This window comes from Microbacterium sp. KSW4-4 (assembly GCF_023091185.1).
GTDB lineage: Bacteria > Actinomycetota > Actinomycetes > Actinomycetales > Microbacteriaceae > Microbacterium > Microbacterium paraoxydans.
This window is the reverse complement of the sequence record NZ_JAHWXJ010000002.1, coordinates 450,765-507,781: the sequence shown is the minus strand read 5'-3', so window position 1 is coordinate 507,781 and position 57,017 is coordinate 450,765. Positions and strand designations below refer to the sequence as shown.

The following is a 57,017-nucleotide window of genomic DNA, read 5'->3' as shown; positions in this document are numbered from 1 at the left end:
CGAACATGTCCTCATCATCGACGAGGGCCTGACGTTCAACCCCGAGCGGGGCACCGACCGGGTGGTGCTCGTGGGCGACGAGACCGCCCTCCCCGCGATCGCGTCGATCAGCGCCTCCCTGCCGGCCGACGCCGCGGGCACGGCGATCATCGAGGTCCCGTCCGTGGAGGATGCCCTGGAGTTCCCGCATCCGTCGGGACTCGATGTGGCGTGGATCGTGCGGCCTCAGGAGATCCCACCCGGGGTTCTCGCCCTGGACGCCCTCGCTCGCACCGCTCTGCCCGATGCTCCGTTCCACGCGTACGCGGCCGGCGAGCAGTCCCTGGCCTCCGGCGTCCGCAAGCAGCTCGTCGGCGAGCGCGGCGTCGACAAGAATGCCGTCAGCTTCTGCGGCTACTGGAAGATCGGCGCCGCCTCCCCCGCCTCGAAGGCCGCCCGCGAGGCCGCCGCCGAGCCTCTCGCCTGAGCCCGGGCACGACTTCGGAGCCACAGCACGACACGCCGGGGCGGACGAGGCCGCCCCGGCGTGTCGTCGGGGATCTCCGAAGCTGTGCCTGGAGACCTCAGCGCTTGCCGGCGATCTGACGCCCGACGATCTCGCGCATGATCTCGTTCGTGCCGCCGTAGATGCGGTGCACACGGGCGTCGAGGAAGGCGCGGGCGATCGGGTACTCCGTGATGTAGCCGTAGCCGCCGTGGAGCTGGACCCCGGCGTCGAGCACCTCCCACTCGCGCTCGGTGGCCCAGAACTTGACCTTCGCGGCCTCTTCGGCCGAGAGCCTGCCGTCCTTGTACGCCAGGAGCGCGCGGTCGATGAAGGCCCACAGCGCGTCGACCGTGGCGGACATGTCGGCGATGGTGAAGCGGCTGTTCTGGAAGTCGATGATGCGCTCCCCGAAGGCCTCGCGGTCCTTGGTGTACGCGACGGTCCAGTCGAACGCGGCCTGCGCGGCGGCGGCTCCGGCCACGCCGATCGAGAGGCGCTCGAGCGGGAGGTTCATCATGAGCTGGATGAAGCCCTTACCCTCGACGCCGCCGATGAGGTTCTCCTCGGGAACGAACACGTCGCTGAACGACAGCTCGGCGGTGTCGTGACCGTGGAAGCCCATCTTCGAGAGCTTCTTGCCGTTGTCGAACCCCTCCATGCCCTTCTCGATGAGGACGAGGCTGAACGCGTCGGGCCGGTTGCCCTCGCCCGTCTTGACGAAGGTCACGACGAGGTCGGCGGTCGCACCGGACGAGATGAACGTCTTGGCGCCGTTGACGAGGTAGCCGCCGTCGACCTTCTTGGCGGTGGTCTTGATGCCGCGCAGGTCGGATCCGGCCCCGGGCTCGGTCATGGCGAGCGCGCCGACGACCTCGCCGGTGGCCATGCGGGGCAGCCACTTCTCCTTCTGCTCCTGCGTGCCCATGTGCACGAGGTACGGGACGGCCAGGTCGTCCTGGATGCCGAAGGCGCCGGCGAGCGAACCCGCTCCGGCTGCGATGACCTCTTCGTTCACGATCGCGCGGAAGCGGTAGTCCTGCAGCATCCCGGCGCCGCCGAACTCCTCGGGCACGGAGAGCCCGATGATGCCGGCCTCACCCGCGGCGCGCATCGTGGCGCGGTCCACCTCGCCGGCGGCGTCCCACTTCTCGATCGCCTCGTGCGTGACGTGGCGCTTGACGAAATCCTTGACGAGGTCGCGGAATGCCTCGTGATCCTCTTCGTAGATGTCGCGTTCCATGCCGTCCTCCCGAACGTGTCGTGCGTCGTTGCTCCGGCGAGTCTACGGCGGGAACACGGGGCAGGACAGGCGATTGTGAGAATGCATCCCATCCCGAGTGGGACTGGGTACCGCCTTTGTGGAAAGCCTCAGAGCACGCCGAGCGCCACCGCGGACCCGTCCGCTCAGTGCTCGTAGTCGGGAGCGGCGGGCAGGCCGAAGAACTCCTCGAGGGTGTGGAAGCCGCCCTCGTGATACGCCGCCGCGAGCTCCGTGCCGACGTAGCGCAGGTGCCAGGGCTCCGGCGCGTATCCGGTGACGGGGGTGCCGACCTGCTCGTAGCGCACGATGAACCCGTACTCCCAGGCGTGCGCGGCCACCCATTCGCTCTGCCGCGTCGCCCCGAAGCCGTCGAGACCGCCGCACCCGGCATCGCAGGCCACGACGTCGAGGGCGAGACCGGTCTGATGCTCGCTGTGCCCCGGGCGCGCCGAGCCGGCGTCCGCGTCGGCCTGCCCCTGGTCCCGCACGTGGGCGCCGTAGGTCGCGACCTGCAGCCCGTAGGACCGGTAGCCGTTGTTCGCGCCGATGCGGCCGACACCCGCAGCCGCGGCGGCCTCCGCCATGCGCCCGACCGCGTCGGCGACCTCCGCGCGCACGCGGCCCGACGGCGTCGTCATCTGCAGGGGCACCTGGTCCAGTTCCGCGGGCTCGTAGGCGGCCGGATCGAGCGGACGCCCCTTGTTCACCACCACCCAGATCCGAGCGGGATCGCTGAGCGAGACGCAGGGCGCGTTCCCCGCGACCACCGCCTCACGGAAGCGCACTCCGCCGCCGAACCCCGCGATGGTGGCGGCGTCGTCCCCCGCCGCGATCGCCTCCTGCACCCCGGGGTCGGCGCAAGGGTCCGCCGCCGGCGTCGCCGCGCTCTGCACCGACGGCACCTGCATCACCGCGACGGGGCGCGGGAGGGGCTCTGACGCCACGGGGGTCGCGGCCGCCCCGGTGAGGGAGAGCACCACGCCGAGCGCGGTCACCGCCAGCCCGACCGGGAGGGCGGGTCCGAGGATCGGGGAGCGCGGCGCCGCATGCTGAGCGTACGGCGAGGAGGGCATGGGCCCATTCTTCCATTCGAACATTCATGCCACACTCGCTTGACTTCGATTCGATTCTTTGTTCGACTAGGACGATGCGGTGGCAGGGACAGAAGCTCGCGGACAGCGACGAGGCGGCGCTGCCCGGTCTCGAGAACCGGTCCAGCGTCCTCCGCACGGTGACGACGCCCGAGTTCGCCGGGATGACGTTCCACGAAGTTCTGTCGAAGTCCGCCCTCAACCACGTCCCCGGGGCGTCGCGCATGCCCTTCGCCTGGACGATCAACCCCTACCGCGGCTGCTCCCACGCCTGCACCTACTGCTTCGCACGGGGCACGCACGAGTACCTCGACCTCGACGGCGGCGCCGACTTCGACACCCAGATCGTCGTCAAGGTCAACGTCGTGGAGGTGCTCGAACGGGAGCTGCGCCGCGGGAGCTGGCAGCACGAGACGGTCGCTCTCGGCACGAACACCGACCCGTACCAGCGGGCCGAAGGGCGCTACGCCCTCATGCCCGGCATCATCGAGGCGCTCGCGGCGTCGGGCACTCCGATGTCGATCCTCACGAAGGGCACGCTGATCCGCCGCGACATCCCGCTGCTGAAGAAGGCGGCACAGCGCGTGCCGGTCGACGTGCAGATGTCGATCGCGATGTACGACGACGCGCTGCAGAAGACGATCGAGCCCGGCGCTCCGACCACGCAGGCCCGCCTCGACACGGTACGCGCCCTCGCCGACGCCGGATTCCCGGTCACCGTCTTCCTCATGCCGATCCTGCCGCACCTCACCGATTCCCTCGCCGCGATCGACGACGCCCTGCGCCGCATCAAGGCCGCCGGAGCGCGGAGCGTGATCTACGGGGCCCTGCACCTGCGTCCGGGCGTCAAGCCGTGGTTCTTCCAGTGGCTCGACGAGAACCGCCCCGACCTCGTGTCGTCCTACCGGGGGCTCTATCCCGGAGCGTCCGTCGAGGCGCCGAAGCCGTACCGGCAGTGGCTCGCCAAGCGCGCTCGTCCCCTCATCCGGATGCACGGACTCGATGGGCGGCACGAAGACGACTATCCGCGGCGCGGGTTCCGCCCGGGCCAAGGCCACGTGCAGACGGAGACGCCGGCGGCCGGGCCGGTCCTGTTCACCCCGAGCGGCCGCGCCGCCGCAGCCCCTCCCCAGCCGATGCTGTTCTGAGCCGGTCGAGGAGGGGGCGCAGCTCCGCGTAGGCTCGAGGATCATGGCGATCGGTTCGACAGTCCACACGTTCGAGATGCAGCTGGCCGACACCGATCGCGGGGTCTACGAGGACGTCTCGCTCCGCGCCGCCCGGCATCCCTCCGAGACCGACGCGTACATGCTCACCCGGGTGCTCGCGTACGGACTCGAGTTCGCGGAGGGCATCGCGTTCGGCGGCAGCGTCTCCGACACCGAGGAGCCCGCCGTGCTCGTGCGCGACCTCACGGGCCGGGTGACCGTCTGGATCGAGGTGGGCGCTCCCGATGCCGCACGGCTGCACCATGCCTCCCGCCTCGCGGACCGGACGGTGGTCTACACGCACCGCGATCCGGCCAAGGTCATGGCGCCGTGGGCCGACAAGCGCATCCACCGGGCCGAGGACATCCGGGTCTACAGCTTCGATCCCGGGTTCGTCGACACCGCCACGCCTCACCTCGCCCGCCGCAACACCCTGACCCTCACGGTCACCGAGGGCGTCCTCTACCTCGACCTCAACGGCACCGCCCTCACGACGTCCCTCCACGAGCACACCCTCCCCTGACCCCGGTGCAGAGTGCGAAAAGGCCCCGGAGACCGAAGTCTCCGGGGCCTTTCTGATCCCGAATGCGTCAGGAAGTGAGCTCGGCGGCGGACGGCACGCGCCCGGCGATCTCCTCGATCACGTCGTCGTCCAGGCGGGCCTGCTCGAACGGGGCCTCGATCTCGGCGCGACCGAGCAGCTCGGTCATCCGGCGCTGGCGCTGTCGCGTGATGAGCGTGACGACCCGGCCCGAGCGCCCCGCGCGACCCGTGCGACCGGAGCGGTGCAGGTACGTCTTGTACTCGTCCGGCGCGTCGGCCTGGACCACGAGGTCGATGTCGTCGACGTGGATGCCCCGCGCGGCCACATCGGTGGCCACGAGGACGTTCACCCGACCCGAGGTCAGCTTCTCCAGGTTCCGCGTGCGCTTGGCCTGGTTGAGATCGCCGTGCAGCGAGACGGCCGGGATCCCCGCGTCGTCGAACTGGTCGGCCAGCATCTCGGCGTAGGCGCGAGTACGGGCGAAGACCAGCGTCTTGCCCTCGCGATCGACGAGCGACGTGAGGATGTCCGCCTTGTCGCGGTGCTCGATGACGAGGACCCGGTGCTCGATGGTGCTGGAGCCCTGGTCTTCGCCCGCGACCTCGAACACGGCGGGGTCGACGAGGAACTCGTCCACCAGCGCCGCGACCTCGCGGTCGAGGGTCGCGGAGAACAGGAGCTTCTGGCTGCCCTCGGCCGTGCGGCGGAGGATGCGCTGCACGGGCTCGACGAATCCGAGCTCGCACATGTGGTCGGCCTCGTCGAGCACCGCGATCCGGCAGTCCGACAGGTCGAGCTTGCCCTGGTTCATCAGGTCCTCGATACGGCCCGGGGTGCCGATGACGATGTCGACGCCCTTCTTCAGCGCGCCCACCTGGCGGCCCTGGGGCACCCCGCCGTAGATCTGCGTCGTGAAGAGGCCGACGCTGCGGGCGATCGGCTGGATGGTCCGGTCGATCTGCAGCGCGAGCTCGCGCGTCGGGGCGAGGATGATCGCGCGCGGCGCCCGTCCGAACTCGCGGCGCTTGCCCGCCTGCGACTGCAGCACCCGCTCGACGAGCGGTGCCCCGAAGGCGATGGTCTTGCCGGAGCCGGTGCGTCCGCGGGCGAGTACGTCGCGCCCCTCGAGGACGGCGGGGATGCTCGCCGCCTGGATCGGGAACGGCGTCGCGGCGCCCATGTTGTTCAGGGTCTCGGTGATGTTGGAGCCCAGGCCGAGGTCGGCGAACGTGACGCCCTCGACCTCGACGGCCTGCACGGCCTGTGCCTCGAGGCGCTCGTGGACGACGTCGTCGGCCTGCTCGAACGCCGCCTTCGGCTTCGCGTTCCAGTCGCTCCGGGTCGGACGCTCGTCGCGACGAGGGCGCTCGTCCCGACGGGGCCGCTCGGTGCGGTAGGCCCCTCCGGTCGACGGCCGCTCGCGTCCGCCCTCGAAGGAGCGCTGCGTGCGGTCACGGTCGAACGCGCGGCGCGCACGGGCGGCGTCGTACGAACGCTCGCCTCCCCGGTCCCCCGCACGGTCGCGATCGTCGCGGCGAGGACGCTCGTCGCGGTCGAAGCGGGGACGCTCGGTCCGGCGGTCATCGAAGCGCGGGCGGTCGTCGCGGTCGAAGCGCGGGCGCTCCGTCCGACGGTCGTCGAAGCGCGGACGTCCGCCGTCGCGGTGGTCGTTGTCGCGGAACCCCTGTCGCTGCGAGCCGCCGCGGTCGTCGCGCCGCGGACGGTCGTCGAACCGTCCAGCGCCGGACCGGTCGTTGTACCGCGGACGCTCGGCGCGGTCGTCGAACCGGCCGCCACCGGCGCGGTCGTCGCGGCGGTGCGGGGCCTCGCGACGCCCGGACTCCGCACGGGCGCGGATGCTGCGGGCCTCGTCGCGACCGGCGCGCTCCTGGGAGCTCCAGCGGCGCTTCGGAGCACCGGACTCGGTCTCCTCCGGGCGGTAGCCGCGGTGCCCGGGGCTGCGGCTGCCGGGGCGACGGTCGTACCCGCCGGCCGCGCGACCCTCGCGGTCGTCGCGCGCGGGACGCTCGTCGCGAGCCGTGTCCCGACCGCCGGCCGGACGGTGACGGTCGTGGAACGAGGTCTTCTTGGCGCCGTAGCGCGGCTCGAAGTTCGCAGCGGCGCGACCGCCGCGGGGCTTCTTGTTCTTGGGCATTCGGGTGTCCTTCTTGCGTTCTCGCACGAGAACAGCGCTGCGCGCACGCGCGAGCACTCCGATCCAGCGGAGTCCGGACGATCTGCGGCCGGGGCCATTCCTGTGATGGTTGATTCGCGTCGATCGACGCGCACCATCGGCCCCTGGACTCACACTTCACACACTGAAAAACGTCCGCGCCCTGCGCGGGTGTCCGAAGCCGACCGTCTCAGTCTACCCGGCATCCCTGGGAGACCCCCGCACTCCGGCGGCCTGCGGCACTACGATGTCGAGGTGAACTCCGTCTCTCCCACCGGCACCCAGGTGCACCTCCGCCTCGGCGACGTGACCGCGCAGATCGCCCAGGTCGGCGCCTCGCTGCGTGCCCTCCGGATCGGCGAGGTCGATCTCGTGTCGCCCTACCCGCTCGACATCCCGACCCCCTCCTGCTCCGGAGTGGTGCTGACGCCGTGGCCCAACCGGGTGCGCGACGGCCGCTGGGACGACGAGGGCACAGTCCGTCAGCTCGCCGTCACCGAGCCCAAGACGAACAACGCCAGTCACGGCCTGCTGCGCTTCACCGCCTACACGGTCGAGCAGACCGAGGGCGCCGCGACCCTGCGCGCGACCGTCTTCCCGCAGACCGGGTACCCGTACCTGATCGAGACGTCCGTCGCGTACGTCCTGACCGCGGACGGGATCGACGTGACGCACACGCTCACGAACTGGTCCGACTCCGCGGCGCCGGTCGCGCTCGGCACGCACCCGTTCCCGACGATCGGCGACGTCGATCCGCACGACCTCGTCCTCCGCGTCCCCGCCCGCACCGCCTTCGAGACGGACGAGCGGATGCTGCCGGTCGGCACCCGTCCGGCCGAGTCCGCCCTGCGAGAGGGCGTCCGCGTCGGTGACGTCAGCCTGGACACGGGGTTCACGGACCTCGAACGCGACGCCGACGGCCGGGTGCGGCACACGCTGACCGCTCCCGACGGCCGCGCGATCACCCTCTGGCAGGGCGAGGGCTTCGACTTCGTGCAGGTGTACACGGCCACGAACTACCCCGATACCCCGCTCGCGGTCGCGATCGAGCCGATGACCGCGCCGGCCGACGCGTTCAACAGCGGCCGGGGCCTGCGCCGTCTCGCTCCCGGCGAGACCTGGACCCTGGAGTGGGGCCTCACCTTCGCCTGACCGCGGTTCACAACTCCGGAGAACCGACGCCGAAAGGCCCCGATCCTCGTCCTACGGACGGGACCGGGGCCTTTCTCCTGAGTTGTGAACGCGCGGCTACTCGCCGTGGTTCTCGCGCAGCTCGCGCCGGCTGACCGGAGTGCCGTCCGCGTGCACCGGGACGGGTCCCGCGTCCGCCTGCGGGTCGTCCTTGCGCGCCCGGCGGCGCTCCCGCGCCCCCTCGACGAGGTTGTACAGGGTCGGCAGCACGATGAGCGTCAGCACGGTGGAGGAGACGAGCCCGCCGATCACCACGATCGCCAGCGGCTGCGAGATGAAGCCGCCGTGCCCGGTGATCCCGAGCGCCATCGGGGTGAGGGCGAGGATCGTGGCGAGCGCGGTCATGAGGATCGGACGCAGACGCTTCTCCCCTCCCGCCATCACCGCCTCCGCGGTCGACAGCCCCTTCTCCCGGTACTGGTTGACGAGGTCGACGAGCACGATCGCGTTCGTCACCACGATGCCGATGAGCATCAGCACGCCGATCAGCGAGGCCACGCCGAGCGGCACGCCCGTGATGATCTGCAGCAGGATGGCGCCGGTCGCCGCGAACGGCACCGAGATCAGCAGCAGCAGCGGCTGACGCAGCGACTTGAACGTCGCCACCATCACCACGTACACGATGAGGATCGCGGCGAGCATGGCCAGGCCGAGCTGCGCGAACGAATCGGCCTGCTGCGAGGCGACGCCGCCGACCTCGGCCGAGGCGCCGTCCGGCAGGTCCGCCGCGGCGAGCGCCTCGGTGACCGACTGGGTGGCGACCGCGAGGTTGTCCGAGGCGGGCGGCACGGTGACGGTCGCGGTGCGCCGTCCCTGCTCGGTGGTGATCGAGGTCGGACCGTTGCGCTGCTCGACGGTCGCGATGTCCTGCAGCGGCACGATGCCCGCCGCAGTGGGGATCGCGAGCTGCTGAAGGGCGGCGACGGTCGTCGGCGGCTCGGGGTTGACGAGGTACACGGTGAGCGCGGTGTCGTCGATCTCGACCGAGCCGATCTGCTGCGGACGCATCGTGTTCGACACGATCGATCCGACGGCGACCTCGGACAGCCCGACCTGGGCGGCGGCCTCGCGGTCCACGACCACGGCGATGTACGGCAGCGCCTCGGCGAGGTTGTCCGTGACCTGCCCGATGCCCTCGCGGCCGTCGAGCTCGTCCACCACGGCGGAGGTGGCGGTGGCGAGGTCGTCACCGCTCGCGGCCGACACGGTGATCTCGATGTCGCTGGAGCCGAAGCCGGCGGAGGCCGCGACGGTGACCTCGCCGACCTCGTCGCCGAGACCGTCGATCGCGTCCTGCACCTCGGCGCGCAGCTTCTCCTGGTCGGCGTCGCCGTCGGTGAGCACGGAGTAGGTGATACCCGCACCGCCGGAGAACGCGTCGCGCAGCGCGGAGCCGCTCGACCCGATGGAGGCCTGCACGTGCTCGATGCCGTCGATGTCGAGGAGGGCCTCCTCGACGGGGACGGCGGCGTCGGACTTCGCCTGCAGGCTCGCCGTCGGACCGAGGTCCTGCGTCACGGTCATGGTGTTCTGACCGGAGTCGCTGAGGAAGTTCACCTTCATCAGCGGGGCGGCGGCGAGCGTCCCGGCGAGGACCACCACCGCGAGCGCGACCGTGATGCCCGAGTGCTTCAGCGTCCAGCCGAGGATGGGGCGGTAGCCGCGCTGCAGCCTCGTCGGCGGGGCGGCCGGGTCCTCCGGGTCGATCGCGTTCCCCTGGTCGTCGAGGAGCGGCTTGCCGGGCTTGAGGAACCAGTACGCGAGCACCGGGACGATCGTCAGCGCCACGAAGAGCGACGCGACCATGGCGATCGTGACGGTCATCGCGAACGGACGGAACAGCTCGCCCACCATGTCGCCGACGAACACGATCGGCAGGAACACCGCCACCGTCGTGATGGTCGAGGCGGTGATGGCGGCGGCGACCTCGCGCACGGCGAGACGGATCGCATCGCCCTTGTCCGCGTCGCCCACGTAGTGGCGCTTGATGTTCTCGATCACCACGATGGAGTCGTCGACCACGCGGCCGATCGCGATCGTGAGCGCCCCGAGGGTCAGCACGTTGAGGGAGTAGCCGAAGGCCTGCAGCCCGATGAAGGTGATGAGGACCGAGGTCGGGATCGAGATCGCGGTGACCAGGGTCGAGCGCACCGACATGAGGAACACGAGGATCACGAGCACGGCCATCACGAGGCCGAGCAGACCCTCCGTGGCGAGGGTGTCGATGGACTGCACGATGAACGGCGCCTGGTCGAACACGACCGTGAACTCCGCGTCCGGAAGCGCCTCCCCGATCTCGTCGAGGGCCGCGATGACCCCCTGCGACACCTCGACCGTGTTGGCGGCGGGGAGCTTCGTGATGGAGATCGACAGGGCGTCCTCGCCGTCGACGCGGGAGATCGAGGTCACCGGGTCGGACACCTGCTCCACCGTCGCGACGTCGCCGATGGTGACCGCGGTGCCGACGAGCGGCAGGGCGGCGATCTCGTCGACCGAGGTGATCTTCGCTCCGGTCTGCACCGTGAGGGTCTCGTCGTCCTCGGTGATCTCGCCGCCGGGGAACAGGGTGCCGTTCTGCTGGAGTGCCGTGCTGATCGCCTCGCTGCTCTGTCCGGCGGCGGCGAGCTTCGCGAGGTCGGGGGTGATGGTGATGCGCTGTCCGACGCCGCCGACGATCTCGGCCGCGTTCACCCCGTCGACGTCCTCCAGATCGGGGATCGCGACGCTCTCGAGCTGGGCCTGGGCGTTGTCCGCGTCGTCGAAGCCGGTGACCGCCACCTGGATCACCGGGAAGTCGTCGATCGAGACCGAGAGCACCTGCGGCGTGACGTCCTCCGGCAGCTGCGAGGAGATGCGGTTGATCGCCTGCTGGATCTTCTGCTCTGCGGTCGCGAGGTTCGTGCCGTACGAGAACATCGCCTGCACGATGGACGCATTGGTCGTGCTCGTCGCGGTGGTCGACTCCAGGTCGGGAACCCCCTGGATGGCCGACTCGATCGGCGTCGAGACGTCGTTCTCGACCACCTCGGGCGAGGCGCCGGGGTAGGTGGTCATGACCACGAGCGCCGGCAGCTCGAGCGACGGGATGAGTTCCTGCTTGAGGTTGGTCAACGCGAGCCCGCCGAACACCGCGGCGACGATCGTCACGAGCGCGATGAGGGCGCGGTTCTTCAGGCTGAGGATGGCGAGTTTCGACAAGGCGGGGTCCTCGGTGTCAGGGGGTGGCGGTCGCTGCGGATGGGAGGGAGAGAGGTTCTCCGAGGATCCGCGCCAGTGCGGATTCGAGGAAGGACTGTTCGAGATCGACGTCGCGGATCTGCGTGCTCCACATGACGCCGTCGATGAAGATCATCGCCGCTCGGGCCCGGTCGGCGCCATAGGTCGGCTCCAGGAGGTCGACAAGGCGGTCGGACAGGTGGCGCGCGAGCGCGCGCAGCCGCGGATCGTGGACGGCTGCCGTGACGACGGCGCGATCCGCCTGCACCGCGTGTCCGTCGTGGATGCTGTCGTGGACGAGCGCGGCGATGACGTCGGCCCCGGCTCCGCGTTCGGCGAGGGTCTGCCGCACTCCGTCGAGCCGGCATTCGATCTCGTCCGCGAGGGCACGGAAGGCGGCGCTGCGCAGGTCGTCGAGGGTGTCGAAGTACTGGGTGGTCGCGCCGAGCGGCACTCCGGCGCGGGCGGCGACCATGCGGTGCGTGATGGCGTCGGCCCCGACCTCGACGATCAGCTCGGCGGTCGCGGCGACGATCTCCCGGCGGCGCGCTTCGGGGTCACGCCGCCGACGCGCGCTCTCCGCCATCACACACCCCCTGGACATCCGTACATGTACGTTTGTACATTCGCTCCGGTGTGAACTCCCTGAGAGCCCCGCCCCTCTTCTCCTTCCCCGCCGCGCTGCGGGATCAGAAACGTGCCTGGGAGCCGCGGTTCGGGTGCCCTATTGCACTCCCCTGCCGGTGGGTCAGGCGGCGGAGGAGGAAGGGGTGGAGGAGGGGGTCTGGCCGCGCTCGAAGTAGGCGACGAGATCGGGGTCGAGCGGGGGGACGGAGATCGCGGAGCCGTCGCCGCGGAGGGACGCGGTCGCGAGGATCCCGGCGGCCACGGCCTCCCGCGCTGCGACGGGCGAGGTCGCTGTGAGCCCGCCATGCCGCACGAACCGCAGGAACTCGGCCACGAGCAGCGCGTCGGCACCGTCGTGTCCGGCGTCGGGCACCTCGGGGACGATGAACACCTCGTCCGCGTCGGCCGCTCCGGCGTGCCGACGGTTCCACAACCTCACCTCGCTGCCGGCCACGTCGCCGAAGTTCTCCATGCGCCCCTCGGTGCCGATCACGGTGTAGTTCCGCCAGTAGTCCGGGGTGAAGTGGCACTGCTGGTACGAGGCGAAGATCCCGCCCTCGAGCCTCAGGTTCACCATCGAGATGTCCTCGACGTCGACGACGGGGTGGAGTCCCGTGAGCGCGGTCGGCGGCCAGTTGTCCATGCTGAACCAGTCGGGCATCCGCTCCCCCGTGCGGTCCCGCCGGTCGGTGATGTCGCCGTAGACGCTCAGGCCGCCCATCGCCGCCACCTGCTCGGTGTACGCGCCGGCCAGCCAGTGGATGATGTCGAGATCGTGCGCCCCCTTCTGCAGGAGGAGTCCGGTGGTGCGGCTCCGGTCGGCGTGCCAGTCCTTGAAGTAGAAGTCGCCGCCGTGCCCCACGAAGTGCCGCACCCACACGGCCTTCACCTGCCCGATGCGCCCGTCCTGGATGAGCCCGCGCATGAGGGTGATCACGGGCATGTGCCGCATGTTGTGCCCGATGTAGAGCCGGGTGCCGGTGCGTCGCGCGGTCTCCAGCATGCGGTCGGCGTCGGCCAGATCGATCGCGAGGGGCTTCTCGCAGAAGACGGGTACCCCGGCCTCCAGCGCCCGGATGGTCAGGGCGGCGTGCGTGTCGTCCGGGGTCAGCACCATGACCGCGTCGACACCGGATGCGAGCAGCTCGTCGAGGGAGTCGGTGATGAGCGCGTCGGGGACGAGCGCCCTGGCGTCCTCGCGAGCGCGCGAGGCGAGGTCGCAGACGGCCGTGATGCGGGAACCGTGGCCCGGCCGGTGCACCTCCTCCTGGAGAGTGGAGCGCGCGCCGAAGCCGATGATGCCGATGTGGAGGTCCAACAGAAGTCCTTCGTGACAGAGGGGGAGAAAGGAGGGGGGCTCAGCGGCCGCGGGAGGCCGGGGCGTCGAGGTCGGTCGACCCTCCGGGCACGAGAGCCCAGGGGAACTCGTGCAGCGCGCCGGGTGAGGGCTCGTTCTCGAGCGCCTTCTCGACGATGATGCGCGCCTGACGCTCGTAGAAGTCCGTGGGGCCGACGGTGGTGAGGGTGGGCGCGATGAGCCGCGCGTCCGGCGTGTTGCCGACGCCGATCACCGCGACGTCGTGCGGGACGCGGAGCCCGAGCATGTGCGCGGCGTTGATCGCGGCGATCGCGGCGAAGTCGGTCGTCGCGTACACGGCGTCCGGGCGGTTCTCCTGCGACAGCAGCTCGATCGCGGCGGTGAAGGCGCTGGCCTGGGTCTCCGCATAGGTCACGGTCCACGCCGGATCCGGGGAGATGCCGGCCGCCGCGAGCTTCTCGACGTACGGCGTGTAGCGCGTGACCTGGGTTCCCGCGAGGCGGACGGCACCCTCCGCGGCGATGCAGCCGATGGCCGTGTGCCGCTCCAGCAGGTGATCCATCGCGAGTTCGCACCCCGGGATCGCGTCCGAGCGGATGACGTCGAAGCCGTCCGGCTCCAGATGCTCCGAGAACACCACGAGCCGCTGGCCGCGCTTGACGAGGTCGCCCAGCCGTCGGGCGTCCTCCTCGTCCAGGCCGACGCCGTCGAGGTACGCCACGTCACTCTCGACACGGTCGAGGGCCGCGTGCCAGTCGCCGTCGGCGAGGATCAGCGTCGTGAGTCCGTGCCGGTTCGCCTCGGCGTTCACGGCGTCCGCCACCGCCAGCGACCACGGATCGCTCAGCATGTGCAGGGAGAGCTGCACCATGCCGCTGCGGCCGGTGCGGATCGCCCTGGCCGCCGTGTTCGGCCGGTAGTTCAGCTCGTCCGCCGCCGCGAGCACCCGCGCCGCGGTGGCCTCGGCCACGCCCGCGCCGCTCGCGCCTGCCCGCCCGGAGAACACGTACGAGACGGTCGCGGTCGACACTCCGGCACGTTCCGCCACCATCCGCAGGGTCGGGCGGCGGCTCGGGGCGTGCTCACGCTGTGCCATGTCTCAGCCCTTCGTCCCGCTGAACGCGATGCCCTGGATGAACTGCCGCTGCAGGATCATGAACGTCACCAGCATGGGCAGGGTCGCCAGCAGGGCACCCGCCATGAGCACGGGGTAGTCGGTGCCGTGGATGCCGACGAGCTGCGAGAGCCCGACCGACAGCGGCATCTTCGCCGGATCGGTCGTCACGATCAGCGGCCACAGCAGATCGTTCCAGGACCACAGCACAGTGAACACCACAAGTGCGATGATGCCAGGCTTCGCGAGCGGAACCATGATCCGCCAGAAGGTCTGCCACGGATTCGCCCCGTCGATGCGCGCCGCCTCCTCCAGCTCGGCCGGCATCGAGAGGAAGAACTGCCGCATCAGGAAGGTCCCGAAGGCGCTGAAGATGCCGGGCACGATGAGCGCCTGCAGCGTGTTCAGCCAGCCGAGCGCCTGGATGATCTCGTACTGCGGCAGCAGGTAGAGCTGCGAGGGCACCATGAGCACTGAGAGGAACACGACGAACAGGGCGTTCCGGCCGGGGAAGGCGATGCGCGCGAACGCGTAGCCCGCCATGGTGCACAGGGCGACCTGCCCGACCGTGCGCCCGACGGTGAGGAGCACGGAGTTCAGGAACATCTGCCCGAACGGCATCGAGTCGAAGACCTCGGCGAAGTTGGTGAACACCCACTCGCGCGGGAGGAACGACGGCGGCACCTGCACCGAGTCCGACAGCGTCTTGAACGAAGTCAGCAGCTGCCAGACGAACGGGAACACCATGAGCGCGGCGCCGACGATGAGCACGACGTGCACGATCCACAGTCCGCGGTTCCGGGGGGTGCCCGCCCTCCGCGATCGTGCGGGGGCGGCACCGACGACCGCACGGGTGTCGAGGGAGACGTCACTCATAGTGCACCCACTTCTTCTGCAGCCGGAACTGCACGATCGTCAGGACGAGGATGATCAGCAGCAGGAGGAAGGCGACGGCGGCGGCGTAGCCGCGGTCGTTGTCGAGGAAACCCGCTTCGTAGAACAGGTAGACGACCGTCCGGGTGTTCGGCATCGCGGGGTTGCTGCGGCCGAGCATCATGTAGATGAGGTCGAACACCTGCAGCGCCCCGATCACGCTGATGACGCTGACGAAGAAGATCGAGGGCGACAGCAGCGGGATCGTGATGGAGAAGAACTTGCGCACGGGGCCCGCCCCGTCGAGGTCGGCCGCCTCCATGATCGTGTCCGGGATGCCCTGGAGCCCGGCGAGGAAGATGACGATGTTGGTCCCGAGGCCGGCCCAGATGCCGACGACGGCGATCGCGATCAGCGCGGTGTTCGGGTCGGTCAGCCAGCTCCGCCCCTCGATGCCGACCGCACCGAGGGCCGCGTTCAGCACACCGTAATCGCCGTTGTAGATCATGCGCCAGACGAGCGCGATCGCCGCGGGCATGGTGACGACGGGGATGAAGTAGAGGGTGCGGTAGGCGCTGCGGCCTTTGAGGCCGGTGGTGTTCAGCAGCGCGGCGATCCCGACCGCGAGGGGGATGCCGATCAGCGCGATCACCGTGTAGACCGCGGTGTTGCGGAGGGCGCCGAGGAGCTCCGGGTCCTGGAACAGGCGCACGTAGTTCTCGAACCCGATCCACTCCGCACCGCCGAACGGCCCCGACTTCGTGAAGGAGATGATGAGCGTGCGCACGGTCGGCCACAGGTAGAACACGGCCAAGCCCAGGGCGGTGGGCCCGAGGAACACCAGGGCCCACCACGGCGAGGCACCGGGGGTACGGCGTCGCCGACGGCCCCCGGAGGGCGGGGCCTCCGGGGTCCGTCCGGCGGCGGGGGCGACCGCGCGAGGCGCGAGGACGGTCATGCGGTCACTCCTGCTCGGCGTCCAGCGCGGTCTGCATCTGCGCGGCGAGGTCCTGCAGGCCGTCCGTCGGGGCCACTGCTCCGGACCACACCTGGGACAGCACCTCGCTCTCGATGCTCGTCCACGCGGAGGTGTTCTTCGACACGGGGTACGGGACCGCCGTCTCCAGCGCGTCGATGTAGACCTGCAGGTCGTACTGCGGGAGGGCGTCGACCCACGCCTGCTGCGTGCCGTTGTAGGCGGGGATCACGGTGCCGGTCTCGGCCTGGATCTTCGCGGCCTGCTCGCCGCTGGCGAAGGCGGCGAAGTCCTTGGCCTCCTCCACGTGCGCGCTCTTGGCGTTCGCGACGTTCCCGACGCCGTGGATCACGCTCTGGTTGCCCTCCGGACCCGCCGGCAGCGGGGCCACGTCGACGCTGCCGCCGATGTCCGCGTTGTCCGCGTAGGCGATGGCGGCCCAGGAGCCGTTCTGGAACATGGCGACCTTGCCCGACAGGAAGAAGTCCTCCGGGTTCGTGTCCGTCATCTGCTGCGCCGTGGGCGAGGAGCCGTCGGCGATGAGGTCGGTCCACAGCTCGATGCCCTCGAGAGCCTCGGGGGAGCCGTATCCGCTCTCGGTGCCGTCCGCGGAGATGACCTCGCCGCCGGCCTGCGCGATGGAGTTGTAGAAGTTCTCCTGGCCGTACTGGCTGGCGGCGACGCCGAACTGGCCCTTCGCGGGGTCGGTCAGCTTCGCGGCCGCGGAACGGAAGTCGTCCCAGGTCCAGCCCGCGCTCGGGTACTCCACCCCCGCGGCGTCGAACAGCGCCTTGTTGTACCAGAGCGCGACGGTGTCGAAGTCCTTGGGGGCGCCGTAGAGCGCGTCGTCGTAGGTGTAGAGGTCGACGAGCCCCTGAGGGTAGTCGGCGGCGTCCACATCGTCGAGCGGGGCGAGCTGTCCGTTCGAGGCGTAGAGCTGGAAGTTCGGGCCGTTCATCCAGAACACGTCGGCGGCCGAGCCGCCCGTCACCGCGGTCTGGAGCTTGGTGAAGTACTCCTTGTACGGCGTGACCTGGATCTCGATCGAGACGTTCGGGTGCTCCTCGGTGTACGCGGCGGCGATGTCCTCCATCGCGGGCTTCTGATTCTCGTCCCAGATCGCGTAACTGAGGGTGATGTCGCCGCCCGACTCCCCGGTGGCGGAGGAAGAGCAGGCGGAGAGTGCCAGGACGGCGGCCGCGGAGGCGGCGAGGGCGCCCAAGGCGCGGCGGGAGGTGCGGGGCATCGAGGTCTCCTTTGACGGGTGCACGAGAAGGCGGTGCGCGATGTTAACCGTTTAGCGTTAAACGATTAGCAGCGAGAGTAGCGCGCGCTGAGGGCTCTGCGCAAGCGTCGTTTAGAGCGCAGCCCCCAGCGCCAGCCCCAGTCCCGCGGCGAGGAGACCGAGCACGAGCATGCCGACCGCGTCGAACACGGCGGCGCCGCGTTCGCCGTCCCGCCACAGCGCGACCGCGTCGAGCATCGCGGTGCTGAAGGTCGTGTAGCCGCCGAGCAGACCGGCCCCGAGCACGAACGCCGCCTCCGGCAGCGCCGTCGTCACGAGCCCCAGCGCGAAGGAGCCGGTGAGGTTGACGACGAGGATCCCCCACGGGAACCGACGGCCGACGAGCCGGGCGACTCCGACATCGACGAGATAGCGCAGGACGGCGCCGACGCCCCCGGCGAGCGCGGCGGCGAGGAACAGCAGCGGACTCACGCGGCCCCTCCCCGGCGCGGGCGTCCCACCCGGAGCCCCACGGCTGCCGCGAGGAGACCGAGGACGAGGCTGCCTGCGGCATACGCCGCAGCGAGGAGCGGTGCCGACCCCCACAGGGCCAGCGTGCCGGTCATGAAGGCGCTGTAGGTCGTGAAGCCGCCGAGGACGCCGGTGCCCAGCAGCAGCCGCAGCTCCGCCGAGGCCGGGAGCCGCGCCGCCACGACCCCGATGAGCAGGGCGCCCAGCACGTTGGCCAGCAGCACCGCGAGGGGGAAACCGCCGGGATCGTCCACGAGGAGTCCGAGGCCCAGCCGCGCCGCCGTCCCGAGCGTGCCGCCGAGCGCGACGAGCAGGACACGACGGAGACTCACGCTCGCCACTGTAGTCGCCGTATGACAGCGCGACCGTCGGATGTCAAGGCGTTGGGGTGGGGGCGGGGACAGGCGTTGACTGTCGGCATGAAGCCCCTCTGGAAGGTCGACCAGGACGCACCCCACGGCACTCCCTTCGATCCCGGCGCGCAGCACGACGTGCTGATCGTGGGGGCGGGCCTGACCGGGCTCTCGACCGCGGTGCTCCTGACCCGCGCCGGACTCGACGTCGTGGTCGTGGACGCGGGGGATGTGGCGGAGCTGTCGACGGGCGGCAACACGGGCAAGCTCTCGCTCCTCCAGGGGCAGCAGCTCGCCACCATCCGGAAGCACCATCCGGCGGCGCTCGTCCAGGCGTACGTCGACGCCAACCGGGCCGGCATGGAGTGGCTCACCGGTTTCGCCGACACCGCCGGCCTGAGCTACACCGAGCGGACCGACCACACCTATGCCCAGGGTCCGGACGGGCTCGAGGCGGTGAGAGCCCAACATGCCGCCGCGCGGGAGGCGGGACTGCCGACGCGGCTGCTCACCGCGGGCGAGTTGTCGACGCCGTTCCCCGTCGCGGGCGCGGTCGCCCTCGATTCGCAGGTGACGATCGACCCGGTCGCCGTCGCCGACGCGCTCGCGAAGGAGTTCCTCGCGGGCGGCGGCACGCTGCACACCGGCGTCCGCGTGACCGGCGCGCACGCCCTCCCGGAGCCCCGGGTGGAGACCACGGCGGGCCCGATGTTCGCCGAGCACATCGTCCTCGCGACGGGGACCCCGATCCTCGACCGGGGCCTGTACTTCTCCAAGGTCGCCGGGATGCGGTCGTACTGCGTCTCGTTCCGGGTCTCCGGCGGGGTGCCGGAGGGTTCGTTCATCTCGGCCGACGGCCCGACGCGGTCCGTCCGGCCGGTGTCCGCCGCCGACGGCCCCGCCGACACCGCACAGCTCGTGGTCGGCGGCAACGGGCATCCGGTCGGCCGCTCGGACGGCGAGACCGCGGCGATCGACGACCTGGTGGACTGGACCCGCCTGCACTTCCCGGATGCGGAGGAGACGCACCGCTGGTCTGCGCAGGACTACCAGTCACACAACCTCATCCCGTTCGTCGGCGCGCTGCCGCGCGGCCTCGGGCGCATCCGCATCGCCACCGGATATGCGAAATGGGGGCTGTCGAACGCGCCCGCCGCGGCCCTGCGGCTCACGGAGGAGATCATCGGGACGAAGCGCAGCGAGCGTCCGTCCTGGATGCTGCGCCTCGGCACCCGACTCACCGTCCCCGCCGATCTCGCGCGCGGCGCCGTCGAGGGCGCGAAGGTGGCCGCCGCCGCCACGAAAGGCTGGGTCGAGGCCGAGACCACGCCGGTCCCGGTTCCGCAGCCCGCGGAGGGCGAAGGCGTCGTGGCGAATCGCGGCGGTCGCCCGGTCGCCATCTCCACGGTCGACGGCGTGACCAGGGCCGTCAGCGCGGTGTGCCCGCACCTCGGCGGCATCCTCGACTGGAACGACGCCGAGTGCACGTGGGACTGCCCGCTGCACGCGTCGCGGTTCGCCGCGGACGGCACACGCATCGAGGGACCGGCGCTGAACGATCTCCCTGAGGTGCCGCGGACGGTCGGGGGCTCCTGACTCAGGTCCGCGGCGGCGGAGCGTCCCATCCCTGCTGCGGGCTGTCGCAGTCCTCGCGGAACACGTACTGCGACACGAGCTTGCGCTGACTGCTCGACCAGTCGATCGCCGGGCGGCGCTGCTCGGGCGGCAGGTAGCCCAGCCGGTACACGGCCATGAGCTCCAGGTCGTCGGGCACCCGCAGCAGCCGCACGATCTCGTCCCAGCGCCCCGGCACCTCCATCGGGAACGAGATGAACTGGATGCCCATGCCCAGCTCGACCGTGGTCAGCCAGACGTTCTCCATGGCCGCCCCCATGCTGAACACGGAGTAGAACGACGACAGCTGCCCGGGCCGGTACTCGCTGCGGTCGAGCATGACCCCCAGGAGCAGCGGCGATCCGGCCACGAGCTTCCGGTTCTCCGAACCCAGCGTCTTCGGCACGCCGAACGTGTTCATGAGCGTCTGGCCGCGCTTGGTGAACACCTGGGATGTGAAGGGCCGAAGCGGCGCGGGGAGCTTGTCGAACAGCATGCCGCTGCGCTTCTCCTCCATCTCCTCCTGGCTGAAGCGGAAGTACGGCTTGTACCGCTCGAAGAACGTGCCGTTCGACATGGCCTCCGTCATGCTCTCGCCGGAGATGCGCGCGATCTCGTCGATCGTGTCCCTGTTCTCGATCACCACGAAGCGCCAGGGCTGGCTGTTGAGCTGCGAGGGCGCGCGCCCGGCCGCTTCCAGGAGGATGCGCTGGTGCTCCTCGGAGACGGGGTCGGGCAGGAAGGCCCCGTTCGTGGTCTTGCGGCGGCGGATGGCGTCGAGCAGTTCCATGCGGTCACTTCCGGTCGGAGGGGAGGCGCGAGACCACGAGGCCCGCGAGGACGAAGGGCGCCGCCGTGACGGCGACGAGCGGGTGCCGCCGGGTGTGCGTCCCGGCGTAGGGGATCGCGGCCAGGGGGACGGCGGCGGGGAGGAGGGCCAGGGCGGCGCGATGGCTGCGCGGCGTGCGGGTGGCGAGACCGGCGACGACGGCGAGTCCGGTCGTCGCGCAGGTGAGGATGTAGAGGGCGTGGTGCACCCAGCGGAAACGACGCGTGTCGATGAGCCGCGCCGCCACCGCGGCGCCGAGGGCGCAGTTCGCCGCATAGGCCGTCGCCGCCGCCGCGAAGGCTCCGGACGCGGGGCGTTCGTCGCGCCCCCGTCGTGCCCGTCGCGCTTGCCCCGTCATGGCACGACCCTACGCCCTCCCCTCCTCCCCCGATCCACCCCCTTGCGTGCGAGCCACCCCCTTGAGTACGACCGCAGCGGGGTGGGTCGCATGCAAGGGGGTGGCTCGACGGATCAGAGGGAGGCTTCCGCGTAGATGCGGAGCGCGTCGCGGACGAACTCCGCGCCATGGGTGCCGCCCGCGGACGTCGCGTAGTTCGCGCCGAAGCGCGGGTCTGCGACGTACATCTCGCCGAGGCCGATGACGTAGGCCTTGGCATCCGCGTCCGGTCCCTGCCGGAGCGCGGCGGCGGGAGTGCCCGGGATGCCCGTGAGCCAGGCCACGTGACGGCGCGCGAGCTCCTGCGCCTCGGCGGACGCGGGATCGATACCGCTCTCCGCCGCGGCGATCCAGTCGCGTCCGAGGTCGGACACGCGCTGCTGCCACTCGGCACGCTCGGCGTCGCTCATCCCGCGCCACCAGCGGTCGCTGTCGGCGTAGGCCTTCTTCCCCCAGCGGTCCTCGACCTCCTGCTTGTACTGCGTGTGGTCGAAGCCGTCGAACATGTTCTCTGCCATGAGGTTCTCACCTCCTCTCAATGCCGTGATGGTGGACTCGACCGACGCGATCTGCCGCGCCAGCCTGGTCTGCTCCTCGCGCAGCAGCGCGAGATGCGTCTCGAGCGCCGACGCCTCCGCCGCCGAGCCCCCACCTTGGGTCCCTGAGCCCCCGCCCTGGGTCCCGGAGCCGCGGACCTGGGTCCCTGAGCCCCCGCCCTGGGTCCCTGAGCCTGTCGAAGGGCCCAGCACCTCCGCGATCTGCGGCAGCCCGAGCCCGAGCTCCCGCAGCAGGAGGATCCGCTGCAACCGCACGAGCGACGCCGCGTCGTAGTGCCGATAGCCATTGGCCGCGATGCGCGACGGAGGCAGCAGCCCGATGTCGTCGTAGTGCCGCAGCGTGCGGCTCGTCGTCCCCGCCAGTCGCGCGATCTCCTGGATCGACCAGTCCTTCTCGTCCATCCCGCCCACCCTTCCGTGTCGTTCCCCTCCACCGTAGAAGTTGCCGTTACGTCAAGGTCAACCCCGCTCGAATCGCTTGATTGGCTCGATTCCCGGCCGAAATGGGACCAATCAGGCGATTCGAAGCGAAGGCGGGTGTCCAGATCGAGATATATCGTGTTATCGTGACGGCAACACGATATATCGTGAATCCCTCGACACAGGAGAAGCAGACATGACCGAGAAGTGGCTCATCGCCCCCGGCGAGGAACGCGTCATCGACATCGCCTCCGCGACCCGGCTCAAGGTGGGCCTCGTCGGCGGACAGGTCGACGTCATCGCCCACGACGAACCCGGCATCAGGATCGAAGTGCACGGCGTCACCACGAAGGACCTCCGGATCGAGTCCCGCGACGGCGAGGTCGAGATCGACCACCCGCAGCTCGGCTGGGACAACTTCCTGGAGGTGTTCCGTAACTTCGGCTCCGGCGGTCCGCGCGCCGAGGTGAGCGTGGCCGTCCCGCGCGGGATCGCCCTGACCCTCGGCGTCGTGAGCGCCGGCGCCCTCGTGTCCGGCATCCGCAACGACACGCGTCTCAACACCGTGTCCGGCGACATCATCGTCGACACCCTCATCGGCGACCTCAGCGTGAACTCGGTCTCCGGCGACGTGCAGATCCGCAACCTCACCGGCTCGCTCAGCGCCAACAGCGTCTCCGGCGACGTGGCCGTCACGGGCGCCATCCGCAAGGCCACGGTCGACATCGTCTCCGGCGCGACACTGGTGGACGCGGCGGGCGACGTCAACACGATCACCGTGAACTCGGTCTCCGGCGGCACCACGGTGCGGCTCGACGAGTCCCTCGCGGCGAACTACGTCATCCGTTCGCTCAGCGGCCGTCTCCTCATCGACGGCGTCGAGCGCAGCTCGTCCGGCCCGAGCACCTACAACGGCACCACCGGCGAGCTCGCGGGACGCTTCGTCGACCTCCGCGCCAACTCCGTCTCCGGAGGGGTGACGGTCCTCCGCCGCGCTCCGCAGACCATCGAGAACGACCCGGAGTGGGAAGCATGAGCCCCGCGGTCTTCTCCCACGGCGATCTGCGCCTGTACCTGCTGTCGCTGCTCGCGGAGTCCCCGCAGCACGGCTACGGCATCATCCAGTCCCTCACGGATCGGACCGGTGGCACGTACACGCCGAGCGCCGGCACCATCTACCCGCGCCTCGCGAAGCTCGAGGAGGAGGGGCTGGTCACCAAGACCGTCGACGGACGCACGACGATCTATGCGATCACCGAGGCCGGACGCGCCGAGCTGGCCTCGCGCCAGAGCGACCTCGCCGACATCGAGGCGGGCATCACCGACACCGTCCGCCTCATCGCGAACGAGGTGCGCCAGAGCGTGCAGGAGGCGATGAAGAGTCTTCGCGCCGACCTGGCGACAGCCACCAAGGACGACCGGGCGGCAGCGAAGAACAGGCCGCGCACCGCGGGCGACGATGCACGGCTGACCAGCCGCGAGGAGCTGCACCGCGCGGACGCCGTCGTGAACGCCTTCCGCGCCCGCATCCGCACCGACCTGCGCACCCATGTCGCCAAGGGCGGCGTCCTCCCGTCGTCGGTGGTCACCGACCTCGAGAACGCGCTGGATCAGGCCGCCCGCAGCGTGACCGTGGCGCTGAGTCAGCCGGACTCCTGAGCCCCTGGCATGACCGCACGAGGCCCCGTCGACATCCGTCGGCGGGGCCTCGTCGTGTGCGGATCACTCCGGCCAGATCTCCTTCTGCTCGTCCGGCACGGACTCCCCCAGGGGGACGACGAGCACGGAGCGGTGCTGGCGATGGGCGAGGCGCGCGGCGACGGAGCCAGTGAAGAACTCCCGGATGGACTCACCGATACCGCGCTTGCGGGTACCGACGACGATGAGCTGCGCGTCGAGCTTGTTCGCGAGCTGCTTGATGGCCAGCGCCGGGTCGCCGACGAGCTGACGTGCCGTCCAGGTGACGCCCTTGCCGTCGAGCACCGTGGCCGCTGCCGCCTCGACGGCCTCGAACTCGGCAGCCCCCGCGTCGAAGTTGATGTCGATGGGAGCGGAGTGCACGTAGCCGTCCGGATCCTCGTAGGTGACGAAGCGCGTGATGTCGACGTGGGCCACCACGAGCGGTGCGTTCAGCAGCCGGGCGAAGCGGACGGCCTCATCGAGAACGTGCGGGTCCTGGTCGAGCTGCATCCCGACGATCACGGCCTTCTGCAGAGCGGCGTTCTGCGTGGCCTCGTCGGACGGAGTGGAGGTGCTGTCGGTCATGGAGATCGCTCCCTTCGCCGGCCTGGCCGCGGCCAGGGTCTGTTCCCCGCGTGCTATCCTGAATGCTACTCTTACCGGCCTCGAGCCGGTGTCGTGAATGACTCGGGCGCCCGTCTGCCCGCAGCTTAACTCGTGAGGGGGTCTCAGGCATGGGCCGTGGCCGTCAGAAGGCGAAGCACACCAAGATCGCCCGCGAACTCAAGGCGTACAGTCCGTCGGTGAACTACTCGGCGCTGGAGCGCGAGCTCGCGCATTCGAGCGACTCCGACGAAGACGCCTACGTCGACAAGTGGGCCGACGAGTACGCGGACGAAGACGAAGACGAACTAGAGAAGGCGTAGCCCCTCGGTTCGAAACACCCGCACGGCTCGTGCGGGTGTTTCGTCGTTCCCGGGCGGCTGCGGGCGGGCGACGTCGCGCGCTGCCGTGATCACGCCTGCCGTCCGGAACCCGATGCCTCCGGCATGTCAGCGCTACCTCGACGCGAGCCGAATGCTTCGCCAGACCGCTGATCCACGTCTTGTGAGCGCAAACATTTTCTGATTTGATGTGCATGTGATCGACGGCGCACCCTCGCCGCGTCCCCGCTTCGGGCGATCCGCAGGAACATGACCTCAAAGAGGAGAACAGCATGGCACCCACCTCACGCACCCCCCGCGTCGCCGCGGTCGTCGCCCTCGGCGCGGTGTCGGCGTTCGGACTCGCGGCCTGCGCCCCGGCCGCCTCCGGGGGCGGCGACGCCGGCGGTGAGCCCGTCACCATCGAGTACATGCACCGCCTCCCCGACGGCGAGGGCATGACCACGGTCGCGGAGATCGTCGACCGCTGGAACGAGGAGCACCCCGACATCCAGGTCAAGGCCACGAAGTTCGACGGCAAGGCCAGCGACATGATCCTCAAGCTCGAGACCGACATCAAGGCCGGGAACGGCCCCTGCCTCGCGCAGACCGGATACTCCGAGGTGCCGCAGCTCTACGTGAAGGGGCTGCTGGAGGACGTCGCCGCGGAGGCCGAGAAGTACGAGGACCACTACTCGGCGGGAGCGTTCAGCGGCATGCGGGTCGGTGACGCCATCGTGGGCCTCCCGCAGGACACCGGACCCCTCGTCTACTTCTACAACACCGCGGAGTTCGACGCGCTCGGCCTCGACGCCCCGGCGACGCTCGACGACCTGACCGCCGCCTCCGCCACGGCCGCCGCCGCCGGCAAGTTCGTCACCGCCTTCACCCCGGACGAGGCGCAGAACTGGCTCTCCGGACAGGCTGCCGCCGCCGGAGACACCTGGTTCTCCACGGAGGGCGAGGAGTGGAAGGTGGACGCCGAGGGCGCCGGCTCCGAGCGGGTCGCCGCCTTCTGGCAGGGCCTGCTCGACGGCAAGCAGACGCTCGCGACCGAGCGTTGGGGCGAGGGCTTCACGGCGGCGCTGAACGACGGCAGCCTCATCGGCCACGTCGGCGCGGCGTGGGAGGCCGGATTCCTCCTCGACTCCCTGGACGGCACCCCGGCCGAGGGGCAGTGGCGCGTCGCCCAGCTCCCCGACTTCGGCGCCGGGGCGATGACCGGCCCCGACGGCGGCTCCGGCGTCTCGGTCATGAAGGGCTGCGAGAACCCCGAGGCCGCCATGGAGTTCAACGACTGGTTCAACACGCAGGTCGACGACCTCGCCTCCCAGGGCCTCGTCGTCGCCGCGAAGGGCGAGGTGGAGACGCCCGAGAAGATGCTGCGTCAGTTCGGCGGTCAGGATGTGCTCGCCGAGCTCGGGACCGCCACCGAGAACCTCAACCCCGACTTCCCCTACGCCCCCGGCTTCTCGACGCTGGCGAACATGAACGAGACGGCCGCCGCGGCCGCCGCCGGCACCGCCACTGTCGCCGACATCTTCACGACGGCGCAGGACACGGCCGTCGCGTCGCTGAAGGACCTCGGCCTTCCGGTCGCGGAATGACCGGACCGGAAGGCATCATCGGATGAACGACGGCGGAGTGCACGGGCGATCGTGCACTCCGCCGTCGTCGTGAGAGCGAGAGGCACATCATGGCCACAGTGACCGAGACGAGGGCAGCGGCGCCGCTCCCTCCCGCGCGCCGTCCCGTCGCACCGTCGACGCGTCGATCGCGGGTCCGCAGAGAGGGCCTGACCGGGTGGCTGTTCATGGCGCCGTTCGCGCTGCTGTTCGCCGTCGTCTTCCTCATCCCGATCATCGTGTCGGTCCGGTCGTCGTTCTTCGCCCAGGTACCCGCCGGCGGCGGCCTGTACGGCGGCGGTGAGCTCGTCGACACCTTCGTCGGCCTCGACAATTTCGCCGCGGCGGCGAGCGACGGCGCCTTCTGGGCCGGCATGGGACGGGTCGTGCTCTACGCGGCGTTCCAGATCCCGGTGATGATCATCGCGGCCCTCGCCCTGGCCCTGCTGCTGGACTCGTTCATCGTGCGCCGCCCCGCCCTGTTCCGCCTCGCCTTCTTCCTCCCGTACGCGGTCCCCGGCATCATCGCGGCGATGATGTGGCTCTACCTCTACACGCCCGAGGTGTCGCCCTTCCTGCCCTATCTGCCGGAGGGGACCGACCTCATGTCGCCGCAGACGATCCTCTTCTCGATGGCGAACATGACGACGTGGACGTACACGGGCTACAACATGCTCATCTTCCTGAGCGCCCTGCAGGCCATCCCGCGCGACCTCTACGAGGCCGCCCGCCTGGACGGCGCGACGGGATTCCAGATCGCGACCCGCATCAAGGTGCCGCTCGTACGCGGTGCCGCGCTGCTGGCCGTGCTGCTGTCGATCATCGGCACGATCCAGCTGTTCAACGAGCCGGTCATCCTGGAGGCTGCGAACTCCTGGATGGGCAAGGACTTCACGCCGATGATGCTCACCTACAACACGATGATGGGCGAGCTGTCGCCGTCGGGCAGCGGTCCGGCGTCGGCGTACTCGCTGCTCATGGCCGGCATCGCGGGTGTGCTCGCGATCGTGTACGCACTGCTCCAGCGGCGGAAGAGCGACGCATGACCACCACACGACTCGTCACCGTGGCTCCGCCGACGAAGCGGCGCTCCCGCAGGCCGCAGGCGGCGGACGCCCCTCCTCCTTCGATCGCCCCCGGCCCCGCCGCGCGCACGTTCGGCATCATCGCCCTCGTCGTCGCCACCTTGTACTTCCTCGTACCGGTGTTCTGGCTCGTGGTCGCCTCGACGAAGAACAACACCGACCTCACGTCGACGTTCGGCTTCTGGTTCGCCGAGCCGAACCTCGCTGCCAACTACGACAGCCTCATGGGCTGGACGCAGGGGCTGTTCTGGCGCTGGGTCGGCAACTCCCTGTTCTACTCGCTCAGCGCCGGGGTCATCGGCACGCTGTTCGCCGTGATGGCCGGCTACGCGATCGCCAAGTTCGCCTTCCCCGGGAAGAAGCTCGCGGTCGGCATCATCATGGCGGGGCTCCTCCTGCCCGTCGCCCTCCTCACGGTGCCGCTGTACATCGAGTTCCAGGCGCTCGGCCTCACGAACACGGTGTGGGCGATCATCATCCCCTCGGCGGTCTCGCCGTTCGGCGTCTTCCTCGGCATGGTCTACGCGCAGTCCTCGGTGCCGACGGAGCTGCTGGAGGCCGCCCGCATCGACGGCGCCGGTGAGGCCCGGATCTTCTTCACGATCGTGCTGCGGCTGCTCGGCCCCGCGATGGTGACGATCTTCCTGTTCATCTTCGTGGCCACGTGGAACAACTTCCTCCTCCCGCTCATGATGATCTCCAGCCCCGACCTCAAGCCGGTCACGCTCGGCCTCTACGGCATGATGAGCTACTTCTCCCCCGACAAGGGCGCCGTCATGCTCGGGGCACTGCTCGGCGTGATCCCGCTCATCGCCCTGTTCTTCACGCTGCAGAAGTACTGGCGCTCCGGTCTCGCCGCCGGCGCCGTCAAGGGCTAGGCACCTCGACCGCGCACAGACCGGAGGCCGCCGGCGCGAGCCTCCGGTCGTGCGTGAGGAGGGGCAGCAGAAACTCGTCCTCCAGCCGCGACCCCAGGACACCGGTCGACGTTCCGGTGCAGACCAGGTCGACGACGATCGAGGCGTCGACGACGGTCACCGCCCGGCGCGCCCCTCGTGCACCGGGACATGCTCTCCCGCCCCGGAACTGCGACCCGTGGAGAACCGGCAAACTCCCCGCCGCGTGCAGAAGAGGCCCGGGGCGAACCCCGGGCCTCTTTGTGCGCAGACGGACTCAGCTGCGTCGCCGCCGCCAGAGCCCCGCGCCGAGGGCGCTCAGCGCGAGAGCCCCGACAGCCACCGCCAGCCAGGTCATCCCCTCCGCGCCGGTCGTGGCCAGCGCCCCGCCCGCGGCGGTCGCGGCCGCGGTGACCGCGAGATCCGCACGGGCCAGCTCGGCGCCCTCGGCGTCCGTCGCAACGAGCGCATGGGCACCCGCGGGCGTGCCCGCCGGGATGAGGACGGTCGCGACCGCGCTGCCGTCGGCGGCGATCGTCACCTCCCCCACGCGGACCGGCTCCGAGTGGAGCCAGAGCTGCACGACCGCCTCGGGGTCGAAGCCGCGGAGCTGCACGCGGAGGGAGTCTCCTGCCGCCGCGGTGCCGACCGACGGGGTGAGGACGGCTTTCTTCGCAGGCTTCGCCTTCTTGACTGTGAGGGCGGCGCCGGCCACCTCCGCGCCGGAGGCGTCCTTGACGAGGAAGCGGTGCTTCCCGACCGTCGCATCCGCGGGGATGAGCACGCGGGTGGTCAGCGCGCCGCGCGCATCGACCGTCGCGTCCGCGAGCCGCACGCCGTCGAGCCAGAACGAGACGACGCCGTCGGGCGCGAAGCCCGAGAGCACGGCCTCGACCGTCTCCCCCGCCCGCACGGAATCCGCGCCGAGCGTCAACGCCGGATCGGTCTCCGCAGCACAGGCCCCGAGGTCGTCCTCGGGCCGCTTCTCCGGGGCGTGCCCCGCCTGCGGGACGGTGGTGCCGTACACCGCCATCTCCGCCACGGCGGCGAACGGCGTGCCCGAGATCGACGAGGTCGCCGTCACCCGCACGTATCGCGCCGTGGTCGCGTCGAAGTCGACATCCTGCCACTCCGCGACGTTCTTCCACTCACCCGCCGCGACGTCGGTGAAGGTCTGCCCGTCGGCGGAGACCGCGACCTGGAAGCCCTTGATGGGGCCGTTCTGGTTCGCGCCGCGCCGCAGATAGGAGATGCCGTCGACCGTCTCCGCCGCCCCGAGATCGAACGTGAGCACGTGCGGATACCCGGGGGCGTCGCTGCTCCAGCGGCTGTGCCAGAACGTCCCGGCGTTGCCGTCGAGCATGTTCGCCGCCTCGCCGTCCTCACCAGCGGTCTCCTCGGAGCTCGCGGTCGCGGTGATCTGCGCGTTCGGGATGCGGGCACGGGAGGCGACAGCCGCCTCCTGCGCGGTCTGCACGGTCCGCACGTCGCAGTCGACGAGGTAGGTGGCTGCGATGCCGATGCTCACCGGAGAGCCCGCGGCCGACGCCGGAGCCGTCAGCAGCCAGTCCGTCGTCACGCTCTCGCCGGGGGCGACCTTCGCGAACAGGTTCGACGACCCGTCTGCGACCTCGACGGTGTAGCCCTCCGGGAGGTCGAGCTGCACACCGACGTTCTCCGCCAGGATGTCCTCGCTGTTGGTGAAGGTCGTGGTGAAGGGTGTCTGCGCCCCCGGGCTCAGGGTCACGGCCTCGCCGGAGACCGTGGCGCACGGGGTGCCACCCTCCGTCGGACCGAGGTCGGTGACCGTGAAGTCGTCGAGGACGAAGTCGACGTCCGGGCCGCCGACGCGCTCCAGACCGACCCACGTGTAGTCGCCGCACCCCACGATCACGTCCTCCTGGAACGCGGTGGTCTCCAGGGCCTGCACGACAGGGGTGCGACGCAGGGTCGTCGAGGAGATCTCCCCGCCGAGCACGGCGTCGGTGCCGGTCAGCCAGCGGTAGGCCCCGCTCGCACCGGCCTGGTAGTCGAACCCGATGCGATAGGTGTGCCCGGCCTGCAGCGGTACCAGCGTGGGGTCGGTCCGGTAGACGACGCCGGAGTTCTCGGAGTGGGACATCAGCGAGTGCTCGCCGGCGAGAGTGGTGTCCACCGCCAGCCCCGCGAGCGCTCCGCTGTCGAACGGCTTGGCCGTGTTGCGCCAGTCGCTCGTCGTGTACGGGTCGTGCCGCCGCGTGATGCTCGTGCGCGGGTCGTCGATGCCGTTGGCGTCGCCCTTCACGAACGGGCCCCAGCCGGGCTGATTGCCCTCGAAGTCGTTCGAGTACACGGTGCCGGACGCGGCGGGGGCCGTCGTATCCGCCATCACCCTGGCGTTGTCGATCCGTACCGTCGCGTCGCCGGCGACCGCCGAGACCGAGACGGTCACCTCGCCGGAGGCCGGGGCGACGAACGACACCGATCCGCGCTGGTAGTACTGTCCGGCCTTGGAGTCGGCGCGCATGTAGTTGTACGTCGGGGAGAGGTTCCAGGTGCGGCTCACGACGCCGCCCCCGGTGTCGACCGCGACGCTCACGTCCCGCGTGGCCGTCGGATCGATCTGCACCTGCGCGGAGAACGCGTAGCGCTCCCCGGGGGTGAGGCCGGTGACGGTCTGCGAGATCGCGGAGGCGGACGAGCCGAACACCGCGATGTTGTCGCCCCGCGAGGCGTTCTTCGCCGCGCCGAGGTCCGTGCGCTCGATGGTCACGTCGCCCCGAGGGTTCCACCCGTCGAGCGCGCCCGAGTTGAACCCGGGATCGATCAGGCCCGCGTCGTGATACTCGATCGGCGCCCGCTGCGCCCCGCCCTGGGGCACGACGACGTAGGCCGTCCCCTTCTCACCGGACAGCGTCAGCTTCCCGTCGACCGCGGTGACGGTGCGCACCTTCTCGCGGCCCTGGTCGCCGAGCGCGAACACGTCGAAGGTCGTGTTCCCGCGGAAGCCGTCCGTGAGGCCGAAGGTCTTCTCGCCGCCGGAGGCCGTGAAGAAGTACATCTTGTCCGCGTCGACGGGCGAACCCGACTCGGCACTCGACTCCAGCGACTGCCACGGCAGGAGGTAGGAGTCGCCGCGAAGAACGGTCGCGCCGTCCATCGTGACGACCCGCGTGCCGCCGTCGATCCGAACAGCCACGTCGTCGGTGAACGTAGCCTCGACCCCCGCCTCGTACGTCTGCAGGTCGAAGTGCTGCAGGAACTTCGTCGGCAGGCTCTGCGACCAGATGTTGCCGATGAAGCCGTCCCAGTTGCGATTGCCCACCCAGCCCTCGGCATCGACGAGACGCTGCTGGCCGAGCAGGACGTCGTCGTTCCAGACGTCCGCCTGCGCGTTCTGGATGAACCGCACCATGGTGGAGTTGATGCCCTTGTTGTCCTTGCCGCCATAGGCGAGGTCGTTCGGCCAGTGCGACCAGACCGTGCTGTCGACGAACTTGTCGCCCCACTCGGTCGCGACCTCGAGGTCCATGGCGTTCAGCTCGTCCGCGAGCTCCTCGGCCACCCAGCCGTTGGAGTAGTACACGTCGATGTAGACGCCGCTGAGCCCGGGCACCTCGTCCCGCAGCTGCTGGAAGCGGTCGAGCACGCGTCCCGTGCCGAGGTCGGTCTGCTGATTGATGTAGTACGACTGGTCGAGCCAGTTCCAGCCCGGCTTGTAGGGCGGTGTGCCGTCGAGGATCGCGGCGTCGAACGCGTCCGCCTGGGGGTAGATCTCCGTGGCGTTGACGTGCACGCTCATGTCGGCGTTGAGCTTCGCCCCCTCGTCGACGAGGCGGTTGAGGTCGGCGAGGCCGCCCGCGCGCTCGTTGTAGTTCCCGCCGTAGTCGGTGTTCGCGGAGTCGTGGCCCTCGCTGCCGAAGCCCTTGTTGAGCACCCACTGCCCCAGGCCGTCGGTCTGGTTCGCGATGCGCTTGGTGTTGTCGAGCACGAGGTCGAAGTAGTTCGTGGCGCTGGAGGCGAAGTTGAACGGGATGCGGCTGACCACGCGGTCGGCCACCCGGTCGGCACCGAGGCGCGGGGCATCGACCTCGCGGTAGCGGATCGCGGCGTCCTGCCAGTCCACGGTCTCGTCGCCGTTGCGGTCGGCGGTGAGGAGCACCGTGACCTTCGGCAGGGCGTAGGTCGTCACCCGGCTGTCGACGGCGGTGGTCGGATGGATGAGCCAGGTGTTCGAGCCGATCTCCGCGGTCCGGCCGTCGGCCGCAGTCACCCGCGTCGTGAGCCGGGTGTTCCACGAGGCGGTGCCGCCGGAGGCCTGCGTCGTCGCGTTCGTGATCACGCTGCCGGCGAGGGTCCCGTGGCCGAGGAACGCGAAGGCCGCGCCCTTCGTGCCGGTGGCCGTCGTCGCGCCCACCGCGATGTGCTCGTCGGCGTTCGTGGTGCTGTTCGGGCTGATGACGGTGCGGTCGAGGACGGCGCCGTCCGCGGCCGTCGCGGAGAGGAAGGCGTTGTCGGGGAGCCCCAGGGTGTTCACCGCAGCGGAGCCGTCGACTCCGGCCACGGTGAACTCGACCGTGCCGTTCGCGGCGACCCGGATGCTGCTGCGCACCGTGACGTCGATGCCGGTCAGGGTCGAGACGTAGTCGACGCCGGTCGCCGTCGCCGTGGAGGTGGTGGTCGACGCATAGGCGGTGCCGTTGACCGCCCAGGTGCGCGGGGAGCCCTTCTGCCCGCCGAGGCGCTCATCGCCCACGCGGTAGCCGAGGATCTGCGGGAACGCGGAGGAGACGGTGGCCGTGGTGCCGCCCGCGGCGATCTCGACGGTGTCCCCGGGCTCCGGCTGCTCCGGCGTCTCCGGCTCGGTCACGATCGGCGGGAGCTCATCGTCGGAGAGCACCTGGATCTCGCCGGCGCCGCCGCCCGTGGTGCCCTGCGCATCGATGATGAGGAGGGCGACGTACCGGCCGTCCTTCGCGGTGTCCAGAGTGATGCGCTGCTTCTCGTCGTTCGCGGTGGGCGCGTGCAGCGTCGCGGCCGCCGCGGCGGCGCCCCATCCCCCGTCGGCCGGCGAGGTGCGCGCGGCGTTCGCGTCGTCCGTGACGTACACCTCGACGGTCTTCGCCGCGACGCTCTGGCCGCGCTTGACCGAGTAGTCCAGCGCCTTCACCGAGAGGGACCGCTGCAGATCGAGGGAGATCCAGTGCGGGAAAGGGGCGTTGGCCGAGTACCTCGACGTCCACTGCGTCGCGTAGTCGCCGTCGAAGGCACCGAGAGCCGTGCCGTCGAGCGAAGGCGGCGCCGGATACGGATCGGCTTCGCTGGACACCGCGTGCAGTCGGTAGTCCTCGTGCGGGACGGGGACGAGATCGGCGGCCTGCGCCGCGGTCGCGGGGAGGAGCGCTCCGCCGAGCGCGAGGGCCGTCGCCAGCAGGGAGCTGACGGCGACGGCGGTGCGCGGCGGTCGGGAAGATGTCGACACGTCTTGCCTCTCGAACGGTGCGACGGCCGGAGGAAAGGACGCCCCGATGCGCCGCAGGTGGATCATCGATCGCAACCGATGTTTGCGCTATCACCGTAGAGCGACGCGGTGGCTTAAGACAAGAGTCGAGCGCGAAGTATGCGCAAACATTGGCCGAAGGTCACCACCCGCGGCCCGTGTGCGGCTCAGGAGCCGATGAACTCCTCGGTCTCCCCGAAGGACGGCGCCTCCCGGATCTCCACCGTCGCCCCGAGGCCGTCGGTGTCGAGCACCACGATCTCGTTGCGCCCGGCGCGCCACAGCGGCGCGGGGGCGTAGAGCGTCTCCTGCGGCCCCACGCTCCAGTAACGTCCGAGCAGGAATCCGTTCAGCCACACCATGCCCTTGCCGCCACCGGGGAAGGCGAGCCACGCGTCCAGCGGTTCAGCGACATCGAACCCGGCGACGGCGAGGCCGTCCGCTACGCCCGACCCGGCGGCGTCCGCCGCCGGTGCCGTCTGCGGCAGGAGGCGATGCGTCCAGCCGTTCACAAGGCGGCGGCCGATCATCACCCCGCGCATGATGCCCTTGCCCTCGCCGGTGTACGGCCCGTAGTTGATGCGTCCGAGGCTCTCGACGACGAGCATCAGCCGACCGGAGCCGCCGTCCACGGGGAGAGCGAGAGACGTCTCGCCGTCCCGTTCGAGCACACCGAGGCGGCGGTCGTCGAGGAAGACGACCGCGCGATCATGCAGGCCGTCGATGGTCAGTGTCGCCTCCTCGGGGAACGACACGTCGGCCTCATAGGCCACGAGACCGTCCTCCGCCCCGAGCTGCTCGAAGGTGAGTGGACGGGGCGAGAGCGCGCCCGCCGCAGGGGTCGCCCGGACCACGTCGAGTAGACCCGCCTGCCGCTCCAGGGGCGCGGACGCCGCGGACTGCCGCCGCGGCTGGTCGGGGACCGGCGGCAGCGCGTCCGCGTGGAAGGGAGCGAAGAGCGCGCGAAGCGCATGGAACTTCTCCCCGAGCGTGCCGTCCTCGCCGATCGGGGCGTCGGAGTCGTAGCTGGTCACCGTGGGCTGCAGCACGAGGTCGTGGTTCGCGCCGTTCCACAGGCCGAAGTTGGTGCCCCCGTGCGCCATGTAGAGGCTGACCGAGCCGCCCTCGTCGAGGAGCTCGCGGATCGTCCCGCCCATGCTGTCCGCCGACCGCACATGGTGCCGCTCGCCCCAGTGGTCGAACCAGCCGCCCCAGAGCTCGCTGCACATGAGCGCCTCCCCATGCCGACGCAGGGAGGCCGCCACCGGCACCCCGGTGCCGAACGTGAACGTCGTCATCGCGCCCGGCACGCTCCCGTGCGCGATCATGTCCGGGGTGATCCCGTCCGCCGTCGTCAGCATCTCCACCATGCCCCGTCGCCGGAGCCCGTCACGCAGGTGGGCGAGGTAGGCGGCGTCGCTGCCGAACGATCCGTACTCGTTCTCGACCTGGATCGCCACGATCGGCCCGCCGTACGCCGCCTGCAGGGGCACGAGCCGCGGGAGCAGTGCGTCGTACCAGGCGTCGACGGCGGCGAGGAATGCGGGATCGCTCGTGCGCAGGGCCGAGACCCGGCCGGTGAGCCAGAAGGGCAGCCCGCCGTTCGACCACTCCGCGCAGATATAGGGGCTCGGCCGGAGGAAGACGTCGAGGCCGACCTCGCCGGCCAGCCGCACGAAGCGCTCGACGTCCCGCCAGCCGTCGAAACGGATGTCCCCCTCGACCCGCTCGTGGAAGTTCCAGGCGACGTAGGTGTCGACCGTGTTCGCGCCCATCGCGGCGAGCCGGCGCAGGCGGTCCTCCCACTGGTCGGGGTGCACGCGGAAGTAGTGGATCGAGCCGGACAGGATGCGATGCGGCACACCGTCGCGGAGGATCTCCCCGTCGCGCCAGGACAGGGCGGGGGCGCCGGGGGCAGCGGCGTCTGTCGGCGCGGCGACGGCCGTGGAGAAGCCGTCGGAAGCCGCGGCGAGAAGGTCGGACATTACACTCCCAGCTGAATTGTTTGCGTTCACATTATCGCATCGCCGAGGTCCGCGCTCCGTGGTTTTCCGCCGATGGATCGCTACCATTGGGACATGTCCCCTCGCCGTCCGAAAGACGACCGCGCCCCCAGCCAGGTCGACGTCGCCCGCCTCGCCGGCGTCTCCACCCAGACCGTCTCGCGCGTGATGTCGGGACAGGACAACGTCCGCCCGGAGACCGCACGACGGGTTCTCGCCGCGGTCGAGGAACTCGGCTACCGGGTGCACGCCGCCGCCGCGTCGCTCGCCTCGGGCCGCACCCGTGTGCTCGGCGTGATCGTGGTCTCGACCGATCGCTACTCCTCCGCCGCGCTCGGCGTCGGCATCCAGCAAGCCGCGGCGGCGAACGGCTACACCGTGACCACGGCGGCGGTGGCCGACCACGCCTCGGACGACGCGTTCCTCGAGGCCTTCGATCGCCTGGAGCGGCAGGGCGCGGAGGGCATCATCCTCGGTGTTCCGATCGCCCTGGACACGCCGGCGATGCGGGCGCGTACCGAACGGACGCCCGCCACCCGGAGTGAGCGCACCTCCCTCGAGGAGGACGCCCCGCTCGCGGTCGACCAGCGCGCGATCGCCCGCCTCGCCGTGGAGCATCTCCTCGACCTCGGCCACGAGACCGTGTGGCATGTCTCCGGCGACGACTACTGGACGGAGACGCAGCAGCGCAGCGAGGCCTGGGAGCAGACGCTCCGCGAGCGCGGCATCGTCCCGCCGCCCGTGATCCCGGCGGACTGGACCCCGGAGTCCGGGTACCGGGCAGGCCGCACGATCGCCGCGATCCCCGAGGCGACCGCGGTCTTCGTCAGCAGCGACGAGATGGCGTTCGGTCTCATCCGCGCCCTGCACGAGGCGGGGCGCAGCGTGCCGGAGGACATCTCCGTCGTGAGCGTCGACGACATCGCCCTCGCCGCCTACGCTTCCCCCGCCCTGACCACCGTCCGTCAGCCGTTCGAGGCCATGGGCCGCGCCGCCGCGCTACGGCTCATCACCCAGATCGAGGGCCACGACCCGGTCGGCGAGATGCCCTCCACCGACCCGCAGCTCATCGTGCGCTCCTCGACCGCGCCGCCTCGCGTCACGCGCTGACGGCCATCGTCACCAGCGGCCGTGACGCCGCTCCCACTCGTCCTCGATCGTGCGGCGACGACCCGCGATGATCCCCGCCGGCACCGAGACGACCAGCACCCCGGCCACCACGAGAAGCGGCACCTGCCACCCTCCGCTGGTGTCGTGGAGGAGCCCGACGAGGAGCGGGAACACCGCCGCGATCGCGTAGCCGATGCTCTGCACGAAGCCGCTGAGGGCGACGGCGCTCTCCGGCGTACGGGCGCGGATGCTCAGGAGCACGAGGCTCAGCGGGAACATGATCGCGGTGAGCCCGAAGATCGCGACCCACAGCGGCAGCGCGACGGTCGGGAAGAGCAGCAGGCCGCCGAGCCCGACGAGACCGGCGACCACGGCCACGAAGAAGAGCGGGCGGGTGGCCTGGAACCGCACGACGAGCACCGGCACGAGCATGGAGCAGGGCAGCCCGACGAGAGCGAACAGCGAGAGCAGGAAGCCGGCGGTCGCCGGGGTCACGCCACCGAGGTCGACGAGGATGGTGGGCAGCCAGGCGAAGGCGACATAGGCCATGGTCGACGACGTGCCGAACACGAGGGCGAGCGCCCACGCCAACGGCAGCCGCCAGAGACGGCCGAAGACGCGGGGGTTCGCCGACTGCGTCGTGATCGGCCCGGTCGAGGCGGCGACCGCGTCGCGCACATCGTCCACGCCGTCGGTGGGGTCAGGAACCAGGAGTTCCGTCGGCACCGCGCGCTCGTCGCCGCGGGAGCGCACCAGCAGCGTCACCCAGGGCACGAGCGCGAGGGCGGCCACCACACCCCACATGCCGAGCGAGATCCGCCAGCCGAGCGAGTCGGCGACGGGGACGGCGACCAGCGGCGGGAGGAAGGTCGAGACCGCGAGCGTCGTGGAGTACGCGGTCATCATGACGCCGAGCCGGTCGGCGAAGTACTTCTTGACCAGCGGTGGCAGCAGGACGTTGCCCGACCCCACGCCGGCGAACACGACCGCGGTCGCGGCGAGCAGACTCCAGGAGTCGGGGGCGAGGCCGCGCAGCAGCATGCCCGCCGCCATCAGCACGATGGCCACCACTGCCATCCGCTCCAGCCCGAACCGGCGCTCGAACAGCGGGGTCAGCAGCCCGAACAGCGCGAAGCAGACGGGCGGAGCCGCACCGATCAGCCCCACGATCACGGGGGCCACCGGGAAGTCCTCGGCGACGTGGTCGAGGACCGGAGAGAGCGAGGCGACGGCCGACCGCAGCGAGAACGCGACCAGCACGATCCCGATCAACGCGAGGGTGCGCCCCTGCCAGAGGGGTCGGCCCTGCGGTGCGCTCAGGGACCCGGACATCAAGAGGTCTGCGACCCCTCCACCCAGGCGAGGTATTCGTCCGTGACGGTGCCGGTGACGTAGCGGCCATCGAAGCAGCTCATGTCGAGGTCTTCCAGCACGGAACCCTCGGTGATCGCGGCCTTCAGGTCGTCGACCTCCTGGTACACGAGGTGGTCGCAGCCCAGCTCCTCCGCGATCTCGGGGATCGTGCGGCCGTGGGCGATGAGCTCGTGCCGCGACGGCATGTTGATGCCGTACACGTGCGGGTGCCGGACCGGCGGGGCGGCGGAGGCGAAGGTCACCGACGAGGCCCCGGCGTCCCGGGCCATCTGGATGATCTCCTTCGAGGTGGTGCCCCGCACGATGGAGTCGTCGATCAGCAGCACGTTCTTGCCCTGGAACTCCGTGGACATGGCGTTGAGCTTCTGACGGACGCTCTTCTTGCGCACCGCCTGCCCCGGCATGATGAAGGTGCGGCCGACGTAGCGGTTCTTGTAGAAGCCCTCGCGGTACTCGATGCCGAGCTTGCGGGCGACCTCCATGGCCGCGGGACGGGACGAGTCGGGGATCGGCATGACCACGTCGATCTTGTCCATCGGCACGTGCTTCGCGATCGTGTCGGCGAGCTTGTCCCCCATCCGCAGGCGGGACTCGTATACCGAGATGCCGTTCATGACGGAGTCGGGACGGGCGAGGTAGACGTACTCGAACGCGCAGGGCGCGAGGTGCGTCTCGGTGGCGCACTGCTTCGTGAACAGCTCGCCGTCGTTCGTGATGAACACGGCCTCGCCGGGCTCGACCTCCCGCACGACCTCGTAGTCGCCGTTCTCGAGCACGAGCGACTCGCTCGCCACGACCCACTCGTCCTTGCCCTCGGCTCCGGGGACCGTGGAAGGGCGGCGGCCCAGGATCAGCGGACGGATGCCGAACGGATCGCGGAACGCGAGCAAGCCGTAGTTGGCGATGACGGCGATCACGGCGTACGCACCCTCGATGCGGTCATGCGTGCGGGCGACGGCCTCGAAGATCCGGTCCGGGTCGAGGTCGACCGTGGAGGTCGTGGCCTGCAGCTCACCGGCGAGCACGTTGAGCAGCAGCTCGGTGTCGCTCGACGAGTTCAGGTGCCGGCGGTCGCGCTGCGCCATGTCGGCGGCGAGCTCACGCGTGTTCGTGAGGTTGCCGTTGTGGATGAGGATGATGCCGTAGGGCGCGTTCACATAGAACGGCTGCATCTCCTCTTCACTGGACGCGGTGCCCTTGGTGGCGTAGCGGACGTGGCCGAGACCGACGTTGCCCAGCAGTCCGCGCATGTCGCGGGTGCGGAACGCCTCGCGCACCATCCCCTGGGCCTTGGCGTTGTGCATGACGCCGTTCGCCTCGGCGGTGGCGATGCCCGTCGCGTCCTGCCCGCGATGCTGCAGCAGCAGGAGGGCGTCGTAGATGTCCTGATTGACCGGGGCAGAGCCCACCATTCCGACGATGCCACACATGGGCTCTTACTTCGCTCCGTCCGCGTAGGCGCCGACGAGGCGCACTGCTCCACCATCGACGCCCTTGGCGCCCTGTTCGAATTCGCCGGCCGGACGCGGGCCGAAGCCCACCGTGCCGACCTGCCAGGAGGGCATGCCCTCGGCGTTCAGCGCCGCGATCGCGGCGTCCTTCCTGTCCGCCGCCACCACGGCGAGGAAGCCGATGCCGAGGTTCCAGGTGCCCTCGGCGGACTCCAGCGTGGAACCGGCGATGTCGCTCAGCACGCGGAACACCGGGCTCGGCGACCAGGTGCTGCGGTCGACCTCGACCCAGCTTCCCTGGGGGAGCACGCGCGCAAGGTTGGCGGCGATGCCGCCGCCGGTGACGTGGCTCAGCGCGTGGACGCCGCCGGAGGCCTCGATCAGGCGCAGCAGCGGCAGCGTGTAGAGGCGCGTGGGCTCGAGCAGAGCCTCGCCCCACGTCGAGCCGAAGTCCTCGGCGTTGTCGCCGTAGGAGATCCCGGCACGGGTGATGATGTGCCGCACGAGCGAGTAGCCGTTGGAGTGCAGGCCGCTGGAGGCGACCGCGATGACCGCATCACCGTCCTGCACACGCTCCGCGCCGAGGATGGCATCGGCCTCGACCACACCCGTCGCCGCGCCGGCGACGTCGTAGTCGCGAGGGCCCAGGAGACCGGGGTGCTCCGCCGTCTCGCCGCCGACGAGCGCGGTGCCCGTCGCGGCGCACGCCTCGGCGATACCGCGCACGATATCCGCGATCCGCTGGGGAACGACCTTGCCGCAGGCGATGTAGTCGGTCATGAACAGCGGCTTCGCGCCCACCACGACGATGTCGTCGACGACCATGCCGACGAGGTCCTGGCCGATCGTGTCGTGCTTGTCGATGGCCTGCGCGATGGCGACCTTGGTGCCGACGCCGTCGGTGCTGGTCGCGAGCAGCGGACGCCGGAAGTCGCGCAGGGCGCTGGCGTCGAACAGACCGGCGAAACCGCCGACACCGCCGAGCACCTCGGGGCCGTGCGTCGCGCGCACGGACGACTTCATCAGTTCGACGGCGAGGTCACCCGCTGCGGTGTCGACGCCGGCTTCGGAATAGGGGTTGGTGGGGGAGGCAGCCACTCGAACAGCCTACCGCCCGCGGGCGCCCCGTCGGCTCGCGGCCCTCTTCGAGTGCAGGGTGGATCGAGCGATACCGAAACGTCCTCATCTGTAGCGTAATCATCCGCACATGTGAGAGTCTGTCGGCGAATCGGGCGGGCTCGACGACCGGGTGTCCCGGAAAGAACAGGAGAGGTGACTGTGCGCATACAGAAGAAGAGAACGGAGCGACGACGCAGGAGAAGCCGGGGCGCGGTGAGCAGCGCCGTCGCCCTCCTGGCCCTGGTCGGACTCGCGGTGCCGCCGGCGGCGCAGGCAGCGGAGCTGGATGCCATCACGGCGGTGAGGGTGGTGGAACCGACAGGCGACATCCACCTGTACGACACGCTCCGACTCGAGGCCGCCTGGGCCGTTCCGGACAGCGCGCAACCGGGGGACACCTTCTCGCTCGCCTTTCCCACGACGCCCCGCTTCGTCGGGGTCTCCTCGACGTTCCCGCTGCGGGATCCCGACGGAGCCGTCGTCGGCACCTGCACCGTCACGGCGACCGCGATCACGTGCACGCTGAGCGACTACGTCCTCACGCACGACAACGTCCGCGGGACGCTGTTCTTCCAGATGAAGGCGGAGGAGACCACCGACGTCGACACCGTGACCTTCACCACCGGGGACGGGGATCCGATCACCGTGGAGATCCCCGGTGGCGGCGTCGGCCCGCAGCGCCCCGAGCCGGTGCCGACGGACGCGACCAAGTCGGGCGTGCAGACCACCGACGGGACGATCGAGTGGTACATCTGGGTGCCCGGACGACTGCTCAGTGGAGAGCGCCCGACCCTCACCGACACCGCGACGCCCGGGCTGACCCTGCTGTCGGACACCGTGGCGATCGGATCGGTCGCCACCGACGCGTGGGCCGGCGGCCTCTTCGACCCGGCGGACTTGCACCCGCTCGCGGCGGGGTCGGACTTCGTCCTCACTCCGGGCACCGCGAGCTCGTCGTTCACCGTGGAGTTCACGGCGCCGGCTCAGGCCGACCGCCTGTATCGACTGTCGTATCAGACCCAGCTGCCGGCGGATGCGCACAACGGCCAGGTGTTCGCCAACACCGTCTCCGGATCGAGCGTCACCACCACCACGGCGACCGTGACCACGAGCGTGGCGGGCGGCGACGGCGAAGGGGACGGGCGCGGCGGGTTCTCGGTCGCGAAACGGATCGTCGGGGAGGGGGCACCCTTCGTCCCGGCCGATGCGACGTTCGCCGTCGACTACTCCTACCCCACCGCGGACGGCCCGGTGACCGGCACGCTCACGTTGCTCGCGGACGGCACCGCTCACGCCGTCGGGGGGATTCCGGCCGGAGCGGTCGTGACGCTGTCCGAGCACCGGGCCGATGCCGTCCCCGGCGTCGTGTGGGGAAGCCCGCAGTTCACCGGCGACGGGGTGACGGCGACCGACGGAGGCGCACAGCTCACGATCAGCGCGGAATCCGTCGTGGCCGTCGAGCTGCGCAACCCGACCACGCTCTCCCCGCCGTCCCCGACCACGCCGCCGACCACGGTCGAGCCGCCGTCCCCCTCGGCTCCCGCGACGCCGCCCGCTCCTCCCTCCCGGGGCCTCGCGGCCACCGGCGGCGACGCCGGCGGCCTGACCGGACTCGCCGCCGGGGCGGTGCTCGCGCTCGCGGCGGGGATCCTGCTCAGCCGGCGCGTCGGGACCCGCGCAGACTCCGCACCGGGACGCACCGGCATCGAGAGCTGACCCGGCCCCGGCAGGCGAGGGGCCCGGTCCGACGGATCGGACCGGGCCCCTCATGTGGTGGGTGCACGGGGATCAGTTCCCGCCGGCGACGTTGTCGCGGGCGTCCTGCGCGCTGCTCTTGACCTCGTCGACCGCGTGGGTCGCGTCGTCACGGACGTGGGCCGCGGCACCCGCGGCCTCGTCCTTGACGGCGGCGAAGGCCTCCTGTGCCGGCTCCTTGAGGTCCTGGCCGATGGTCTTGGCGACGTCGGTCGCCTCATCGACGAGAGGCTGGGCCTTCTCCTTGATGTCCTCGGCCAGTTCCTTCTCCTTCGAGGAGGCGGGGATGACGGCGGCCACGACGAGCCCCGCAGCGAAGGCCATGAGCCCCACCGCCAGCGGGTTGCCCTGCGCCTTGGCCACGGTGTGCCGTCCAGCGTCGGCGACCGAGGAGGAGGCATCCCCCAGTCGGTCCCCCGCGTCGTCGGCGGCGCCCATGACGCGGTCGACCGCCGAGCGCACGGCGCCCTTCATCTTCTGCGTCTGCCGGTGCACGACCTTCGAGGGGGTGACCTTGTCGGCGAGGGCATCGACATCCCTGCCGAACTCCGCTCGGGTCCGCTCGATGTCGGCGCGGATCGCGTCGGGTGAATCGCTCATTTGTTCTCCTCATTCCTCTTCACCGCATCAGGGATGCGCTTGAGGCTGTCCACGGTGCGCGGAGCCCCTTCGATGCTCTTCAACTGCTTGCGTCCCATCACGAACAGGACGAGCGCGATCACCGCCCAGATGACGGCGACGATCACGGCCGACCAGCCGAGGCCGGTGACATAGGCCCCGAGGGCCCACCAGAGGGCGACCGACAGGAAGAACACGGCCATCAGTGCGCCGTATCCCGCTCCGCCGAGCATCCCCGCCCCCCGGCCCGCACGCGTGGCCGACTGCTTGAGCTCGGCTTTGGCCAGCTCCAGCTCCTGCCGCATGAGGGTCGACAGATCGGTGGTGACCTCGCTGAGCAGATCGCCGAGTGACGTGGTCTCCGCCTTCTGCTCCGAGGGCGTGGGGGTGGCGTCGGTCATGGTCGCCCCTCTTCATCGGTGCCGCGGGAGGCGGCGTCCGTGCGGTCGTAGAGCGGGGTGTCCCCGTCGTCGACCGTCTCGCCGCGCGGCGTGACGCCCCACGGGGCGGTGCCGGCATCGATGCCGCTCATGCCGTCCGGCGCTCCGGGCACGGTGCCGTCGGTGGGAAGCGGCGGCTCACCGAGAGTGGTGTTCTCTGCGGTCCCCGCGCCTCCGACCACTCCCGCGGCGCCCGCGCTGCCGGGGACGGCGCCGGGCGTGGTCGCCGGGGCGACGACGGGACGCGGCGGGACCGCGGGTGCCGCCGCTCCCGCCCCCGACGGGGAGCCCGAGCCCGATGCCGCGCCGGACGAGGCGGACTCGGCGGCGCCCTCGGAGAGCGCCCTGGTCAGCCGGCCGGCGACGAGACCGGCGAGCGCGGCCACCGCGATGAACGTGCCGGGCTTCGCCCGCGCGTAGGACTTCACCTCGGTGAGCAGCGAACCGGGGTCGCGGTCGCCGATCCAGCCGGCGATGCCCTGGATACGCGTCGACGCCTGGCGCACGAGGTCGGCGGCGACACCGCCGTCGGAACGCTCCGCCATCGTGCCCAGCTCCCCGCCCACGGACCGGAGTCCGTCCGCGACGCGGCGCTGCTGCACCGCCGCCTGCTCCGACAGCTCCGTCTTGGTCTGGTGGTACAGGTCGCGCACCTGGTCCTTGGCCTCGTGGGCGACCGCCCCGGCTTCGGCCTTCGCCGTCTCGACGACGTCCGCGGCCTGGCCCTTCGCCGTGTCGGCGACACCCGCGGCCTCATGCGCGGCGGTCCGGACGGTGCCCGGAGACTCGGTCGTACCGCTGCCCGCGGCACCTTCTGCATTGCTCTGCGACATCGTTCTTCCTCTCGACTCCCGCCGACGGCCGCCGGCGTGTGAGCAGGTCTACCCCCGGGTGCGGCGATCACAGCGAGGGTTGACGCGGCTCGCGGAGGGCATTACCGTGCCGGGACTCCGCACGGCTGCCGCACCCGCCTACGATGGGGCCATGGCCGACAAGCCGCAGTGGCTCATCCGCGAAGACGCGAGCGTCCCCGTGCTCGTCGCGCTCGCCCTGCGCCAGCTGCTGGGCATCAGGGCGCCGCTGGACCTGCCGTCCCTCCGCGACCTGTCCGTGCGCGCGCCCGATGCCCCCGACGCCTCCCCCGAGGTCGAGGCGCAGTGGCAGGGCTACTGGGACATGACCGTGGAGCCGCGGGCCCACCACTCCGGCGTTCCGCTCGAGCTGATCGACGGTTTCGACACCCTGGTGGCCCTCCCGGCGACCGGCGCCGAAGCGCTCTCGACCGCGATCCGTCCGCATGCCGGCACCGCCCTCCGGTACGCCAACGCCGCGCACGACCGATACGTCGGGTCGATGAAGAGCCACACGGGCGGAGACGCTTATCGGGCGTACGCGAGCGCGATCGCGGAGTTCGAACGAGACATCGGACGACGCGCGCACTCGTTCGAGCTGAACGTACAGGTGCTGCCGCTGTCGCAGCGCGGGATCTGGTGGATCGGCGACCTCACGGTCGCGGTGACCGACGGCCTCCGCCGGGACGTCGTGGCGTTCGACTCCGCCATCCGCCCGGTGATCGCCGAGCTCGCCTAGGCGCGGTCGGTCGTCGTGTCGTCCTCGTCGACCACGGTCTCCCGGTCGACCCTCACGACGCGGTCGTGGCGGCGGGCGATCCGCTCGAGCACGAGACCGGCGACGCCACCGAGAGCCAGACCGATCGGCACGGTCCAGAGCAGCAGGAAGCCGAAGACCTGACCAGGCGGGTAGACGACATCGAGCGCCTGCGACTGCTCGAAGCTGCCGACCATCGTGAGGATGCCGGCGGCGATGACGCCCAGCACGACCCCGATGCCCATGAGCACGCCGTACCGCGGTACGCGGCGCACGGTCGCTTCGACGGTCTGGTGGGTGTCGTGGGAGGGCATGCCTCCATTGTCCCACCCTCTGCGGGCGTGCGCAGCCGCACGCGGAACCGCCCTCCCCGATCACCGGGGAGGGCGGTTCCGATAGCCGCCGGACTCAGACCTCGGTCGTCGTCTCGGCCGGCTCCCCCCTCCGGGTGCGACGCACGATCAGCACCCCGCCCGTCGCGGCCAGGGCCACGACGACCAGCCCGCCCACGATCCAGGGCCACACCGGGGCTTCCTCCGTGGCGACCGGCGCGCTGATCGCGGTCACCGCCGCGTCCGCCTCGGCTTCCGGCTCAGACTCCTCCTCGGCGGGAGTGCCGCAGGCGCCGTCGACCGGGATCACGGCGGAGACCGGGTCGAGCTCCTCGCCCGCCTCATACGTGCCGAACGCGGAGGCCCCGGCCGGGGTCAGCGTCGTGGGGACCGCATCGAGGGTCAGCGCGCCGTCGACCACGGCGGCGTCCGCGAGGGCGAACTCGGCGAGACGCACACCCTCTTGCGCCACCGCCTCTCCCGCCTGAGTGGTCCCGGTCACATCGAACACGAGGTAGCCGGCGTCGCCCGTGAGCTCGACGCGCGCGTTCGCCAACGTCGTGTTCAGCGCCCCGTCGTGGCCCGTGAAGGTGATGCCGCCGCCGTAGGTGACCAGACCCGAGCCCGCGGCGTCATCCAGCGAACCGGTGCCGTTCGACCACACGAAGGCGGGATACTCGTAGGCCACGTCGGCGAGCGTCCAGCCGCCCCGGGCGATGCCCTCGATGTACGTGCGGAACGACTCCTTGTAGCCCCAGTGCAGGGTCGCCCCCTCGACCGTGCACACGCCGATCTCCGTGGTCGCTCTTGCGAGCGTGAACGCGAGACCGCGATCGACCGAGCCCTGGAAGGTGAGCGTGTGCTCGCCGTCCGCGAGTGTGGCCGGGAGGGCACCCGACCACTTCACGACCCCCGCCGCGTCCGCCGTCACCGTACCGAGCAGCACCGGGGTCGAGTACACGACCACCTTGATGTCCTCCTCGTTCGCACGGAAGCCGGAGGCGGAGACCGTAGCCGTCTTCCCGGCGGCGAGCGCGGCGAGGTTCTCCTCGTCGACCTCGATGCCGGCCGCCGTCGGGGCGGTCGTCGGGAGCGTGGACTTCGGGACGACCGCAGCCGCCGCGACCGTGCCCGTCGTGCCCGAGGGAGCGGCGGCGACGGAGCCGATCGTGAACGAGACGGGGTTGAGCGTGGTGCCGTACCCCGAGAGCACGCGGTCGCGTCCGGCGTCCGTGAGGGCGGCGGGTGCCGCCGTGTAGGTGACGGCGCCACCGGCCGCCGTGCGGACGGCGCGGGAGAGGTCGAGGGTCGCGAACGGCACCTGCGCACCCCCGCTCGTCACGGACAGCGTGGCGGAGGACGCCGAGGTGATCCGGATCGTCGGATCGGCGACCGTGACGTCGAGCACCCCGTGGTGGCCGGTGAAGCGCACGGCACCGCGGTAGACGACACTGCCGCGTCCGGAAGCCGCGTCGAAGTCGCCGCCCACGGTCTGCCCGAACTGGAACTGGCCGCCGGATCGGGTGGCGCCCCCGGAGACGGCGATCGCGCCCTGGGCGATCGGTCCGGTGATGTAGTTCGTGAACGAGGACGAGATGGCCCAGCGCAGCGACCCGCCGGGGACGGTCGCGGCCGGCTTCGTCGGAGTCACCGGGGGCTTAGGCGTGACCGGGGGCTTCGGCTCGGTCGGCTTCTCGCCGAGCAGTGCGCGCCACTGTGCGTCGGTGATCGTGACCGCTCCGCGCGCGTAGATGGTGTCGGCGGTCGGCATCGTGTGCTGCTGCCACACGATCGCCTCATACGCCTTCGACCGGTCGAGGTTCTTCGCCGCCGCGTTCAGGTCGACCGCGAAGGCTCCGAAGCCGATGTTCCGGACGTACTGCATGGCGAGGAAGCCGCCGCCTGCGGTCACGTCGGCCTCGGTCCCCGTCTCGATGAGCGCCACGTAGGCGCCGGTGACCGCGCCGAGGTCGGCGGCGGTGACCTTCACCGTCAGCCCGTCCGCGGCGGTGGCGCCGGTGACGGCGGTCGTGACCGTCGGTCCGGAGGAGGGCAGCAGGGCGTTCCACTGCGCGTCGGTGACGGTGACGGTGGAGCGTGCGTAGATGGTGTCCGCGTTCGGCATCGTGTGCTGCTGCCAGACGATCACCTCGTAGGCCTTCGACCGATCGAGAGCACTCGCCGCCGCGGTCAGGTCGACGGTGAAGCCGCCGCCCGTGATGCCGCGCACGTACTGCATCGCGAGGAAGCCGCCGCCGGCGGTGACATCGGCCTCCGCGCCCTTCTCGATCAGCGCGGCGTAGGCACCGGTGACGGCACCGAGCTTCGTCGCCGCGGCCGTGACCGTGAGGCCGTCCTCGGCCGTCGCCGCCTTCACTGTGGTCGTCAGCCCCGAGGCGATGCGGTAGTCCAGAGCGACGCTGCGCTCCTGGTCGGCGTTGACGACACCGCCTGCCGGGTAGGTGTACACCCCGTAGGAGCCGGGCGTCGCCGGGGTGTCCTTCAGCGTCAGCGCGACCTGGAACGAGCCCTCGGGCGAGATGTCCACCCACTGCGCGCGGATCGCGCCCTGGTACTGCGTCGGGACCTGGGCCAGCACGCCTTCGGCGAGCGCCCAGGCCTGTGCGCCGATCGAACGCGCCGAGGACGGCGCCCCCTGTGAGGGCTGCCACGTGGACGCGAAGTTGCCGAAGACCACGTAGGTGCCCTGGGGCAGGTTCGACGGGATCGGGACGCCGCGTCCGCCGACGTTCGCGGTCGGGTCGTATCCGGTGCCCTTGACGATGATCTCGTCGCCGGCCTGGAGGCGAGCGCCCGCAGCGGGCGTGGTGCCGTCGGCGAGGAACACCTCGATGGCGGCTTCGGCGGGCGCCGGCTCGGTCTCTCCCGGGGCCGTCTCTCCCGGCTCCGTCTCCCCGGGCTCCGTCTCACCAGGCTCGGTCTCACCAGGCTCGGTCTCACCGGGCTCGGTCTCACCGGGCTCGGTCTCACCGGGCTCCGTCTCGCCTGGAGTCGTCTCTCCCGGCTCCGTCTCGCCCGGCTGGACGGGCGTCGTTCCGAATACCGTGTCCCACTGCGCAGACGTCACCGTGACGTCGCCGCGGCCGTAGATCGTGGCGGCTGTCGGCGCGGTGTGCTGCTGCCAGACGAGCACCTCGTACGTCTTCGTCCGGTCCAGGGACGCCACGGGCGCCTGCAGCGTGAAGGACGTGGCCCCCTGCTGCACGCTCGGGAAGGGCAGCGCGAACGCGGCGTAGCCACCCCCGGCGGAGATGCCGCTCTCGGTGCCCGACACGATCAGTGCGGCATAGACGCCCGTCACGTCCGGCAGACCCTCGACCCGCACCTGCACGGTGAGGCCGCTGGTGTCGGCGGACGAGACCGCCGCGGTGACGGTCGCCGCGGCCGCGTGGGCCGGCGAGCTGACCATCGCCCCAGCGGCGACGAGGACGAAGGAGACGAGGGCGGCGAGCAGGACACGCAGGCGTGTGCTCGCTGAGGGGGTATGTGCTGTGGCGTTCACGGTTCTCCGCGGCGCGCCGGGCGCGATCGATCGCGCGCCCTGCGGCGCCGCACGGCAGTCGGGCGAAGGTGGACTTTGGTTAGGCTTGGCTAAGCAAGCCGCCGATCCCGAGCGTAGAGGGGCGCCAGTGAGGGCGTCAAGTTTTAGGATAGCCTTGCCTAATGCGACGCACCCCTGCCCTGCTTCTCGCCGCCGCGCTGGCCCTCGGACTGGCCGCGTGCGCCGGGGCGGACTCCGGCCCCGGGGCGGCGGCACCCCCTGTCGACGACGCCTGCCCGCAGGCCTCGACTCCTCTCGCCGATCTCGACCTGGTCGCCGACGTGCGCGCAGCGACAGGCCCCTCGACCGCGTGCCTCGCGAGTCACGCGGTCGCGCCCGTCGAAGACGACACCGCCCCGGCGCTCCCGGTCACCGTGACCGACAGCGAAGGCCGCGAGGTCGAGATCACGGACACCGACCGCATCCTCCCGATCGACATCTCCGGCACGATCGCCGCCACGGTGTTCGCGCTCGGGCTCGGCGATCAGGTCGTCGGACGCGACGCGTCCACGCAGTTCCCCGGCACCGAGGATCTCCCGGTCGTCACCAAGACCGGGCACACGCTCAACCCGGAGGCCATCCTCGAACTGGCCCCGACCGTCGTGCTCACCGACACCACGATCGGCCCGAAGGAGGTCCGCCAGCAGCTGCGGGATGCGGGCATCGCGGTCGTCGTCATCTCCAGCGACCGCCGGATCGACACCACCGACGCGCTCGTGACGGAGATCGCCACGGCCCTCGGCGTCCCGACGCGCGGCACGGCACTCAGCGCCCGCCTCGACGCCGAGCTCGACGCCGCCATCGCGGAGATCGCCGACGTCACCCCGTCCGCGGAGACGGACCGCGCACGCATGCTCTTCCTGTACGTGCGCGGGAGCGCCAACGTGTACTACATCTTCGGCGAGGACTCCGGGGCGGACTCCCTCATCGATGCGGTCGGCGGTGTGGACGTCGCGGAGGAGATCGGCTGGGAGGGCATGAAGCCGATGACCGCGGAAGCACTCGTCGCCGCGCAACCCGACGTGCTCGTGATGATGACGGACGGATTGGAATCGGTCGGCGGCGTCGACGGGCTCATCGAACGCATCCCCGCCATCGCCGAGACCCCCGCAGGAGCGCATCGCCGCGTGATCGACATGGCCGACGCCGAGATCCTCAGCTTCGGGCCGCGGTCGGCCGACGTGATCAGCGCCCTCGCGCGAGCCCTGTACGCGCCGGAACCGGCCTCGTGACCGGCGAGGTCGTCACCCCGACGCCGACCCGGCATCGGGGACTGCGCTTCGCGACGGTCGTCGTCGCCCTCGTCATCGGCCTTCTCGTCACGGGCGTCGCGTCGATCACGAGCGGGCAGTACGACCTGTCCCCGACCGCGCTCCTGGACGTCCTGTTGCGCGGCCTCGGCATCGACACCGCCGAGACTCCGGCCGCGGCGACCGACGACGGCGTGATCTACAACCTCCGCCTCCCCCGACTGGTCCTCGGCCTGCTCGTCGGCGCCGCGCTCGCGGTCTCCGGCGTGCTCATGCAGGCCATCTTCGGCAACCCTCTCGCGGACGCCGGCGTCGTCGGCGTCTCCTCCGGCGCGGCGCTCGGAGCGGCGGCCAGCATCACGTTCGGTCTGGCCACCTTCGGCATGTGGACCACGCCCGCTTTCGCCTTCCTCGGCGGTCTCACGGCCGTCTTCTCCGTCTACCTCCTGAGCCGCTCCGGCGGTCGCACCGAAGTGGTCACGCTGCTGCTCACCGGCATCGCGATCAACGCCATCGCCGGCGCCGGCATGGCCTTCCTCACGTTCCTCGGCACGACGTCGACGCGCGAGCAGATCGTGTTCTGGCAGCTCGGCTCGCTGAACGGCGCCCTCTGGTCGAACATCCAGCTCGTCGCACCGCTCGTGGCGATCGGGATCGTCGTCGCCCTGATCGTGGCGCCGGGTCTGGACCTCTTCGCCCTCGGCGAGCGCACCGCCCGACATCTCGGCGTGCCGGTCGAGCTGCTGCGGATGGTCGTCATCGTCACGGTGGCACTGCTCGTCTGCGCCGCGGTCGCCTTCGCGGGGATCATCGGGTTCGCGGGTCTCGTGGTGCCCCACCTCATGCGGATGCTGATCGGCCCCGCACACCTTCCGCTCGTGATCGCCTCCGCCCTCGGCGGCGCCCTCCTCATCGCGGCCGCCGACCTCGTGGCGCGCACGGCCGTACCGCTCGCAGACCTCCCCATCGGCATGATCACCTCCCTCGTGGGCGGCCCGTTCTTCCTCTGGCTCCTCGTGCGGACGCGGCGGCGGTCGGGGGGATGGGCGTGAGTCCGCGCCTGCGGGGCCAGGGGCTCACGGTGCGCGTCGGGGACGGACGCGCCATCCTCGACGACGCGGCCATCGACATCCACGCCGGCGAGGTGCACGCCCTCGTCGGGCCGAACGGCGCAGGCAAATCGACCCTGTTCGGCGTGCTCGCGGGGGACGTCGCTCCGGCGTCCGGCACCGTCCTCCTCGACGGCCGCCCCGTCGCGGGGACGCGTCCCCGCGATCTCGCCCGGCAACGCGCCGTGCTGCTGCAGGAGAACGCCGTCACCTTCCCCTTCACGGTCGAGCAGGTCGTGCGGATGGGGCGCACGCCGTGGGCGCGGAGTCCGGCCGCCGAGGAGGACGACAGCGCCGTGGCGGCGGCGATGGCGACGACCGAGGTCACGGCGCTGCGGGAGCGCTCCGTCCCCTCGCTCTCCGGCGGTGAGCGCGCGCGGGTGGCGCTGGCCCGCGTGCTCGCCCAGAGCACCGGGATCCTGCTGCTCGACGAGCCGACGGCGGCCCTGGACCTCAAGCATCACGAAGACGTCATGCGCGTGGTCCGCACCCAGGCGGAGGCCGGGGTCGCGGTCGCGGTCGTGCTGCACGACCTCAACGCCGCGCTCGCGCACGCCGACCGCGTCACTCTGCTCACGGGCGGTCGGGTCGCCGCCACCGGCACGCCGGACGAGGTCCTCACGGCCGCACGGATCGAGGAGGTCTACGGACAGCCCGTCGATGTCTTCCCGCACCCGCTGACCGGGGTGCCGCTCGTCGTGGCCCGGCGCTAGGGGCGCAGCGGGAGGACGCCGGTGAGATCCGCACGCGTGCCCGAGGCGTGGATGCGCCCGGCCGTCGCGGCATCCGCCCATGCCTCCGCGCCGGTGGCGACCGCGATCCACGTGGCGGCGTCCATCTCCACCACGTTCGGCGGAGTCCCACGCGTGTGCCGCGGGCCCTGGATCACCTGCACGGCTCCGAACGGCGGGACGCGCACCTCGACGCTGTTGCCCGGCGCCTTCTCATCGAGCAGCTGCAGCAGGTAGCGCACCGCGGTGGCGAGCTCCGGCCGCGCCGGCTTCGTCCCCGCGGCCTCGGCGTCGCGCACGGCACCGAGCGCCGCGCGTCCGTCGACGATGTCGATCTTCCTGGCCATCCCCCCACCCTAGATCCGCTGCGGCGGCCCCGGTCATAAGCTCGATGGCATGAGCATGCATCCGCAGGGCGCCCGCGCCGAGCTGCTCGCCGCCGCGGCCGACCACTCCTGGAGCGTGCCGATCCCTCCGCTCGCGGATCCGGGCCGCGCCCACGACGCCTCGGTGCTCATCCTCTTCGGCGTCCTCGACCGCATCCCCGCACCGACCGTCGACGCGGCCGTCGCGCGCGACCTCGACGTCCTGCTGCAGCGTCGCGCCCCGACCCTCTCCTCGCATCCGGGCCAGGTCTCCTTCCCCGGCGGGCGCGCCGAAGCGGCCGATGCCGACGCGGTCGCCACGGCGCTGCGCGAGGCCGAGGAGGAGACCGGCCTCGATCCCGCGGGGGTCGAGGTGCTCGCCACGCTTCCCGTGATCCCCCTCGCCGCGAGCAACCACCTCGTCACCCCTGTGCTCGCCTGGTGGCAGTCGCCGTCACGCGTCGTCGCCGTCGACCACGCGGAGACCGTCGAGGTGTTCCGCGTCCCCGTTGCGCAGCTCCTCGACCCGGCGACCCGCTTCACCTCGACCCTTTCCCGTGCCGGCCGCACGTTCCGCGGACCTGCGTTCGACGTCGACGGCACGATCGTGTGGGGCTTCACCGCCATGGTGCTCGACGCGCTGTTCGACGCGACCGGGTGGACCGTGCCCTGGGACACCGCGGCCGAGCGGCCGATCGCGCTCTGACCCCGCCGACCTCCGTGCACAACTCAGGAGAACCGCGGCGGATCGGTCCGGATATGCCGTCGGATCCCGGCTGCCGCGCCGATCGTCCTGAGTTGTGAACGCGGGACGGGCCGAAACCCCGCGCACGTGCCTCGATAGGCTGGACGGGTGAAGATCCTCGTCCTCGGTTCCGGTGCCCGTGAGCACGCGATCATCCTGGCGCTGCGCGCCGAGTCCACCGCGCACGAGATCCTCGTCGCCCCCGGCAACGCCGGCATCGCGCAGGACGCGACACCCGTCGCCCTCGACCCGCTCGACGGCGCCGCGGTCACCGCCTTCGCGAACGAGCACGCGATCGACCTCGTCGTCATCGGCCCGGAGGCCCCTCTCGTGGCAGGCGTCGCGGACGAGCTCCGCGGTCGCGGCATCCCCGTGTTCGGTCCGGGCAAGGCCGCCGCGCAGCTCGAGGGCTCCAAGGCCTTCGCCAAGCGCGTCATGGACGCCGCCGGTGTGCCGACGGGCCGCGCGGTCCGCGCCGCCACGGTCGGCGAGGTCGAGGCCGCGTTCGACGAGCTGGGCGCCCCTTATGTCGTCAAGGCCGATGGGCTCGCCGCGGGCAAGGGCGTCATCGTCACCTCCGACCGCGCCGAGGCCGTGGCGCACGCGGAGCAGTACCTCCCGGCCGGCCCCGTCCTCGTCGAGGAGTTCCTGTCCGGCCCCGAGGTCTCACTGTTCTTCCTCAGCGACGGCGACACCGTGCGCGCCCTCAGCCCGGCACAGGACTTCAAGCGGGCCCTCGACGGCGACGCCGGCCCCAACACCGGCGGCATGGGGGCGTACTCGCCGCTGCCCTGGCTCGCGGAGCAGTTCGGCAGCGAGCAGGCGTTCGTGGAAGAGGTCACCCGCGACGTCGCCCTCCCGGTCGTCCGGCAGCTCGACGCGGAGGGGACCCCGTTCATCGGACTCCTCTACGCCGGTCTCATCCTCACCCCGCAGGGCGTGCGCGTGATCGAGTTCAACGCGCGCTTCGGCGACCCGGAGACCCAGGTCGTGCTCCCGCGACTGGAGACCCCGCTGTCCCAGCTCCTCTTCGCCGCCGCCTCCGGCACCCTCGAGGACCAGCCGGAGCCCGTGTTCCGCGATGAGGTCGCGATCACCGTGGTCCTGGCGAGCGAGGGGTATCCGGAGGCGCCGCAGACCGGGCGTCCGATCGAGGGTCTGGACGAGGCCGCCGCCGTGGAGGGGGTCCGCCTGGTGCACGCCGCGACCGCGAGCCCCGACGCCCCGGGGGGTTCGCTCATCGCGACGGGTGGCCGTGTGCTGAACGTCGTCGCCGTGGCCCCGGACTTCCGCACCGCCCGCGACCGCGCCTACGACGCCCTCGGCCGCATCCGCCTCGAGGGGTCCCACCACCGCACCGACATCGCTGCCCGCGTCGCTGACTGACCGTCCCCGTTGAAGTAACGCAAATGGCTGCATCCCGACCGGGGATGCAGCCATTCAAGCGACTCGAAGCCCGGGACCGTCGGCGACCGTCCCCGTTGAAGTAGCGCAAATGGCTGCATCCCGACCGGGGATGCAGCCATTTGAGTGACTCGAACGGGGTCAGAGGACCTTGGACAGGAAGTCCTGAAGGCGCTCGTTCTTGGGGGCGCCGAACAGGTCGGCGGGGGTGCCCTCCTCGACCACGACGCCGCCGTCCATGAAGACCGTGCGGTCGGACACCTCGCGCGCGAAGCCCATCTCGTGGGTCACGAGCACCATGGTCATGCCGCCCTCGGCGAGGTCGCGGATGACCTGCAGCACCTCGCCGACCATCTCCGGGTCGAGGGCGCTGGTGGCCTCGTCGAACAGCATGATCTCCGGGTCCATCGCGAGTGCACGGGCGATGGCCACGCGCTGCTTCTGACCGCCGGAGAGCGACGCGGGCTTCGCGTCCGCCTTCTCCGACAGGCCGACGCGCTCGAGCAGCGAGCGGGCGCGGTCGCGGGCCTCGGCCTTCGTCATGCGGCCGAGCTCGACCGGGGCGAGCGTGATGTTCTCCAGCACGGTCATGTGCGGGAACAGGTTGAAGTGCTGGAACACCATGCCGATGCGCTGACGCACCTCGTCCAGCTTCACGCTCTTGTCGGTGAGGTCGACCCCGTCGATGATCACGTGCCCCGACGTCGGCTCCTCGAGCTTGTTGAGGCAGCGCAGCAGCGTCGACTTGCCCGAGCCGGAGGGGCCGATCACGGCGATGACCTCACCGTCCTCGACCGTGAGATCGATGCCCTTGAGCACTTCGTTGTCGCCGAACGACTTGTGCAGGTCCCTGACCTCGATCTTGCTCATGCGTTGGCCTTCCTCTCCAGGCGGTTCGCGAGCAGCGTCAGCAGCGTGATCACGACGAAGTAGATGATGGCGACGATCGTCAGCACCTGCGCCGAGAGATACGTCGAGGCGATGATCTGTCGCGAGACGAACGTCAGCTCGGCGAGACCGATGACGCTGATGAGCGAGGTGTCCTTCAGCGTGATGATGCCCTGGTTCACGAACGACGGGATCATGATCCGGAACGCCTGCGGCAGCACGACCTTGCGCATCGTCTTCCAGTGGCTGAGGCCGAGCGAGCGCGACGCCTCCGCCTGACCGGGGTCGACGGCCTGGATTCCGCCGCGGATGATCTCCGTCATGTACGCACCGGTGTTCAACGACAGGGTGATCGCACCGGCCACGAACGGGTCGAACTTGAGGTCCGGAATGAGCTGCGGGATGGCGAAGAACACGAAGAACGCCTGGATCAGGATCGGGGTCCCGCGGAAGACGTAGACGTAGGCGGTCGCGATCCAGCGGAACGGCGCGAACTTCGACAGTCGTCCGAAGCCGAAGATGATCCCGAGGATGAAGGCTGCGATCACCGCGACGATCGTGGCGAGGATGGTGAGCCACAGACCCTGCATCAGGGCCGGCCAGTACTTCACCGCGACCGAGATGATGTCGGTGGGCTGCGCCTCCTGCGCGTCGTCACCCGTCGCGAGGTAGGTGTCCACGATCTCGTCGTACGCGCCGGAGTCCTGCAGGTTGGCGAGGCCGGCGTTGAACATCTCCAGGAGCTCGGCGTTCTCGCCCTTGTTCACCGCGAAGCCGTACTCGCCACCGAGCGCCGGCTCGCCGACGAGGCGGAAGCCGGACCCCTGCTGGATGCCGTAGGCGAGCACGGGGAAGTCCTCGAAGTAGCCGACGGCCTGACCCGCCTTGACCGCGTCGACCATGTCGGTCGTGTCCTGGTAGGGCGTGATGCGGAAGCCGTACTCGTCGGCGTTCTCCTCGGCGAAGGTCTGCCCCTGGGTGCCGGTCTTCACCGCGACGGTCTTGCCGTCGAGGTCGTCGAGGGACTCGATGTCGCTGGACTCGAGCACGCCCAGCTGCACGCCGCTCGTGAAGTACGGGTCGCTGAAGTCGAAGGTCTGCTGGCGTTCCTCGGTGATCGACATCCCGGCCATGACGGCGTCGACCTGGTTCGACTGCAGCGCCTGCACGGCGGCGTCGAACCCGAGCTGGCGGATCTCCACGTCGAAGCCCTGGTCCTCGGCGATCGCGCGCAGGAGATCCATGTCGATGCCGACCAGGTCGCCGGACTCGTTCGTGAACTCGAACGGCGCGAAGGTCGTGTCGGTGCCGATGACGTAGGTCTCACCGTCGTCGGCCGCGGTGGCGGGCGCGGCTCCGGCGAGCAGCGCCCCGGCGGCGACGAGCGCGGCGAGAGCGGTCGCGCCGGCGGTGCGGCCGAACCGCCGCAGACGGCTCGGCGGAGAGGATGGATGGCGGCT

At 70.8% G+C, this 57,017-nt stretch carries 49 protein-coding genes (2 of these 49 cut by a window edge); 19 read left to right on the top strand and 30 right to left on the bottom strand.

What is annotated here, in order from left to right; all coding sequences use genetic code 11:
• Positions 1-466 carry the 3' portion of a siderophore-interacting protein gene (locus KZC57_RS12000; protein ID WP_247641852.1) on the top strand. Its footprint begins 410 nt before the window's first position, so only the last 466 of its 876 coding nucleotides appear in the window; its start codon lies off the left edge, out of view; its stop codon occupies positions 464-466.
• A 97-nt stretch (positions 467-563) separates the two neighbouring features.
• Here KZC57_RS12000 and KZC57_RS11995 read toward each other — a convergent pair whose 3' ends face one another.
• Complete coding sequence (locus tag KZC57_RS11995) at positions 564-1,727, bottom strand: acyl-CoA dehydrogenase family protein (RefSeq protein ID WP_060923068.1); 1,164 nt, start codon at positions 1,725-1,727, stop codon at positions 564-566.
• Between the two features lie 164 nt (positions 1,728-1,891).
• Entirely contained in the window at positions 1,892-2,821 is a 930-nt protein-coding gene (locus tag KZC57_RS11990) for a M15 family metallopeptidase (protein WP_247641851.1), read from the bottom strand.
• A 74-nt stretch (positions 2,822-2,895) separates the two neighbouring features.
• Here KZC57_RS11990 and KZC57_RS11985 point away from each other — a divergent pair, with 74 nt between their 5' ends.
• Both KZC57_RS11985 and KZC57_RS11980 read left to right on the top strand, forming a co-directional pair.
• Positions 2,896-3,987, top strand: a complete 1,092-nt coding sequence (locus tag KZC57_RS11985) for an Rv2578c family radical SAM protein (protein ID WP_247641850.1) — start codon at positions 2,896-2,898, stop codon at positions 3,985-3,987.
• Between the two features lie 43 nt (positions 3,988-4,030).
• Positions 4,031-4,570, top strand: a complete 540-nt coding sequence (locus tag KZC57_RS11980) for a YaeQ family protein (protein WP_060923581.1) — start codon at positions 4,031-4,033, stop codon at positions 4,568-4,570.
• A 67-nt stretch (positions 4,571-4,637) separates the two neighbouring features.
• Here the strand turns inward: KZC57_RS11980 and KZC57_RS11975 are convergent, their stop codons facing one another.
• Positions 4,638-6,746 carry a DEAD/DEAH box helicase gene (locus tag KZC57_RS11975; RefSeq protein WP_247641849.1) on the bottom strand — a complete coding sequence of 703 codons (2,109 nt, stop codon included), beginning with the start codon at positions 6,744-6,746 and terminating at the stop codon, positions 4,638-4,640.
• Positions 6,747-7,019: 273 nt separating this feature from the next.
• On the opposite strand from KZC57_RS11975, the gene KZC57_RS11970 reads away from it, so the two are divergent.
• A complete protein-coding gene (locus KZC57_RS11970; protein ID WP_105949178.1) occupies positions 7,020-7,916 on the top strand; it encodes an aldose 1-epimerase family protein in 897 nt (298 codons plus the stop codon).
• 96 nt (positions 7,917-8,012) lie between these two features.
• On the opposite strand, the gene KZC57_RS11965 is transcribed toward KZC57_RS11970, so the two are convergent.
• The 9 genes from KZC57_RS11965 to KZC57_RS11925 all read right to left on the bottom strand — a co-directional run bounded on the left by KZC57_RS11965 (position 8,013) and on the right by KZC57_RS11925 (position 18,167).
• Positions 8,013-11,153: an efflux RND transporter permease subunit gene (locus KZC57_RS11965; RefSeq protein ID WP_247641848.1), complete on the bottom strand. Its 3,141-nt coding sequence runs from the start codon at positions 11,151-11,153 to the stop codon at positions 8,013-8,015.
• Between the two features lie 16 nt (positions 11,154-11,169).
• Complete coding sequence (locus tag KZC57_RS11960; protein WP_247641847.1) at positions 11,170-11,757, bottom strand: TetR/AcrR family transcriptional regulator; 588 nt, start codon at positions 11,755-11,757, stop codon at positions 11,170-11,172.
• Positions 11,758-11,919: 162 nt separating this feature from the next.
• Complete coding sequence (locus KZC57_RS11955) at positions 11,920-13,116, bottom strand: Gfo/Idh/MocA family protein (RefSeq protein WP_247641846.1); 1,197 nt, start codon at positions 13,114-13,116, stop codon at positions 11,920-11,922.
• 40 nt (positions 13,117-13,156) lie between these two features.
• A complete protein-coding gene (locus KZC57_RS11950; RefSeq protein WP_060922309.1) occupies positions 13,157-14,212 on the bottom strand; it encodes a LacI family DNA-binding transcriptional regulator in 1,056 nt (351 codons plus the stop codon).
• A gap of 3 nt (positions 14,213-14,215) precedes the next feature.
• On the bottom strand, positions 14,216-15,106 hold the full coding sequence (locus tag KZC57_RS11945) for a carbohydrate ABC transporter permease (protein WP_025104693.1): 891 nt from the start codon (positions 15,104-15,106) through the stop codon (positions 14,216-14,218).
• The gene (locus KZC57_RS11940) at positions 15,099-16,061 is read right to left on the bottom strand and encodes a carbohydrate ABC transporter permease (RefSeq protein WP_060922308.1); all 963 of its coding nucleotides are present in this window, start codon (positions 16,059-16,061) and stop codon (positions 15,099-15,101) included. Before KZC57_RS11940 ends, KZC57_RS11945 begins: the two co-directional genes overlap by 8 nt.
• 4 nt (positions 16,062-16,065) lie before the next feature.
• A complete protein-coding gene (locus KZC57_RS11935; RefSeq protein WP_247641845.1) occupies positions 16,066-17,325 on the bottom strand; it encodes a sugar ABC transporter substrate-binding protein in 1,260 nt (419 codons plus the stop codon).
• Between the two features lie 111 nt (positions 17,326-17,436).
• Positions 17,437-17,796, bottom strand: a complete 360-nt coding sequence (locus KZC57_RS11930) for a CrcB family protein (RefSeq protein ID WP_060922306.1) — start codon at positions 17,794-17,796, stop codon at positions 17,437-17,439.
• Positions 17,793-18,167, bottom strand: coding sequence for a CrcB family protein (locus KZC57_RS11925; protein WP_231919565.1), 375 nt, complete (start codon positions 18,165-18,167; stop codon positions 17,793-17,795). Before KZC57_RS11925 ends, KZC57_RS11930 begins: the two co-directional genes overlap by 4 nt.
• A gap of 87 nt (positions 18,168-18,254) precedes the next feature.
• On the opposite strand from KZC57_RS11925, the gene KZC57_RS11920 reads away from it, so the two are divergent.
• Entirely contained in the window at positions 18,255-19,784 is a 1,530-nt protein-coding gene (locus tag KZC57_RS11920; protein ID WP_247641844.1) for an FAD-dependent oxidoreductase, read from the top strand.
• Between the two features lies 1 nt (position 19,785).
• Here KZC57_RS11920 and KZC57_RS11915 read toward each other — a convergent pair whose 3' ends face one another.
• The 3 genes from KZC57_RS11915 to KZC57_RS11905 form a co-directional block, all read right to left on the bottom strand.
• A complete protein-coding gene (locus KZC57_RS11915) occupies positions 19,786-20,592 on the bottom strand; it encodes a nitroreductase family protein (protein ID WP_105949170.1) in 807 nt (268 codons plus the stop codon).
• A gap of 4 nt (positions 20,593-20,596) precedes the next feature.
• Positions 20,597-20,989 carry a hypothetical protein gene (locus KZC57_RS11910; protein ID WP_247641843.1) on the bottom strand — a complete coding sequence of 131 codons (393 nt, stop codon included), beginning with the start codon at positions 20,987-20,989 and terminating at the stop codon, positions 20,597-20,599.
• A 113-nt stretch (positions 20,990-21,102) separates the two neighbouring features.
• Positions 21,103-21,987: a MerR family transcriptional regulator gene (locus KZC57_RS11905; RefSeq protein WP_247641842.1), complete on the bottom strand. Its 885-nt coding sequence runs from the start codon at positions 21,985-21,987 to the stop codon at positions 21,103-21,105.
• Between the two features lie 214 nt (positions 21,988-22,201).
• Here KZC57_RS11905 and KZC57_RS11900 point away from each other — a divergent pair, with 214 nt between their 5' ends.
• The gene (locus KZC57_RS11900) at positions 22,202-23,041 is read left to right on the top strand and encodes a DUF4097 family beta strand repeat-containing protein (RefSeq protein ID WP_105949168.1); all 840 of its coding nucleotides are present in this window, start codon (positions 22,202-22,204) and stop codon (positions 23,039-23,041) included.
• Positions 23,038-23,664, top strand: coding sequence for a PadR family transcriptional regulator (locus KZC57_RS11895; protein ID WP_060922301.1), 627 nt, complete (start codon positions 23,038-23,040; stop codon positions 23,662-23,664). The genes KZC57_RS11900 and KZC57_RS11895 overlap by 4 nt, the downstream gene beginning before the upstream one ends.
• Before the next feature lie 63 nt (positions 23,665-23,727).
• Here KZC57_RS11895 and KZC57_RS11890 read toward each other — a convergent pair whose 3' ends face one another.
• Positions 23,728-24,270: a universal stress protein gene (locus KZC57_RS11890; protein WP_060922300.1), complete on the bottom strand. Its 543-nt coding sequence runs from the start codon at positions 24,268-24,270 to the stop codon at positions 23,728-23,730.
• 149 nt (positions 24,271-24,419) lie between these two features.
• Between KZC57_RS11890 and KZC57_RS11885 the strand changes: the two genes are divergently transcribed.
• The 4 genes from KZC57_RS11885 to KZC57_RS11870 all read left to right on the top strand — a co-directional run bounded on the left by KZC57_RS11885 (position 24,420) and on the right by KZC57_RS11870 (position 28,196).
• Positions 24,420-24,611 (top strand): DUF3073 domain-containing protein, encoded by a 192-nt coding sequence (locus KZC57_RS11885; RefSeq protein ID WP_025104705.1) that lies wholly within the window; start codon positions 24,420-24,422, stop codon positions 24,609-24,611.
• 290 nt (positions 24,612-24,901) lie between these two features.
• Positions 24,902-26,215 (top strand): ABC transporter substrate-binding protein, encoded by a 1,314-nt coding sequence (locus KZC57_RS11880; RefSeq protein ID WP_247641841.1) that lies wholly within the window; start codon positions 24,902-24,904, stop codon positions 26,213-26,215.
• An 89-nt stretch (positions 26,216-26,304) separates the two neighbouring features.
• Positions 26,305-27,279, top strand: a complete 975-nt coding sequence (locus KZC57_RS11875; RefSeq protein WP_247641840.1) for a carbohydrate ABC transporter permease — start codon at positions 26,305-26,307, stop codon at positions 27,277-27,279.
• Positions 27,276-28,196 (top strand): carbohydrate ABC transporter permease, encoded by a 921-nt coding sequence (locus tag KZC57_RS11870; protein WP_060922297.1) that lies wholly within the window; start codon positions 27,276-27,278, stop codon positions 28,194-28,196. The genes KZC57_RS11875 and KZC57_RS11870 overlap by 4 nt, the downstream gene beginning before the upstream one ends.
• On the opposite strand, the gene KZC57_RS11865 is transcribed toward KZC57_RS11870, so the two are convergent.
• From KZC57_RS11865 to KZC57_RS11855, 3 genes are all read right to left on the bottom strand, one after another.
• Positions 28,186-28,356: a hypothetical protein gene (locus KZC57_RS11865; RefSeq protein WP_158698506.1), complete on the bottom strand. Its 171-nt coding sequence runs from the start codon at positions 28,354-28,356 to the stop codon at positions 28,186-28,188. The two genes, KZC57_RS11870 and KZC57_RS11865, sit on opposite strands and share 11 nt — an antisense overlap.
• Before the next feature lie 135 nt (positions 28,357-28,491).
• The gene (locus KZC57_RS11860) at positions 28,492-33,675 is read right to left on the bottom strand and encodes an endo-alpha-N-acetylgalactosaminidase family protein (RefSeq protein ID WP_247641839.1); all 5,184 of its coding nucleotides are present in this window, start codon (positions 33,673-33,675) and stop codon (positions 28,492-28,494) included.
• Between the two features lie 185 nt (positions 33,676-33,860).
• Positions 33,861-35,678, bottom strand: a complete 1,818-nt coding sequence (locus tag KZC57_RS11855) for a beta-galactosidase family protein (RefSeq protein ID WP_247641838.1) — start codon at positions 35,676-35,678, stop codon at positions 33,861-33,863.
• Between the two features lie 93 nt (positions 35,679-35,771).
• Here KZC57_RS11855 and KZC57_RS11850 point away from each other — a divergent pair, with 93 nt between their 5' ends.
• A complete protein-coding gene (locus KZC57_RS11850; protein WP_025104712.1) occupies positions 35,772-36,806 on the top strand; it encodes a LacI family DNA-binding transcriptional regulator in 1,035 nt (344 codons plus the stop codon).
• Between the two features lie 9 nt (positions 36,807-36,815).
• Here KZC57_RS11850 and KZC57_RS11845 read toward each other — a convergent pair whose 3' ends face one another.
• From KZC57_RS11845 to purM, 3 genes are read right to left on the bottom strand one after another with little or no spacing between them, the layout of a single operon-like run.
• The gene (locus tag KZC57_RS11845; RefSeq protein ID WP_105949162.1) at positions 36,816-38,138 is read right to left on the bottom strand and encodes a CynX/NimT family MFS transporter; all 1,323 of its coding nucleotides are present in this window, start codon (positions 38,136-38,138) and stop codon (positions 36,816-36,818) included.
• Positions 38,138-39,610 (bottom strand): amidophosphoribosyltransferase, encoded by a 1,473-nt coding sequence (purF, locus tag KZC57_RS11840; protein ID WP_105949161.1) that lies wholly within the window; start codon positions 39,608-39,610, stop codon positions 38,138-38,140. Before purF ends, KZC57_RS11845 begins: the two co-directional genes overlap by 1 nt.
• 6 nt (positions 39,611-39,616) lie before the next feature.
• Positions 39,617-40,729, bottom strand: coding sequence for a phosphoribosylformylglycinamidine cyclo-ligase (gene purM / locus KZC57_RS11835; RefSeq protein ID WP_217582783.1), 1,113 nt, complete (start codon positions 40,727-40,729; stop codon positions 39,617-39,619).
• Positions 40,730-40,963: 234 nt separating this feature from the next.
• Between purM and KZC57_RS11830 the strand changes: the two genes are divergently transcribed.
• On the top strand, positions 40,964-42,466 hold the full coding sequence (locus KZC57_RS11830) for a DUF5979 domain-containing protein (protein WP_247641837.1): 1,503 nt from the start codon (positions 40,964-40,966) through the stop codon (positions 42,464-42,466).
• 72 nt (positions 42,467-42,538) lie between these two features.
• Here KZC57_RS11830 and KZC57_RS11825 read toward each other — a convergent pair whose 3' ends face one another.
• The 3 genes from KZC57_RS11825 to KZC57_RS11815 are packed head-to-tail and all read right to left on the bottom strand — an operon-like array spanning position 42,539 to position 44,396.
• Complete coding sequence (locus KZC57_RS11825) at positions 42,539-43,105, bottom strand: DUF3618 domain-containing protein (RefSeq protein WP_144881447.1); 567 nt, start codon at positions 43,103-43,105, stop codon at positions 42,539-42,541.
• Complete coding sequence (locus KZC57_RS11820; RefSeq protein WP_060923665.1) at positions 43,102-43,524, bottom strand: phage holin family protein; 423 nt, start codon at positions 43,522-43,524, stop codon at positions 43,102-43,104. Before KZC57_RS11820 ends, KZC57_RS11825 begins: the two co-directional genes overlap by 4 nt.
• On the bottom strand, positions 43,521-44,396 hold the full coding sequence (locus tag KZC57_RS11815; RefSeq protein WP_105949158.1) for a hypothetical protein: 876 nt from the start codon (positions 44,394-44,396) through the stop codon (positions 43,521-43,523). The genes KZC57_RS11820 and KZC57_RS11815 overlap by 4 nt, the downstream gene beginning before the upstream one ends.
• A 151-nt stretch (positions 44,397-44,547) precedes the next feature.
• Here KZC57_RS11815 and KZC57_RS11810 point away from each other — a divergent pair, with 151 nt between their 5' ends.
• Positions 44,548-45,153 carry a hypothetical protein gene (locus KZC57_RS11810; protein ID WP_060922432.1) on the top strand — a complete coding sequence of 202 codons (606 nt, stop codon included), beginning with the start codon at positions 44,548-44,550 and terminating at the stop codon, positions 45,151-45,153.
• Here KZC57_RS11810 and KZC57_RS11805 read toward each other — a convergent pair.
• Positions 45,150-45,485, bottom strand: a complete 336-nt coding sequence (locus KZC57_RS11805) for a hypothetical protein (protein ID WP_060922433.1) — start codon at positions 45,483-45,485, stop codon at positions 45,150-45,152. The two genes, KZC57_RS11810 and KZC57_RS11805, sit on opposite strands and share 4 nt — an antisense overlap.
• 94 nt (positions 45,486-45,579) lie before the next feature.
• Positions 45,580-49,026: an HtaA domain-containing protein gene (locus KZC57_RS16535; protein ID WP_247641836.1), complete on the bottom strand. Its 3,447-nt coding sequence runs from the start codon at positions 49,024-49,026 to the stop codon at positions 45,580-45,582.
• 161 nt (positions 49,027-49,187) lie between these two features.
• Between KZC57_RS16535 and KZC57_RS11795 the strand changes: the two genes are divergently transcribed.
• Genes KZC57_RS11795 through KZC57_RS11785 form a run of 3 tightly spaced genes read left to right on the top strand, consistent with a single transcriptional unit; the run spans position 49,188 to position 52,137 of the window.
• Positions 49,188-50,297: a hemin ABC transporter substrate-binding protein gene (locus KZC57_RS11795; RefSeq protein ID WP_217582789.1), complete on the top strand. Its 1,110-nt coding sequence runs from the start codon at positions 49,188-49,190 to the stop codon at positions 50,295-50,297.
• Positions 50,294-51,367, top strand: coding sequence for an iron ABC transporter permease (locus tag KZC57_RS11790; protein ID WP_247641835.1), 1,074 nt, complete (start codon positions 50,294-50,296; stop codon positions 51,365-51,367). The genes KZC57_RS11795 and KZC57_RS11790 overlap by 4 nt, the downstream gene beginning before the upstream one ends.
• A complete protein-coding gene (locus KZC57_RS11785; protein WP_247641834.1) occupies positions 51,364-52,137 on the top strand; it encodes a heme ABC transporter ATP-binding protein in 774 nt (257 codons plus the stop codon). Before KZC57_RS11790 ends, KZC57_RS11785 begins: the two co-directional genes overlap by 4 nt.
• On the opposite strand, the gene KZC57_RS11780 is transcribed toward KZC57_RS11785, so the two are convergent.
• A complete protein-coding gene (locus KZC57_RS11780; protein WP_217582796.1) occupies positions 52,134-52,502 on the bottom strand; it encodes a sterol carrier family protein in 369 nt (122 codons plus the stop codon). The two genes, KZC57_RS11785 and KZC57_RS11780, sit on opposite strands and share 4 nt — an antisense overlap.
• A 49-nt stretch (positions 52,503-52,551) precedes the next feature.
• Between KZC57_RS11780 and KZC57_RS11775 the strand changes: the two genes are divergently transcribed.
• Together KZC57_RS11775 and purD are read left to right on the top strand one after the other, a co-directional pair.
• Positions 52,552-53,226, top strand: coding sequence for a CoA pyrophosphatase (locus KZC57_RS11775; RefSeq protein ID WP_060922439.1), 675 nt, complete (start codon positions 52,552-52,554; stop codon positions 53,224-53,226).
• A 147-nt stretch (positions 53,227-53,373) separates the two neighbouring features.
• Entirely contained in the window at positions 53,374-54,651 is a 1,278-nt protein-coding gene (purD, locus tag KZC57_RS11770; RefSeq protein WP_247641833.1) for a phosphoribosylamine--glycine ligase, read from the top strand.
• A 159-nt stretch (positions 54,652-54,810) separates the two neighbouring features.
• On the opposite strand, the gene KZC57_RS11765 is transcribed toward purD, so the two are convergent.
• Positions 54,811-55,539: an amino acid ABC transporter ATP-binding protein gene (locus KZC57_RS11765; RefSeq protein ID WP_060922441.1), complete on the bottom strand. Its 729-nt coding sequence runs from the start codon at positions 55,537-55,539 to the stop codon at positions 54,811-54,813.
• Positions 55,536-57,017, bottom strand: the 3' portion of a protein-coding gene (locus KZC57_RS11760) for an amino acid ABC transporter substrate-binding protein/permease (protein WP_144881453.1). It continues 3 nt past the right edge of the window; the window shows 1,482 of its 1,485 coding nt (coding positions 4-1,485); its start codon lies beyond the right edge, outside the window; its stop codon occupies positions 55,536-55,538. The genes KZC57_RS11765 and KZC57_RS11760 overlap by 4 nt, the downstream gene beginning before the upstream one ends.

Excerpts from the sequence above, each read along its gene's own strand:
- KZC57_RS11995 (WP_060923068.1), bottom strand. The coding sequence starts at position 1,727 with ATGGAACGCGACATCTACGAAGAGGATCACGAGGCATTCCGCGACCTC.
- KZC57_RS11990 (WP_247641851.1), bottom strand. The coding sequence starts at position 2,821 with ATGCCCTCCTCGCCGTACGCTCAGCATGCGGCGCCGCGCTCCCCGATC.
- KZC57_RS11985 (WP_247641850.1), top strand. The coding sequence starts at position 2,896 with ATGCGGTGGCAGGGACAGAAGCTCGCGGACAGCGACGAGGCGGCGCTG.
- KZC57_RS11980 (WP_060923581.1), top strand. The coding sequence starts at position 4,031 with ATGGCGATCGGTTCGACAGTCCACACGTTCGAGATGCAGCTGGCCGAC.
- KZC57_RS11975 (WP_247641849.1), bottom strand. The coding sequence starts at position 6,746 with ATGCCCAAGAACAAGAAGCCCCGCGGCGGTCGCGCCGCTGCGAACTTC.
- KZC57_RS11960 (WP_247641847.1), bottom strand. The coding sequence starts at position 11,757 with ATGGCGGAGAGCGCGCGTCGGCGGCGTGACCCCGAAGCGCGCCGCCGG.
- KZC57_RS11950 (WP_060922309.1), bottom strand. The coding sequence starts at position 14,212 with ATGGCACAGCGTGAGCACGCCCCGAGCCGCCGCCCGACCCTGCGGATG.
- KZC57_RS11945 (WP_025104693.1), bottom strand. The coding sequence starts at position 15,106 with ATGAGTGACGTCTCCCTCGACACCCGTGCGGTCGTCGGTGCCGCCCCC.
- KZC57_RS11940 (WP_060922308.1), bottom strand. The coding sequence starts at position 16,061 with ATGACCGTCCTCGCGCCTCGCGCGGTCGCCCCCGCCGCCGGACGGACC.
- KZC57_RS11935 (WP_247641845.1), bottom strand. The coding sequence starts at position 17,325 with ATGCCCCGCACCTCCCGCCGCGCCTTGGGCGCCCTCGCCGCCTCCGCG.
- KZC57_RS11920 (WP_247641844.1), top strand. The coding sequence starts at position 18,255 with ATGAAGCCCCTCTGGAAGGTCGACCAGGACGCACCCCACGGCACTCCC.
- KZC57_RS11915 (WP_105949170.1), bottom strand. The coding sequence starts at position 20,592 with ATGGAACTGCTCGACGCCATCCGCCGCCGCAAGACCACGAACGGGGCC.
- KZC57_RS11910 (WP_247641843.1), bottom strand. The coding sequence starts at position 20,989 with ATGACGGGGCAAGCGCGACGGGCACGACGGGGGCGCGACGAACGCCCC.
- KZC57_RS11905 (WP_247641842.1), bottom strand. The coding sequence starts at position 21,987 with ATGGACGAGAAGGACTGGTCGATCCAGGAGATCGCGCGACTGGCGGGG.
- KZC57_RS11900 (WP_105949168.1), top strand. The coding sequence starts at position 22,202 with ATGACCGAGAAGTGGCTCATCGCCCCCGGCGAGGAACGCGTCATCGAC.
- KZC57_RS11895 (WP_060922301.1), top strand. The coding sequence starts at position 23,038 with ATGAGCCCCGCGGTCTTCTCCCACGGCGATCTGCGCCTGTACCTGCTG.
- KZC57_RS11890 (WP_060922300.1), bottom strand. The coding sequence starts at position 24,270 with ATGACCGACAGCACCTCCACTCCGTCCGACGAGGCCACGCAGAACGCC.
- KZC57_RS11885 (WP_025104705.1), top strand. The coding sequence starts at position 24,420 with ATGGGCCGTGGCCGTCAGAAGGCGAAGCACACCAAGATCGCCCGCGAA.
- KZC57_RS11880 (WP_247641841.1), top strand. The coding sequence starts at position 24,902 with ATGGCACCCACCTCACGCACCCCCCGCGTCGCCGCGGTCGTCGCCCTC.
- KZC57_RS11875 (WP_247641840.1), top strand. The coding sequence starts at position 26,305 with ATGGCCACAGTGACCGAGACGAGGGCAGCGGCGCCGCTCCCTCCCGCG.
- KZC57_RS11870 (WP_060922297.1), top strand. The coding sequence starts at position 27,276 with ATGACCACCACACGACTCGTCACCGTGGCTCCGCCGACGAAGCGGCGC.
- KZC57_RS11855 (WP_247641838.1), bottom strand. The coding sequence starts at position 35,678 with ATGTCCGACCTTCTCGCCGCGGCTTCCGACGGCTTCTCCACGGCCGTC.
- KZC57_RS11850 (WP_025104712.1), top strand. The coding sequence starts at position 35,772 with ATGTCCCCTCGCCGTCCGAAAGACGACCGCGCCCCCAGCCAGGTCGAC.
- KZC57_RS11845 (WP_105949162.1), bottom strand. The coding sequence starts at position 38,138 with ATGTCCGGGTCCCTGAGCGCACCGCAGGGCCGACCCCTCTGGCAGGGG.
- purF (WP_105949161.1), bottom strand. The coding sequence starts at position 39,610 with ATGTGTGGCATCGTCGGAATGGTGGGCTCTGCCCCGGTCAATCAGGAC.
- KZC57_RS11825 (WP_144881447.1), bottom strand. The coding sequence starts at position 43,105 with ATGAGCGATTCACCCGACGCGATCCGCGCCGACATCGAGCGGACCCGA.
- KZC57_RS11820 (WP_060923665.1), bottom strand. The coding sequence starts at position 43,524 with ATGACCGACGCCACCCCCACGCCCTCGGAGCAGAAGGCGGAGACCACG.
- KZC57_RS11815 (WP_105949158.1), bottom strand. The coding sequence starts at position 44,396 with ATGTCGCAGAGCAATGCAGAAGGTGCCGCGGGCAGCGGTACGACCGAG.
- KZC57_RS11810 (WP_060922432.1), top strand. The coding sequence starts at position 44,548 with ATGGCCGACAAGCCGCAGTGGCTCATCCGCGAAGACGCGAGCGTCCCC.
- KZC57_RS11805 (WP_060922433.1), bottom strand. The coding sequence starts at position 45,485 with ATGCCCTCCCACGACACCCACCAGACCGTCGAAGCGACCGTGCGCCGC.
- KZC57_RS11795 (WP_217582789.1), top strand. The coding sequence starts at position 49,188 with ATGCGACGCACCCCTGCCCTGCTTCTCGCCGCCGCGCTGGCCCTCGGA.
- KZC57_RS11780 (WP_217582796.1), bottom strand. The coding sequence starts at position 52,502 with ATGGCCAGGAAGATCGACATCGTCGACGGACGCGCGGCGCTCGGTGCC.
- KZC57_RS11775 (WP_060922439.1), top strand. The coding sequence starts at position 52,552 with ATGAGCATGCATCCGCAGGGCGCCCGCGCCGAGCTGCTCGCCGCCGCG.
- KZC57_RS11765 (WP_060922441.1), bottom strand. The coding sequence starts at position 55,539 with ATGAGCAAGATCGAGGTCAGGGACCTGCACAAGTCGTTCGGCGACAAC.